This is a genomic window from Cellulomonas sp. Leaf334, from assembly GCF_001424195.1.
GTDB lineage: Bacteria > Actinomycetota > Actinomycetes > Actinomycetales > Cellulomonadaceae > Cellulomonas.
In genome coordinates, this window is sequence record NZ_LMOO01000001.1 from 510771 (window position 1) to 568441 (window position 57671).

At 74.0% G+C, this 57671-nt stretch carries 39 protein-coding genes (2 of these 39 cut by a window edge); 29 read left to right on the forward strand and 10 right to left on the reverse strand.

Features of this window, described 5'->3' with window-relative positions:
• The 5 genes from ASF78_RS02405 to ASF78_RS02425 form a co-directional block, all read left to right on the forward strand.
• Positions 1 to 441 carry the 3' portion of a hypothetical protein gene (locus tag ASF78_RS02405; protein WP_056584475.1) on the forward strand. Its footprint begins 321 nt before the window's first position, so the window shows 441 of its 762 coding nt (coding positions 322-762); the start codon falls outside the window, past its left edge; it ends in the stop codon at positions 439 to 441.
• Between the two features lie 80 nt (positions 442 to 521).
• Entirely contained in the window at positions 522 to 1979 is a 1458-nt protein-coding gene (locus ASF78_RS02410) for an SDR family oxidoreductase (RefSeq protein WP_056584478.1), read from the forward strand.
• A 42-nt stretch (positions 1980 to 2021) separates the two neighbouring features.
• Entirely contained in the window at positions 2022 to 2813 is a 792-nt protein-coding gene (locus ASF78_RS02415; protein WP_056584481.1) for a transglutaminase family protein, read from the forward strand.
• Between the two features lie 25 nt (positions 2814 to 2838).
• Positions 2839 to 3561, forward strand: a complete 723-nt coding sequence (locus ASF78_RS02420; RefSeq protein WP_235518356.1) for a potassium channel family protein — start codon at positions 2839 to 2841, stop codon at positions 3559 to 3561.
• Positions 3562 to 3628: 67 nt separating this feature from the next.
• Positions 3629 to 6259, forward strand: a complete 2631-nt coding sequence (locus ASF78_RS02425) for a hypothetical protein (RefSeq protein ID WP_156374004.1) — start codon at positions 3629 to 3631, stop codon at positions 6257 to 6259.
• On the opposite strand, the gene ASF78_RS02430 is transcribed toward ASF78_RS02425, so the two are convergent.
• From ASF78_RS02430 to ASF78_RS02440, 3 genes are all read right to left on the reverse strand, one after another.
• The gene (locus ASF78_RS02430; RefSeq protein ID WP_056587982.1) at positions 6196 to 7554 is read right to left on the reverse strand and encodes a DUF6421 family protein; all 1359 of its coding nucleotides are present in this window, start codon (positions 7552 to 7554) and stop codon (positions 6196 to 6198) included. The genes ASF78_RS02425 and ASF78_RS02430 overlap by 64 nt on opposite strands.
• 564 nt (positions 7555 to 8118) lie before the next feature.
• Positions 8119 to 9522 carry an Hsp70 family protein gene (locus tag ASF78_RS02435; RefSeq protein WP_056584488.1) on the reverse strand — a complete coding sequence of 468 codons (1404 nt, stop codon included), beginning with the start codon at positions 9520 to 9522 and terminating at the stop codon, positions 8119 to 8121.
• Positions 9519 to 10901 (reverse strand): hypothetical protein, encoded by a 1383-nt coding sequence (locus ASF78_RS02440; protein ID WP_156374005.1) that lies wholly within the window; start codon positions 10899 to 10901, stop codon positions 9519 to 9521. Before ASF78_RS02440 ends, ASF78_RS02435 begins: the two co-directional genes overlap by 4 nt.
• A gap of 198 nt (positions 10902 to 11099) precedes the next feature.
• Between ASF78_RS02440 and ASF78_RS02445 the strand changes: the two genes are divergently transcribed.
• From ASF78_RS02445 to ASF78_RS02470, 6 genes are read left to right on the forward strand one after another with little or no spacing between them, the layout of a single operon-like run.
• Positions 11100 to 12089: a MoxR family ATPase gene (locus ASF78_RS02445; RefSeq protein WP_056584494.1), complete on the forward strand. Its 990-nt coding sequence runs from the start codon at positions 11100 to 11102 to the stop codon at positions 12087 to 12089.
• Positions 12090 to 12092: 3 nt separating this feature from the next.
• Complete coding sequence (locus tag ASF78_RS02450; RefSeq protein ID WP_056584499.1) at positions 12093 to 13235, forward strand: DUF58 domain-containing protein; 1143 nt, start codon at positions 12093 to 12095, stop codon at positions 13233 to 13235.
• A 4-nt stretch (positions 13236 to 13239) separates the two neighbouring features.
• Positions 13240 to 15588 (forward strand): transglutaminase domain-containing protein, encoded by a 2349-nt coding sequence (locus ASF78_RS02455; RefSeq protein WP_162243336.1) that lies wholly within the window; start codon positions 13240 to 13242, stop codon positions 15586 to 15588.
• A gap of 2 nt (positions 15589 to 15590) precedes the next feature.
• The gene (locus tag ASF78_RS02460) at positions 15591 to 18077 is read left to right on the forward strand and encodes a YncE family protein (protein WP_156374006.1); all 2487 of its coding nucleotides are present in this window, start codon (positions 15591 to 15593) and stop codon (positions 18075 to 18077) included.
• Positions 18074 to 20410 carry a hypothetical protein gene (locus ASF78_RS02465; protein ID WP_056584509.1) on the forward strand — a complete coding sequence of 779 codons (2337 nt, stop codon included), beginning with the start codon at positions 18074 to 18076 and terminating at the stop codon, positions 20408 to 20410. Before ASF78_RS02460 ends, ASF78_RS02465 begins: the two co-directional genes overlap by 4 nt.
• Positions 20407 to 22857, forward strand: coding sequence for a hypothetical protein (locus ASF78_RS02470; protein ID WP_056584513.1), 2451 nt, complete (start codon positions 20407 to 20409; stop codon positions 22855 to 22857). The genes ASF78_RS02465 and ASF78_RS02470 overlap by 4 nt, the downstream gene beginning before the upstream one ends.
• On the opposite strand, the gene ASF78_RS02475 is transcribed toward ASF78_RS02470, so the two are convergent.
• Both ASF78_RS02475 and ASF78_RS02480 read right to left on the reverse strand, forming a co-directional pair.
• A complete protein-coding gene (locus ASF78_RS02475; protein WP_056584517.1) occupies positions 22858 to 24300 on the reverse strand; it encodes a dynamin family protein in 1443 nt (480 codons plus the stop codon). It abuts the gene before it with no gap.
• Positions 24297 to 26102: a dynamin family protein gene (locus ASF78_RS02480; RefSeq protein WP_056584521.1), complete on the reverse strand. Its 1806-nt coding sequence runs from the start codon at positions 26100 to 26102 to the stop codon at positions 24297 to 24299. The genes ASF78_RS02475 and ASF78_RS02480 overlap by 4 nt, the downstream gene beginning before the upstream one ends.
• Before the next feature lie 98 nt (positions 26103 to 26200).
• Here ASF78_RS02480 and ASF78_RS02485 point away from each other — a divergent pair, with 98 nt between their 5' ends.
• Positions 26201 to 26884: a response regulator transcription factor gene (locus ASF78_RS02485; RefSeq protein WP_056584524.1), complete on the forward strand. Its 684-nt coding sequence runs from the start codon at positions 26201 to 26203 to the stop codon at positions 26882 to 26884.
• On the opposite strand, the gene ASF78_RS02490 is transcribed toward ASF78_RS02485, so the two are convergent.
• Positions 26885 to 28225, reverse strand: a complete 1341-nt coding sequence (locus ASF78_RS02490; RefSeq protein WP_056584527.1) for an NlpC/P60 family protein — start codon at positions 28223 to 28225, stop codon at positions 26885 to 26887.
• A 124-nt stretch (positions 28226 to 28349) separates the two neighbouring features.
• Between ASF78_RS02490 and ASF78_RS02495 the strand changes: the two genes are divergently transcribed.
• On the forward strand, positions 28350 to 28913 hold the full coding sequence (locus ASF78_RS02495) for a DUF4255 domain-containing protein (protein ID WP_056584530.1): 564 nt from the start codon (positions 28350 to 28352) through the stop codon (positions 28911 to 28913).
• 46 nt (positions 28914 to 28959) lie between these two features.
• Here ASF78_RS02495 and ASF78_RS02500 read toward each other — a convergent pair whose 3' ends face one another.
• Both ASF78_RS02500 and ASF78_RS02505 read right to left on the reverse strand, forming a co-directional pair.
• Complete coding sequence (locus ASF78_RS02500) at positions 28960 to 32763, reverse strand: DUF4157 domain-containing protein (RefSeq protein ID WP_056584533.1); 3804 nt, start codon at positions 32761 to 32763, stop codon at positions 28960 to 28962.
• A gap of 4 nt (positions 32764 to 32767) precedes the next feature.
• A complete protein-coding gene (locus ASF78_RS02505) occupies positions 32768 to 34699 on the reverse strand; it encodes an ATP-binding protein (protein ID WP_056584536.1) in 1932 nt (643 codons plus the stop codon).
• A gap of 170 nt (positions 34700 to 34869) precedes the next feature.
• Here ASF78_RS02505 and ASF78_RS02510 point away from each other — a divergent pair, with 170 nt between their 5' ends.
• The 11 genes from ASF78_RS02510 to ASF78_RS02565 all read left to right on the forward strand — a co-directional run bounded on the left by ASF78_RS02510 (position 34870) and on the right by ASF78_RS02565 (position 46137).
• Positions 34870 to 36435: a phage tail sheath subtilisin-like domain-containing protein gene (locus tag ASF78_RS02510; protein WP_235518358.1), complete on the forward strand. Its 1566-nt coding sequence runs from the start codon at positions 34870 to 34872 to the stop codon at positions 36433 to 36435.
• Between the two features lie 36 nt (positions 36436 to 36471).
• The gene (locus ASF78_RS02515) at positions 36472 to 36912 is read left to right on the forward strand and encodes a phage tail protein (protein WP_055914089.1); all 441 of its coding nucleotides are present in this window, start codon (positions 36472 to 36474) and stop codon (positions 36910 to 36912) included.
• The gene (locus ASF78_RS02520; RefSeq protein WP_056584539.1) at positions 36909 to 37316 is read left to right on the forward strand and encodes a hypothetical protein; all 408 of its coding nucleotides are present in this window, start codon (positions 36909 to 36911) and stop codon (positions 37314 to 37316) included. Before ASF78_RS02515 ends, ASF78_RS02520 begins: the two co-directional genes overlap by 4 nt.
• A 154-nt stretch (positions 37317 to 37470) precedes the next feature.
• Positions 37471 to 39915: a hypothetical protein gene (locus ASF78_RS02530; protein WP_156374007.1), complete on the forward strand. Its 2445-nt coding sequence runs from the start codon at positions 37471 to 37473 to the stop codon at positions 39913 to 39915.
• A gap of 13 nt (positions 39916 to 39928) precedes the next feature.
• Positions 39929 to 40363, forward strand: coding sequence for a phage tail protein (locus ASF78_RS02535; protein WP_056587988.1), 435 nt, complete (start codon positions 39929 to 39931; stop codon positions 40361 to 40363).
• Positions 40360 to 41040 (forward strand): LysM peptidoglycan-binding domain-containing protein, encoded by a 681-nt coding sequence (locus ASF78_RS02540; protein ID WP_056584548.1) that lies wholly within the window; start codon positions 40360 to 40362, stop codon positions 41038 to 41040. The genes ASF78_RS02535 and ASF78_RS02540 overlap by 4 nt, the downstream gene beginning before the upstream one ends.
• Positions 41037 to 42755 carry a VgrG-related protein gene (locus ASF78_RS02545; RefSeq protein WP_056584551.1) on the forward strand — a complete coding sequence of 573 codons (1719 nt, stop codon included), beginning with the start codon at positions 41037 to 41039 and terminating at the stop codon, positions 42753 to 42755. The genes ASF78_RS02540 and ASF78_RS02545 overlap by 4 nt, the downstream gene beginning before the upstream one ends.
• 19 nt (positions 42756 to 42774) lie before the next feature.
• Positions 42775 to 43167 (forward strand): PAAR domain-containing protein, encoded by a 393-nt coding sequence (locus ASF78_RS02550; protein ID WP_056584554.1) that lies wholly within the window; start codon positions 42775 to 42777, stop codon positions 43165 to 43167.
• Between the two features lie 29 nt (positions 43168 to 43196).
• Positions 43197 to 43616, forward strand: coding sequence for a GPW/gp25 family protein (locus ASF78_RS02555; protein ID WP_056584557.1), 420 nt, complete (start codon positions 43197 to 43199; stop codon positions 43614 to 43616).
• Positions 43613 to 45580, forward strand: coding sequence for a putative baseplate assembly protein (locus ASF78_RS02560; protein WP_056584560.1), 1968 nt, complete (start codon positions 43613 to 43615; stop codon positions 45578 to 45580). Before ASF78_RS02555 ends, ASF78_RS02560 begins: the two co-directional genes overlap by 4 nt.
• Before the next feature lie 8 nt (positions 45581 to 45588).
• Positions 45589 to 46137 (forward strand): phage tail protein, encoded by a 549-nt coding sequence (locus ASF78_RS02565; protein ID WP_056584563.1) that lies wholly within the window; start codon positions 45589 to 45591, stop codon positions 46135 to 46137.
• Here ASF78_RS02565 and ASF78_RS02570 read toward each other — a convergent pair.
• On the reverse strand, positions 46091 to 48976 hold the full coding sequence (locus tag ASF78_RS02570; protein ID WP_156374009.1) for a BTAD domain-containing putative transcriptional regulator: 2886 nt from the start codon (positions 48974 to 48976) through the stop codon (positions 46091 to 46093). The two genes, ASF78_RS02565 and ASF78_RS02570, sit on opposite strands and share 47 nt — an antisense overlap.
• 237 nt (positions 48977 to 49213) lie before the next feature.
• Here ASF78_RS02570 and ASF78_RS02575 point away from each other — a divergent pair, with 237 nt between their 5' ends.
• From ASF78_RS02575 to ASF78_RS02585, 3 genes are all read left to right on the forward strand, one after another.
• A complete protein-coding gene (locus ASF78_RS02575) occupies positions 49214 to 49999 on the forward strand; it encodes a hypothetical protein (protein ID WP_056584569.1) in 786 nt (261 codons plus the stop codon).
• Between the two features lie 299 nt (positions 50000 to 50298).
• Entirely contained in the window at positions 50299 to 51879 is a 1581-nt protein-coding gene (locus ASF78_RS02580) for a hypothetical protein (RefSeq protein WP_156374010.1), read from the forward strand.
• A 41-nt stretch (positions 51880 to 51920) separates the two neighbouring features.
• Positions 51921 to 53009: a glutamate--cysteine ligase gene (locus tag ASF78_RS02585; RefSeq protein WP_235518360.1), complete on the forward strand. Its 1089-nt coding sequence runs from the start codon at positions 51921 to 51923 to the stop codon at positions 53007 to 53009.
• On the opposite strand, the gene ASF78_RS02590 is transcribed toward ASF78_RS02585, so the two are convergent.
• On the reverse strand, positions 53006 to 54235 hold the full coding sequence (locus ASF78_RS02590; RefSeq protein ID WP_056584575.1) for an NAD(P)/FAD-dependent oxidoreductase: 1230 nt from the start codon (positions 54233 to 54235) through the stop codon (positions 53006 to 53008). The two genes, ASF78_RS02585 and ASF78_RS02590, sit on opposite strands and share 4 nt — an antisense overlap.
• 143 nt (positions 54236 to 54378) lie before the next feature.
• On the opposite strand from ASF78_RS02590, the gene glgX reads away from it, so the two are divergent.
• Both glgX and treY read left to right on the forward strand, forming a co-directional pair.
• Complete coding sequence (glgX, locus tag ASF78_RS02595) at positions 54379 to 56631, forward strand: glycogen debranching protein GlgX (protein ID WP_056584578.1); 2253 nt, start codon at positions 54379 to 54381, stop codon at positions 56629 to 56631.
• Positions 56628 to 57671: the 5' portion of a malto-oligosyltrehalose synthase gene (gene treY, locus ASF78_RS02600; protein ID WP_056584582.1), read on the forward strand. It continues 1467 nt past the right edge of the window; 1044 of the gene's 2511 nt are visible here — the first part of the coding sequence; its start codon is at positions 56628 to 56630; its stop codon lies beyond the right edge, outside the window. The genes glgX and treY overlap by 4 nt, the downstream gene beginning before the upstream one ends.

Here is a 57671-nt window from a genome sequence, read left to right on the forward strand (position 1 = left end):
CTGTGGTTCCACCTGGACGACGTCTACTGGTCGACCGAGGGACGCAAGTCGATCGACGCGATCCTCGTCGGGGGCGCCCTGGGCGGCGCGATCCTGCTCGCCGTCTCCCCCGTCGGCAGCACCAACGAGTCGAACCTGCCTGCGTGGCTGTACTCGTTCCTCGTCGCGACGCACCTGGCGTTCGCCCTCGTGTGCGTCCTCAAGGGCAAGCTGGCGACGGGGATCCTCGGTGTCGTGGTGCCCACGCTCGCCTGGATCGGCGCCGCGCGACTGGCGAAGCCCAGCTCCTACTGGGCACGCCGCCGGTACCGCGGGAAGAAGCTCGAACGCTCGCACCGACGGTTCGGCCCGTCATACCAGGCGCGGCACGACCGGCTGCGCGACCTGCTCGGCGGAGCGCCCGCTGCGCCCCCCGAAGGGCGTCCACAGTCCGACAGGTAGGATCGACCGTTCCCCGCGCGCCCCGGCTCTCGTGCTCCCTGCCCGTCGGCCACTCCCTGTCGACCAGCTAGGACCGCACGATGACTGCCCTCACCACGACCCCGCAGACCCTCGACGGCGTCGACCCCGCCGAGCTCGACGTGTTCCTCCGCGTCGCGGAGCAGATCAGCCGGCTGCCGTCGGACCACCCGCACCTGGCCCTGGCCCGCCGTGCGACGTCCGCACTGTTCAAGGCGGCGAAGAAGCAGCGTCGCGCCGAGAAGCGGGACGCCATCAGCGCCGCCGACCGCGCCGTCATCCACGCGACGGCCACGGGCAGCCCCGGACGCATCGACGACGAGACCCAGGGCATCCCGCTGGTCTCCAGCGCCCAGGGCGCGACCGCGGGGACGCTGCTCAAGGCCCGGCCCTGCTACATCTGCAAGGAGCCGTACGTCGAGGTCGACGCGTTCTACCACCAGCTCTGCCCCGCGTGCGCCCGGCTCAACCACGCGAAGCGCGACGCCCGCACCGACCTCACCGGCAAGCGCGCGCTGCTCACCGGCGGGCGCGCCAAGATCGGCATGTACATCGCGCTGCGCCTCCTGCGGGACGGGGCGACGACCACGATCACCACCCGGTTCCCGCGCGACGCCGCCCGCCGGTTCGCCGCGATGCCCGACAGCGCCGACTGGCTCGACCGGCTGAGCATCGTCGGCATCGACCTGCGCGACCCGGCTCAGGTGGTCGCGCTCGCGGACTCCGTCGCCGCGCAGGGACCGCTCGACATCCTCATCAACAACGCCGCGCAGACCGTCCGCCGCTCCCCCGGTGCGTACACGCACCTGGCCGACGCGGAGCTGGAACCGCTGCCAGACCGGCCGCTGCCGCAGATCACGACGTTCGGCCGCACCAGCAGCGCCCACCCCGTCGCGCTCGCGGGGTCGGTCACCGAGCTCACGAGCATCTCGGCCGGCGCTGTGGCGTCGCTGGCGCTGTCGGCCGAGCACGCGTCCCTGGAACGGCTCGTGGCCGGCACGGCGATCGACGCGGGGGGCCTGGTGCCCGACACGGCGGAGACCAACAGCTGGGTCCACACGGTCGACCAGGTGGACCCGATGGAGCTGCTCGAGGTCCAGCTGTGCAACCAGACCGCACCGTTCATCCTGGTCAGCCGCCTGCGCGGGGCGATGAAGGCGACCGCCGGCGAGCGCGCGTACGTGGTGAACGTCTCCGCCATGGAGGGTGTCTTCTCGCGCGGCTACAAGGGCCCGGGCCACCCGCACACCAACATGGCCAAGGCGGCGCTGAACATGCTGACCCGCACCAGCGCCACCGAGCTGGCGACCGACGGCATCCTCATGACCAGCGTCGACACCGGCTGGATCACCGACGAGCGCCCGCACCCGACCAAGGTCCGGCTGGCCGAGGAGGGTTTCCACGCCCCGCTCGACCTGGTCGACGGTGCCGCCCGCGTGTACGACCCGATCGTGCGCGGCGAGGCCGGCGAGGACCTGTTCGGCTGCTTCCTCAAGGACTACGTGCGGTCCGCCTGGTAGTCCCCAGAGGCGCGCTGCACATCTGTGCACCACGATGAGCGCGTGCATCGTGACCTCAGCGCCCACCTGTCCCTCGACGTCACCTCGCCCGCCACCCTCGCCTTCGAGCTCGCGGTGTCCACGCAGCTCTCCGCACAGGAGTCGCTGCGGGTCACGCTGGACGGCTCACCGGTCCAGGTACGGGAGGTCCCGGACCATCACGGGACACGGCTGCACGTGGTGCAGGCGAACCCCGGCCGTCTCGTCCTCGACTACTCGGCGTCGGTCGACGGTCGCGCGACACCGGTCGCGTCCGACGAGGCCGACCTGCTGCGCTACCTGCGCCCCAGCCGCTACTGCGAGTCGGACACGCTCGGACCTACGGCGCACGCCGAGTTCGCGGGCCTGCACGGGTACGACCTGCTCTCCGCGGTGAGCTCGTGGGTCGGGTCCCGGCTCTCCTACGTCCCGGGGTCGAGCCTGCCCACGGACGGCGCCGTGCAGACGCTGCTGGGCCGCAAGGGCGTGTGCCGTGACTACGCGCACCTGGTCATCGCGCTGCTGCGCGCGCTGGACGTCCCCGCTCGGCTCGTCTCCGTCTACGCGCCCGGACTGTCACCTATGGACTTCCACGCCGTCGCAGAGGCGAACCTCGACGGCCAGTGGTACGTCGTCGACGCCACCACCCTGGCGCCGCGCACGAGCCTCGTGCGGATCGCCACCGGCCGTGACGCCTCCGACACCGCGTTCCTCAACGTGCACCACGGGTACGCCGACCTCGACGAGCTCGAGGTGACCGCCGTCGCGGACGCCCTGCCCGACGACGACGTGCGGGACCTGGTGACGCTCGGCTGAGAGCCGCGCTGCTAGCCTCCGGAACGTGACAGAACCGGACGAGTCAGGCATCGCCGCCCCGCACCGGCGCCGGTCCTTCCTCGCCAGACGGACGGGGACCGACGACTTCGGGATCGTCCTGTCGCTGCTGGTCACGGCGTACGTGGCGTTCGCGCTGAGCTCGGCGCTGTGGGTCGAGCTGGTCGTGCTGGTGCTGTACCTCTTCACGCTCGGCCTGGCGGTGCGGACCTCGCGACCGATGCCGCACCAGAAGCGGTTCGTCCGCGTCGTCCTGGTCGTCTCGGCGGTCGTCGCGGTGGTCTCGCAGCTCGTGCTCCCCCGGGCGGCGGCGGACGGCGTGCTGGACGGTGTGGTCTGCGTGATCCTCATGACCGCACTCGTCGTGATCCTCGACCGGATCCTGCGTCGGACGGCCGTGACGGTGCAGTCGCTGGCCGGCGCGCTGAGCGCGTACCTGATCATCGGGATGTTCTTCGCGAGCCTCTTCGGCGTCATGGACGCCCTCACCCCGGGGCCGTTCTTCGCCTCCGGCGAGGCGGCGAACTCGCGCTCGTTCCAGTACTTCTCCTACACGACCCTGACGACGCTCGGCTACGGCGACTACACCGCGGCACTGTTCCCCGGTCGCAGCATCGCCACGTTCGAGGCGCTCGTCGGCCAGGTGTTCCTCGCCGTCCTCGTCGCCCGGCTGGTCGCCGCGTTCCACGGACGGTCGGAGGCAGCCGCGCCCGACCGCACCGACGACTGATCTCGCGCGTATCTGCGACGACGCTGCCCAGCCCTTATCCAGCACGGACGTGGACCAGGAGGCACCGGTGACGACTTCTCCGGGATCGGGTGGGCTGGTGCCCGCTCCGGTCGAGCTCGGCGGACTCACGGAGATCCGCGTGCACGGCGTCGGCGGGACCAGCCCCGAGTCCCTCCTCGGCGACGCGACGCCCACCCGCGTCGCGGGCGACCGCGTCGCGGGCTTCTACCGGACCACCGACGCCGCCGGGCGGCACCGCGAGGCGTACTCGTGGGGTGGCCTGACGTCCCGCAGCCGGATGCGCGCGCTCTGGGCCCTGCTGCTGCCGTCGATGCTGGCGAACATGGCGGGCTGGATGGCGCGCCGCTGGGTGACGGCCGGTGAGGAGGAGATCAGCCGTCCCGCGACCCTCTGGGTGTTCCGGTGGTTCGCCCGCCTGACCGCGCTGGCCCTGACGATCAGCACCGCGGCGATGGTGACCTATCTCGCCCTCGACGTCCTCGCGTACCAGTGGGGCCGGACGGAGCCGCTGCCCGGTCCGGCGCAGCAGGCGGCCGGGGTGCCCGGTGGTGTCACGTCCTGGTGGGCCCAGACCGTCGAGACGTGGACGGCGGTCGAGCGTCCGGGGAACCGCATCGTGCTCGGCGCTCTCGCGGCCGTCCTGGTCGCCCTCGTGTTCGCGGTCCTCGCGCGCCACTCCCGGTCGTCCTACGAGAGCGTCGTGCCGCCGACGCCCATCAGCGCCGAGCCCGGTGCACCCGACGTCACGTCGACGACCCCGCCGCCGCCGTCCCTGCGGTGCGCCGCCGCCCTCGACGGCGGGCTCCGTGCTGCGGACTTCTGGGCGGGTCTCGAGTGGCACAAGTTCCTGTCCCGGATCCACCTCACGGCCTGCCTCGGCGTGGTCGCCCTCTTCCTCGGGTGGTCGACGTGGGGCCTCGGGGCCGGCACCGGCGCGGGCGCCTTCGGGCAGGTGGCCACGGTGGCTGCAGGCGCCGCGCTGCTCCTGCTCATGGGGATGCTCGCGTTCGACGACGCGCAGGCGGACCTCGGCTGGATCGCGCTGACGCTCACCACCGCCGCCCTCGTCCTGGCGGGGGCGGCCGCGGTCATGCTGCCGCCCGGCGCCGGTCCTGCAGGGATGCTGCCCGGCGCCCGTCCGGCGCTCAACGTCGTCTGGGGCCTGAGCCTGGTCCTGCTGGTCCCGCTCGCCGCGCAGCAGTCCCTCGCGTGGTTCTACCGGCTGTGGCAGACGCGCCGGCTGCGCCGCACCGGGCAGCCCGTGCCTCGGCTCAGCACCTTCCCGTGGGCGGGGCCTTTCGTCATGAACACGATCGCGATGGTCGTGGCGAACACCGTGCTGCTGTCCGCGATCGTCTACGTCGCGGGCGTGGTCGGCACGATCTCGTGGGGCTTCGGCCCGGGGACCGGCGTCTTCGCGGAGCAGGGCACCGTCATCTACGTCCCCATGGCGATCGGCTCGCTCGCGTCGATCCTCTCGCTCGGCCTCATCCTGCTCGTGGTGCTGTTCGCGGCCACGTTCGTCGTCGTGCTCCGCCGCCGGACCAAGGTCAACGCGCCGGGGGTCGAGACGGACCTGCGGACCCGGTACACCGCGGCGGGCATCCCCGACGTCGAGCCGGGCGCGTCCGCGGGGACCGAGGCGGCGTGGTGGCGGTCGGCGTTCGACCCCCCGCTGTTCGGCGCCCGTGGTCGGCAGCGCGCGGGCCGGCCGACCCCCTGGGTGCACAAGGTCACCACCATGCGGTTCGTCGGCGACCACTCCCGTGCCGTCGCGGTCCTGTTCGTCGCGCTCACCGTGTGCGCGGTGGTCGGGCTGGTGCTCTTCCTCAACCAGGTGCTGATCCAGCACCGCGAGCCGCCGATGTTCTTCGTCGAGGTCGGTACGAAGGTCGCCGTCGCCTTCCCGCCGCTGTACGTCCTCGTGCTGACGCTCGCGTGGCGCAACGAGCGCTGGCGTCGCGTCCTGGGGTCGCTCTTCGACGTCGGCACGTTCTTCCCGCGGGCGTTCCACCCGTTCGCCCCGCCCGCGTACGCCGAGCGGGCGGTGCCCGAGCTGACGCGCCGCATCTGGCGCCTGCACGACAACGGCGGTCGTGTGGTGGTGTCCGCCCACTCCCAGGGCAGCGTCATCGCCGCCGCCGCGCTCGGCAGGACGTCGAGCCGCGCAGGTGTGGAGCCGACCATCGGGGTCGTCACCTTCGGCTCGCCCCTCGGCAAGCTCTACCGGTGGGCGTTCCCCGCCCTGTTCAGCGACGGCTTCCTCGCGGGGATCACCGACGACCGTGCAGGCATCGGACCGGTGCTCTGGCGCAACATCTTCTACGCGACCGACTACATCGGCGGCCACGTGAGCTCAGGCACGTCGACGATCGCCGACGCCGTCGACGTCGAGCTCGTCGACCCGCCGACGCACCGGTACGTCGTCGACCAGCCCCTGCCGCGCGTCCTGAGCCACACCGGCTACTGGTACGACGAGGCCTTCTGGCGGGAGGTCGACGAGATGTGCACCGTGACCCTGTCCACGGGCGGACCGCGGCCGGGTTCGGACGTCTCCGGCGGCGGGGTGGACCTGGTGCCGCCCGATCCGACGATGTCGGGGAGCTACCGCGCTCAGGCCGTGATCCCGCTCGTCGACGCCACGACGTCAGCGATCTTGCGGGACAACGCCTCGTAGAACATCGACAGCGGGAACTCGTCGTCCAGCACCGCGTCGGTGAACCCCTTGGGCGGACCGTCGAGCGGCAGGTCGCCGCGCGCCCACACCGACGCCGGGTGCGGTGTCACGGTGCCGGACACGAGGGCGTACGCGGCGAGCCAGTGCGCGGTCTTCGGGCGGTCGATCGACCGCCAGTAGAGCTGCTCGATCTGCTCGGCGAGCGCGATGACCGCATCGGGCACCTGCGGCCAGTCGATCGTGAGCCGCGAGTCCGTCCAGTGCAGCACGTGGTGCTGGTGCAGCCAGGCGAACAGCAGCTGGCCGCCGAGGCCGTCGTAGTTGCGCACCCGGGTGCCCGTCACCGGGAACCGGAACAGGCGGTCGAACAGGATCGCGTACTGCACGTACCGCGCGTGCGGGACGCCCTCGCCCTCCAGCCGCACCGCCGCCCGGAACGCGGTGAGGTCGCAGCGCAGCTCCTCCAGCGAGTACAGGAAGAACGGCATCCGCTGCTTGATCATGAACGGGTCGAACGGCAGGTCGCCGCGCATGTGGGTGCGGTCGTGGACCAGGTCCCACAGGACGAACGTCTCCTCGGCGAGCCGCTGGTCGTCCAGCAGCCGCGCGGCGTCGGGCGGCAGCGCCAGCCGGGTGGTGTCGGCCGCGGCGCGCACGACGCGGCGGAACCGGGCCGCCTCGCGGTCGGCGAAGATCGCGCCCCACGTGAACGTCGGCACCTCACGGACCGCGACCGTCTCCGGGAAGAGCACCGCGGAGTTGGTGTCGTAGCCCGGGGTGAAGTCGAGGAACGTCACCGGGACGAAGAGCGCGTTGCTGAACTGCTCGGCCTCGAGGTGGGCGATGACGTCGGGCCAGCGGACCTGCAGCAGGACGGCCTCGACGCGCCTGTCCGTGCTGCCGTTCTGCGTGTACATCGGGAAGAGCACGAGGTGGGGCAGCCCGTCGACGCGCTGGCGCTGGGGGTGGAACGCGACGAGGGAGTCGAGGAAGTCCGGGACGCCGAACCCCGCGTCGGACCAGCGCGTGAGGTCCTTGCCGACGGCCGTGAGGTAGTCCTCGTCGTGCGGGAGCGCCGGCGCGAGCTCGTCGACGGACCGGACGATCGCGTGCACCAGCTCGCGGGCGCGGGCGTGCTGACCGGCGTCGGGCACCGACCCGTCCTTGACCTGCAGGCCCTGGAGCTCGGTGACGTCCCGCTTCAGGCGCGTCCACGCGGGATGCGAGACGAGCTCGTCGTGTTGCTCGGCCTCGGCGTCGGCGACGACAGCTTCTGGCGGTCGGGCCGCCCAGATCGCGGCGTTGAGCAGGACCTCCGGGTCGGCGAGCGTGTCGACGCCGAGCACGAGCAGGCCGCCGCCCTCGTCGCGCACCCCGGCGCCGACCGTGGCGCCGAGCGCCTGGCTCCCGGTGTCGGTGCGCAGCAGCGGCGCGGCGGGAGCCTGGACGTCGAGGGTGGCGTGCACGGGCAGCACCGCGTCGGTCGTCCAGGCGAGGAGGTCGTCGGCCGTGAGGTCGGCGGGGACGAGACCGCTCGGGGAGACGGACGACGCGTGCGCGGCGATACCGCGGGAGGCGAGCAGCTCGGCGACCTCCGGCGTCTCGGTTCCCGTCGCGAGCACGACCACGCCGGCGCCCGTGACGGGGCGCGTGGGTGTCGTGCCGGGCAGGACGAGGACCAGGTCGGGGTCCTCGTCGGCGGCGACGAAGGCCAGGCCGTGGAGCTCCAGGTGGGCCCGGTGGGTGGGCGGCAGATCACCTGTCGCGTGGACGGTCGGGAACAGCCTCATGCGTGATCTCACCATTCGGACGGCAGCGTTACTGCACGGTACGTTTCGCGCGTCGCCCGGTCAACGATCTCAGGGGCGCAAGAACGTCAGCGCACTCAGACCCGCCACGAACGCCACCGCGACGCCCACCACGAGGAGGGCCACCTTGAGGCCGCGCCGGCTGTCCCCCGTCCAGTGCGCCTCGAGCGTGTCCTTCGACGTCAGGTAGCGCAGCGCCAGGCGGGTGCCGGGTGCGGGCGCGACGACGTCGTCGACCGGTGCGGTGATCCCGAGCGCGCGCGGGTCCGCCTGGACCGCTGCCGCCGCACCGTCGTCGGTCGCGGCGAGCAGGTGGCTGAGGTCCTCGACCGGCGGAGCCGTCTCCGGGCCCGGCGCGGGCGGGACGATCGGGGCGTCCACGGGCAGCGACAGCCGGCTCGCCGCCGTCAGCGCCGCACCCAGGCACACCGCGTACTTCGGGTGCGCGTCGACCACCACCGGGACGCCCAGCTCGGCCGCGATGAGCTCGGACACCAGCGGGATCCGGCTCGACCCGCCCGTGAGCAGGACCGCGTCCAGGTCGTGCGGCGTCAGCCCCGCGGACTCGATCGTGCGGGCGAGCGTGTCGATCGTGCGCAGCACGTCGATCCGGATGGCACCCTCCAGCTCCCCCCGGGTCATCCGGACCTCGCGGGTGATCCCCGGCAGGATCACCGGGATCGTCGCCTCGACGTCCTGGGACAACGTCTCCTTGGCCAGCACCGCGGCCTCGCGCACCGCCGCCAGCCCGTGCCGGACCGCGGCCTCGTCCACGTCCAGCGACGACCACGCGCGCCCGAGGGTCGCCGCCACGTGGTTCATGACGACCTGGTCGACGTCCTGCCCGCCGATGTGCTCGTCTCCCCCGGGCTCGCCCCGCAGCTCGTACCCGTCCGCAGTCTTCTCGACGACCGCGGCGTCGAATGTCCCACCGCCGAAGTCGTACACGGCGACGATCGCACCCGTCTCCACCCGGCGCAGCGCCGCGTAGTGCACGGCGGCGGCGACCGGCTCCGCGACGAGCCCGACGTCCGTCAGGTGGGCCTCGCCCGCCGCCGCGACCAGCAGGTCCCGGCGCAGCTCGCCCCACACCGCCGGGCACGTCAGCGTCACGTGCGCCGCCGGGCCGCCCTCGCGCGCGGTCACCGTCTCGACCACCCAGCGCAGGAGCGTGCCCGTCAGCACCTCCGGAGCGAAGCTCTCGTCGCCGAGCAGCAGGCCCGTCGGGTCGCCCATGCGGCGCTTGAACCCGCGGCCGAGGCGCTCGGGCTCCAGGACGCCGCGACGCACGGCCGCGTCACCGACCAGGAGCGCGCCGTCCGGGCGCAGGAGGACCGCCGACGGGATCGTGTCCGTGCGGTCGCCCAGCGCCACCGTGGCGGCTCGCCCGTCGCGCCAGACCGCTGCAGCCGTGTACGCGGTGCCGATGTCGATGCCGAGCGTGTACGAGCTCATGAGGCTCCCTGCTGCCAGATGCACTGCGCCGCGACCGACCGGAACGTCTCGCACTGGGCCTTCGCGGTGGGTTCGTCCGGCAGTCCGTCGGTGAAGACGACGGTGTTGGGCACCCCGTTCGGACCCTCCAGGAACGCGGCGGAGTCGGCGCTGCTCTTGAGCTGCACGCCCAGCGCACCCGCCGCCTGGAGGGCCGCGACCAGCGCGTCGGCCGCGCCTGCGTTCGCGGTGTCGTCCTGCGGAAAGTTTCCCCACCGCACGTACCAGCCCTGCGGCTCGAACGGCGTCCCGGCGGGCCCGGCCGTCGTCGGCGTCGGCTCGGGCGTCGCGGTCGGGGTCGTCTCGGCCGACGGGACGGCGACGCACGTCTCCTGCCCGAACGCACCCTGCACGTCGCCGGCGACCGCGCGCACCTGGAAACAGTGCTCCGCCTCCGTCAGCCCTTCCCACAGGAACGACGTCTGGTCCGGGTCGTCGACGCCCTCGCTCGACGTACCCGTGACGCCCTGGGTCCACTCCTGGATCCCGTAGCCCGTGGCGTACGGGCTCCGCAGCCACACCACCCGCACCCCGCCCGGTACCGCCTCCAGCGACTCGACCTCGACAGGCGGCGGCGTGCCCGCCCGGAGATCGACCGCCCCGCCCTGCCCGCGCAGCCACAGGTAGCCGAGCACGCCGGCCACGACGAGCAGCAGCGCCAGCACGATCCAGCTCTTCCGGACCACCGCGCGCTGCTCGAACGTGCCCGCGAGCTCCCCCGCGCGGTCCGACCGGCTCACCCGGTAGGTCACCGTGAACGCGTGCGGCACCGGCTTGCCGAGCAGCTGGGGGTTGCGCGCCTGGACCGCGAGGTACGCCGGGACCGTGCGCCCGGCGGGCACCTCGACGACCTGCGGAGCCAGCACGAAGCGGAGCAGCTCCGCCGCGTCGGCGACCTCCAGCGACACCGACAGGTCGGTCGTCCCGGTGTTCCGCAGCTCGACGCGGAACCTGCCCGCGCGAGCACCCTTGGGTCCGTCCCCGCGCAGCCGCACGTCCAGGCCCTGCACGGGGCTGACGACGACGTCCCCCTCGACCACCGCTGCGACGTCCCGGTTCTCCAGCGAGACGCACCGCACGCCGAACGGGATCGTGCCCACGGGGGCGGCCGGCGCGGGCGGGGGGCGGAACACGATCTCGACCGTCTGCTCCTCGGACTCCCCGGGCAGGACCGAGACGTGCTGCGGGACGACGGTCGACCAGCGCGCCGCCTCGCCGAGGACCTCCACGCGGTACTGCGCGACGATGTCGCCGACGTTGCGGACCGTCACCCGGGTCCGCACCTGGCCGCCCGGGTCGGTGGCGAGCGTGTCCTGGGCCAGGACGAGCACCGGATCCATGACGGGCCCCCCTCCCGGTCTGGCAACGCCCGGGGCACCGCGCCGACGTCCGGACCGCCCCCCTCGTGACACGACCGTACCGGGGATGTCGCCTCCCGATCGGGCAGTGCCGGACGTATCTCTGCGCCTGCTCGCGTCTCTACTATCGACGTACGGATTGTCCCAGTTGTGAACAGCACGACCGTATCGGGGGATGTCGTGGATCGTGAGGTCGAGGACGGGACGTCGGCGGGCAGGGCTGCCTGGTTCGCCGACCGGTTCGACGCGCTGGCGGCGAACGTCGAGTCGTTCATCAAGGGCAAGAGCGACGTCGTGCGCATGGCCCTGATCTGCATGCTGGCGGAAGGGCACCTGCTGCTCGAGGACGTCCCGGGCACGGGCAAGACGTCGCTCGCGAAGGCGATGTCGCAGTCCATCGACGGGTCGATGCGGCGCATCCAGTTCACGCCCGACCTGCTGCCGTCGGACGTCACGGGCGTGCAGGTCTACGACTCCGGCAAGCGCGAGTTCGTGTTCCACCCCGGTGCGGTGTTCGCCAACATCGTGCTCGGTGACGAGATCAACCGCGCCTCGCCCAAGACCCAGTCGGCGCTGCTCGAGGTGATGGCCGAGCGCCAGGTCACCATCGACTCGATCCCGTACCTGGTGCCGCGGCCGTTCATCGTCATCGCCACGCAGAACCCCGTCGAGCAGGGCGGCACGTACGACCTGCCCGAGGCGGAGCTGGACCGGTTCATGATGCGCGCCACGCTCGGCTACCCGGACCACGACTCCGAGGTCCAGGTGGTCACCAACATCACCGCGGGCCGCACCACCGACGAGCTCCAGGCCGTCATGAGCACCGCGGACCTGCAGCAGATGAACCAGATCGCCTCGTCCGTGCACCTCGCTCCCGCGGTGCTGGCCTACATCGTGACCATCACCGCGTCGACCCGGACGCTGCCGGAGCTGCGGCTCGGGATCAGCCCACGCGGCACCATCGCCGTCGCCAAGGCCGCCCAGGCGTTCGCCGCGGCACAGGGTCGCTCGTTCGTCACCGCCGACGACGTGAAGGCCGTGCTGCAGTACGTGCTGCCGCACCGGATGATCCTGCGGCCCGAGGCCGAGCTCCAGGGCCGGACCGCCCGCGAGCTGCTGGAGACACTCGTGACCTCCGTGCCCGTGCCCCAGGTGCGAGCCGGGGTGTGAGCCGTGATCACCACCTCGGGCAAGGGGGTCGCCGTCGCGGGGGTCCTGCTCCTGCTCGCCGGCTGGTGGCTGGACTACCCGGAGCTGGTCGTCATCGGCCTCGCGTGCGTCCTGGCCCTCGCGATCTCGGCGCTGTGGATGATCTACCGGCCGTCGCTGGACGCCGTCCGTGAGATCCAGCCGCTGCGCGTCCAGGAGGGTGAGCTCGCCCGCGGTGTCGTCACGCTGACGAACACCGCACGTCGGCGCAGCCCGCCGGTCCTGGCGCTCGAGCGGTTCGGGACCCGGACGATCACGCTCCCGCTGCCGAGCCTCGCGCCCGGCGCGTCGCACGCCTCGACCTACCCGCTGCCCACCGACCGCCGCGGCGTGTTCCCGGTGGGCCCCCTGTCGATCGGCCACACCGACCCGCTGCGCCTCATGCGCATCGCGCACGACTACGCCTCGACCGGCGCGCTGACGGTCTACCCGCTGCTCCACGCGGTCGCCGTCCTGCCCAGCGGACGGTCGCAGGACTCCGAGGGTCCGACGTCGTCGAGCGCACCGCGCGGCGGCATCGCGTTCCACAGCCTGCGCGAGTACGAGCCGGGCGACGACCACCGGCTCATCCACGCCAAGGCGAGCGCCCGCACGGGGACGCTCATGGTGCGGCACAACGTCGTGCCCCAGGAGCCGCGCCTGATGATCGTGCTCGACACGTCGGCCGACCCCTACGACGCGCAGTCCTTCGAGGAAGCCGTCCGCGTCGCTGCGTCGCTCGCGGTCGCCGCCGTCGACGGACGCTTCCCGCTCGCGCTGCACACGACGGGCGGTGCGGGGGTCGTGGTCGACCGCACGCGCGACCGCAGCGAGGTCCTCGACCTGCTCGCCCGCGTCGAGCCCTCCGCCGACGACCCGGGTCTCGCGGCCCTGCTCCGGCTGACCCCGCGGGAGGAGGGCGTGTCGCTCGGTGTCGTCACCGGGCAGCCGTCGCCCGAGCAGCGGGCCGCCGTCTCGCGGGCACGCGGACGCTTCCAGATGGTGTCGGTGGCCCAGCTGGGCGAACGGTTCGGGCGGCGGGCCGCGCCGCTCGAGGGGGCGCTCGTCGTGAACGTCGCCACGAGCGCGGACTTCGCCGAGGCCTGGAACTCACAGATCAGGGGTTGACGTGGTGGACAGGGGGCGGTGGCGCGCGACGGTGGGGGTCGTCCTCGAGCTCGTGCTGGCCGCGGCGGGCGTCGGGGTCGCGTGCCTCGCGTTCGGCCCGTACTTCGCCGGGTCGTCCTGGCTGCCGGTGACCCTCGGCGCCGTCGTGGCGGGGGTCGTCCTCGCGGTCGCCGGGGCGGTGTGGCACTGGCCGGCGTGGCTCCTGGCCCCGGTCGGGCTGGTGGGGCTCTTCCTGTACGCCCTGCTCGCCCTGCGCCCCTGGCCGCCGTCGCCGGCGACCACCGCGCAGGACCTGCTCTCCGGCTGGGACCGGATGCTCACGGTCGCGCTGCCCGCCGACCGGGGGCCCGAGGTGCTCGCACTCCCGGTCGCCGCCGCGTTCGTCGCCGCCTACGTCGTCGGGCTGCTCGTGCTGCGGACGTCCGCCGTCGTCACGCTCTGCCTGCCCGCGCTCGGCGTCCTGCTCCTCGCGCTGGCCGTGACCGCTGCTCGGGAGGTCACGCAGCTGCCCGTCACCGTCGGCGTCCTGGCCTGTCTCGCCGCGCTGGTCCTCGTGCGGGCCAACCGCCCCGACCCGGCGGCGGTCGTGAGCCAGGCGGTCGCCGCCGAGCACGCTCGCGACGACGCGCTGGACAAGGCCGTGGGCTCCGACGCGGTCGCGGCCCGACGGACCTCCGCGGTCGGTCGGGTGCTGCTCGGCCTGCCGGGCGTCGCGTTCGTCATCGCGCTGGCTGCCGCGGGTGCGCTGCTGCTGCCGATCGCCGACGGCGACGACCGGGCGGACCCGCGCGACTCCCACGAGGCCGACGTGCAGATCACCGCCGGCCTGTCCCCGCTGGTCGAGCTCAAGCCACAGCTCGTCGGGCCGGCGACGCCGCTCTACCGCGTGACCGTCGAGGGGTCGAGCAACGCTCCCGTGAACCGGGTCCGGCTGGCCGCGCTGGACACGTTCGACGGCGCCCTGTGGAGCCAGTCCGGCACGTTCGTGCTGGCCGGGAGCCAGCTCCCGCACCCGGACGCCCCGTCCGCGGGGAGCGACGTGGTGACGCTCGAGGTCGAGGTGCTCACCGGGCGCAGCCCGTACCTGCCGGTCGTCGGGCAGCCCCTGACGCTGCGCGGGACGACGGCGGCGATCGAGGAGGACTCGGGGTCGCTCGTGCGGGCGACGGCGGACGACGCCGTGGCCGGACCCGTCTCCTACACGCTGACGGCGCGGATCGCGCGAGAGGCCGACATCGACACCGCGGGCCTCGCCGAGGCCGCCGCGCAGCTCAAGGCCCTGCCCGACGTGCCGTCCTGGGTCGCCGACGAGGCGACCAAGGCGAAGGCCGACTGGGAGACGCCGTGGACGCAGCTGTCGGAGCTGCAGAACTACCTGGAGGCACGCCCGTACGCCGCCGACGCCCGGCCCGGCCACTCCTACGGCGCGGTGAAGCGGATGCTGGTGGGCGACGCCACGGAGCCCGGCAACGCCGAGCAGCACGCGTCCGCGTTCGCGATCCTCGCCCGGTCGCTGGGCTACCCCACCCGCGTCGCCGTCGGCTACCTGCTCACCGACGCTGCACGCTCCGGCAACACGTACACGGTCACCGCCACGGACGTGCACGCATGGCCCGAGGTGCTGCTGGACGGCTACGGGTGGGTCGCCTTCGAGCCCACCGACACCGGGAACCTCGCCGGCCCGCAGCCGCCCCGTGACCCGGAGGCCGCCGTCCTGCCCTCCGACGCCGCGGCCGCCCAGCCGGCCCAGCCGGACGCCACCGCCACGGACCAGGCGGGCGAGCAGGGCGGTGCGCTCGCGACGGTCGCGCGCGGGTCCGCCTACGTCGTCGTCGGGCTCGTCCTGCTGGCGCTGCTGCTCCTCGTCGCGATCCTCGTGGCCAAGCGGGTCCGCCGCTCCCGGCGCCGCCACGGTGGCGACGCCGCTGCGCAGGTGGCGGGTGCCTGGCGCGAGACCACGGACCGGCTGCGGGAGATCGGCGTGCCCACGCCGCCCACGTGGACCCCGATCGAGGTCGCGCACCGGGCGACGAGCGACGACCGGGTCGGCGCGGGTGAGGACCTGCCCGCCCTCGCACGGCTCGCGACCGCGGCCGTCTACGCCCCGGCGCCGCCGTCCAGCGGCGTCGCCCGGCAGGCGTGGGAGCTCGAGGAGTCGGTCCGTCAGGAGCTCGCCGCCGGCCTCCCGTTGGCCGTGCGATGGCGGGCGGCCGTGGACCCGCGGCCGCTCCTCGACCCCACGAGCCGATGGGTGCGCCGGTCAGCACCCCCCGAGAGCGCGATCGTGCAGACGCTGTCGCCGTCGCCCGCGGAGGAGCTGGTCGGCGCGGCGGGCGGCTCGCGTCAGGAGTGACGGTGCTGCGCGACTCCCCGACGACCCGTCGCCGTCATCGCCGTCGCCCGGCGGTCGGCGGTGTCGTCGCGTGCGCGCTGGTCGCGGCGCCCCTTGCCCTCGCCGCCCAGCTCGGCACCGACGCACCCGCGGAACGCCACGCGCAGGTCGGCGGCCGCGCGTGGGTGGCCACGCCGGAGCAGGGCACGGTCTCGCTCATCGACGGGGCGTCGCACGAGGTCGTCGCCACGGTCGTCGCGCCGGGCGCGCTGGCGGGCGACGACCTCGCCGTGACGCAGGCGGGGTCCTCGGCGTACGTCGTCGACCGGACGCTCGGCACCGCGTTCCGGGTGGACGGCGCCACGTTCGACGTGGGAGCCCCGGCGGCAGTGGCGGCACCGGGCGGACGCCCGCAGGTGCTGGAGGGCGGCGGTGCGGTGTACCTGGTGGACCCGGTGCGCCGCACCGCGACCCACGCGGACCCCCGGACGCTCGAGCCCGGTCTCGAGCTCTCGCTCGCGGCGGAGCCGGGTGAGGGCCAGTCCGTCGTCGACTCCGGCGGCCGCCTGTGGGTCGTCGACGCCGCCACCGGCTCGCTGACCTGGTTCGACGAGGCGAAGCACGTCGTCGACGGGCTGGCGACGACGGAGTCCCGGCTGGTGCTCGTCGAGGGTCGCGCGGTCCTCGTCGACGTGACCGCGGGACGTGCCGTCGAGCTGGGTCCGGACGGCCAGGAGGGCAGCTGGTCCTGCACCGGCCTGCCACCCGGGTCCGCGGCGCGACTGCTCGGGTCGCTGACGAGCGGGCACGTGTACGCCGCGGTGCCCGACGACGGGACGTTCGTCATCTCGGCGCTCGACCGCGACGACTGCGGCACCGCCGTCGAGCTCGTCGAGCCCGGGACCGCCGACTTCGGGCCCCTCGCCCAGGACGGCCGCTACGTGTTCGTGCCCGACCGGACGACGGGCCACACGTTCGTCGTCGACACCGTCCGCGGCGAGCAGGCCGCGGACGTCCCGCTCACCCGTCCCGGGAACCGGGTCGAGCTCACCACCAAGGACGGCATCGTGTTCTACAACGACCTCGACTCCGAGGTCGCGGGCGTGCTGACCCTCGACGACGGTGCCTGGACGGGCACCCCCGTCGAGAAGTACGACGCGGCGACCGACGAGGGCGTCGCCGTCGTGGGCGGCGGGGACGACGCACCGGGCGCGAGCGACCCCGGCGACGACCCGTCGGTCGTCGAGACGACGTTCGCGCCGGTCCGCGACGGCAGGAGCGCACCCGACGCCCCGACGACCTCGGTCAGCGGGGGCCCGACGATCAGCCGGGTCGACGTGCGGCCCGACCCGGCGGTGCTGGGCAGCCCGGTCACGCTCACACCGGTGGTCCGCGGGGCGTCCGGCGCCGAGTGGGAGTGGACGGTGACGGCGCCTGACGGCACGGTCGCCTGGTCCTCCGACGAGGCGGGCGCACCCACCCTCACGCTCCAGGGCGCGGAGCCCGCGGCGTACGAGCTCACGCTCGTCGTGGTCGACGCCGACGGCCGCCGCGCGACGCTCTCCCGTCCCCTCGACACCGTGCTGGTGCCCACCCCGCGCATCGCGAGCTTCAGCATCGACAACCCGGCACCGGGTCTCGGCGAGGTGACCAACATCAGTGCCGACGAGTCCGGTCTCTCGGGCGCGGAGTCGACGTGGCAGTGGGAGGTGTCCCTCGACGGGGTCCCGCTGCCGTTCCCGGGTCAGCCCGCGCCGGGCGCCCCCCTGCCGCTGCAGTTCCCCTTCGAGGGCGTGTACACGGTGGCGCTCACGGTCACGAGCGGGGAGCTGTCCGACACGGCCTCGGTCCCGGTGACCTACGCCGACCAGTGCGTCCCCGCCCTGGCGAGCCGCCGGTTCGTCGACCTGCGCCAGGACGGAACGGCCACGGTCGACCTCACGGCCGACGACTGCTTCGTCGACACCACGATCGCGCTCGAGCTCCCGCCGTGGCTGTCGTCCTCCACCCCGACCGTCGAGGTCGCCGCCGGCGCGACCGAGGTCGTCGACGACCGGTTCCGCAGCGCCGACGCGACACGGGTGCCGGTGGACCTGGGCGTCGTGGGCCCGCCGCCGTCGGACGGCGTGGTGACCGGCGCGATGACCCTCGTGCTGGGTGACGTCCGCGTGCCGGTCGACGTGCGCGTGAACCTTCCCCCCGCCTGGACGGCCGACCCCACCTGCACCGCACCGGACCCGGTCTCCGGCGACCGCCCCCGCTTCCGCGCCGAGCTGACGGACGCCGACGCGGGTGCGCTGGACGTCCGGCTGACGCTGGACGGGGTGGCCGGCGGACCCGCCGGCGGCTACCGGATGCTGCCGGGTCAGTCGGGGCGCGGGGTCTACGAGCTCACGGGCCCGGCGGACATGCCCGTCGGCGACGCGACGACGTTCTCCGTGCGGGCGACCGACCGGTTCGGGTCCGTGTCCGAGGTCCGCACCGTCCCGGTCGAGGGGTGTGCCGCATGAGCCCGACCCTGGCCAGCCGGTTCCGGGCGGTCACCCGCAGCCGGAACGTGGCTCCCACGCTCGTCACGGTGCTCGTGGCCGCGCCGCTCGTCGCCGCCGTCGTCACAGGTGAGGGCAACCCGATCGACCGGCTGGCGCAGTCCAGCGGGAGCGCCTGGGTGGCGTCGGAGGGCGCCGGGACCGTCACCCTCATCGACGGGCCGTCGGAGGAGGTCGTCGACACGCTCCCGGCGCCGGGTGCCGCCGCGGGCGACGTGCTCTCCGTGGTCCAGCGCGAGGCCTCCGCGCTCGTCTCCAACCAGACCCGCGGCACGCTGGCGCGCGTGGACGGCGCGACGTACGCCGCGGGCACGCCCGTCCTCGTGGCCGACCCCGGCTCCCCCGTCACCGTGCTCCAGGGCGGCGACCAGGCCTATGTCGTCGACCCCGTGCGCCGCACGACCGCGGTCCTCGACGCGGACGCCCTCACGCTGACCGCGACGATCTCCCTGGCCAGCACCCCCGGCTCCGGGCAGTCCGCCGTGGACGACGACGGCCGGCTGTGGGTCGTGGACAGCGAGGGCACCGGGCTGGCGTCGTTCCGTGGGGACGACCGCGTGGTGCGGGCACCCGCCGACGCCCGGGCGCAGGTGATCCTGGTGCGCGGCCGGGCCGTGCTCGCCGACCTCGCGCACGGGCAGCTGGGGACGCTGGGCGGCGACGGTCAGGTCGACCGCTGGTCCTGCCTCGACGTGCGGCCCGACGACACGGTGCAGCTCCTGGGGTCGGACACCGCCGACCGCGTCTACGCCGCCGTCGCGCAGACCGGCAACGTCGTCGTCGCGCGCCTCGACACCGGCGACTGCCAGGGTGTCGTCCGCGTCGCGGAGGAGGCCGGGCACGACTTCGGTCCGATGGTGCAGAGCGACCGGTTCCTGTTCGTGCCGGACCGCACCACCGGCCGCACCACCATCATCGACACCGCCGACTCCACCGTCGTCGACTCGTTCGCGCTGACGCCGCCCGGGAACCGTCTCGAGCTGGCGAGCAAGGACGGGATCGTGTTCTTCAACGACCTCGACGGCGACACGGCGGGGGTGCTCACCTTCGACGGGGAGACCTGGACGCAGGGCGAGGCGCTGCAGAAGTACGCACCGGCGGACGCGTCCTCCCAGCAGGTCGTCGTCCCGCAGGACCAGGAGCCCGCACCGGCGGAGCCCACCCCCGGGACCACCGCCCCGGCACCCGAGCCGACCAGCGAGCCCACCCCGTCGACACCGCCGCCGGCCGGCCCGACGCCGCCCGTCGCCGCCCAGCCCGCACCGCGTGCGGGGAGCGACTCCCCCGGCCCCGGCAGCACACCGACCCCCGGTCCGGCACCGTCGGACGCCCCGCCGGCCCCGCCGTCGGTCGCGTCGCTGACCGCGACGCCCGCGCAGGTCCAGGCCGGGGAACCGGCCACGTTCGAGGCGACGGTCTCGGGCGAGGTCACGTCGTGGAGCTGGCGCATCGCCACGAGCGGCGGCACCGAGCTGGCCACCGCGACGAGCGCGTTCTCGACCGGCTTCACGTTCCCGGCGGACGGGGACCCGAACGTCGTCGTCACCGTGACGGTGTCGGGGCCGGGTGGCTCGTCCGCGCCCCGCCAGCTGGCCCTGACGGTCGCGGGCCCACCCGTGGCCACGCTCACGGTCACGGTGGCCGGGGGCGGGACGATCGACGTGGACGGGTCGCCCTGCTCCGACGTCTGCACGTTCGACCTGACCCCGGGGACGACCGCCGGCCTGTCGATCCCCAGCCGGCAGTTCCCCGCCGTGTTCGACGGGTGGGGTGGCGCGTGCTCCGGGACGGGCGGCTGCGACGTCGTCGTGTCCGAGGACACGGCGGTCACGGCAGCGTTCCACCAGGCCCCCGTCGAACCTGAGGACTGCCTGACCACCGACCGGGCGAACCTCACGATCGTCGACGAGGGCGGCGGCTCCTGGCTGCTGACGGACGGCACGTCGCGCATGTTCATCCTCGACTCGCAGGAGGACGCACAGAACGCGCTGATCGTCGCGCAGCACTACGCGTCCCGCTGCTTCATCGGGCGCCCCGACTCCGAGATGATGTACTGGAACGGCCCGAACGCCGGCGAGCCGGTGCTGAGCCGGACCGACTGCATCTCGCACGACCCTGCTGCGGCCGAGATCATCCGTGACGTGTGGCGGCTCGTCGCCGGCAACTCACTGCTCGCGACGTTCGAGAACGAGGCCGACGCGGGCCGAGGGCTCACCGTCGCCCGCTCGTTCTCCCGGATGTGCTTCGTCGGCCGGGTCTCCCCGCCGGGCGAGATCACCTACTTCCTGCCATGAGGCGCGCCTGGCGTCACCTGCGGCCGCCTGCCCGGGCGGGCACCGCCGCGGTGCTCGCGGCCGTCGTCATCGTCCCGCTCGTCGTCGCGGCCGTCGCCGGCCGCGGACTTCCCGTGGAGTCCCTGCGGCAGAGCAGCGGGAGCGCCTGGGTGGTCTCCCCGGGTGAGGGTCTGCTCTCGCTCATCGACGGGCCGTCCGAGGAGGTCATGGCGTCGGTCCGGCTCCCGTCGGTCGGCGGGCCCTACCGGGTGGAGCAGGCCGGCTCGTCCGCGTACGTCGCCGACGCCGCCGCGGGGACGGTCACGCGCGTCGACGGAGGGACCGGCGAGCTGTCCGACCTCGTGCAGTTCGCGGACGCGGGCTCCGACGTCTCCGTGCTGCACGGCGGCGACACGGTGTTCGTGCTGGACCCGACCGGACGCGCGGCGACGCGGATCGACCCCGAGACGCTGCGGGTCCGGGCCACGCTCTCGACCGCCGCGACACCCGGACCCGACCAGGCCGTCGTCGACGACGCCGGTCGGCTGTGGCTGGTGGACGCCGCAGGCGGCGGCCTGACCTGGTTCGACACCGAGAAGCACGTCGACCTCGACGCCGCGGACAGCGCGACGCGGCTCGTGGTCGTGCAGGGGGAACCGGTGCTGGTCGACCTCGCCGCGGCCCGGATCCGCGCGCTCGACGACCGGGGCCGACCGGGTGCGGAGTCCTGCCTGGACGTCCGCCGCGACGACACGCTGCACCTGCTCGGGTCGCAGACCGACGACGAGGTCTTCGCCGCGGTCTCCCAGACGGGCAACGTCCTGGTCGCGACCGTCGGACGCGACGACTGCGACCGCGTCATCCCCGTGTCCGACGCCTCCGAACCCGACTTCGGCCCGCTCGCGCAGTCCGGGCGGTACGTGTTCGTGCCGGACCGCGCCACGGGCACCACGAGCGTCATCGACACCCGGACCGACACCGTGGCCGCGACGTTCTCGCTCGCCGAACCGGGTCACCAGGTCGAGCTCGTCGCCAAGGACGGCCTCGTCTTCTACAACGACCTCGACGGTGCCACGGCCGGCGTGCTGACCCTCGACGGCGACGCGTGGCGGCAGTCCGAGGCCCTCTCGAAGTACGACCCCAGCACCGGTGAGCCCGCGACCGTCGTCACTCCCGACGACGCACCCGACGTCCCGGTCGCGGGCCCGGCGCCCGCCGCTCCGCAGCCCGCGCCGGCCGCCTCCGACGCACCCGCCCCGCCCTCGACCGCCTCGCCGCCCCCGGCCCGCGGGGCACCTCAGGCGGCGACCAGCCCGAGCACCGCCGATCCGTCACCGCCCCCTGCGCAGCCGGACCTGCCGCCGGTCATCGCCTCGTTGTCCGTCGAGCCGAACCCGCCCACTCTCGGGGCCGCCGCGACGTTCCGTGCCGCGGTCTCCAACACCGACGACGCCACCTGGTCGTGGACCCTGTCCGAGTCCGCAGGACCCGTCCTGACCACCTCGTCGTCCGTGGGGAGCTTCACCGCGACGCTGCCGAGCACCGGGAGCGTCAACCTGCTGCTGTCGCTCACGATCACCGGTCCCGGTGGCACGGCGACCGCGCCCCCGCTGGCCTTCACCGCGGTCGACCCGGACGCGGTCGCGATCACCTCGGTCACGTCCGACGCGCCGTCCTACACCCCAGGTGCCGTGGCCACGGTGACGGCCGCGCTCGCGGGCGGCTCGCCCGGAGCGACGTGGGCGTGGTCGGCGACGGTGGACGGGTCGAACGTCGCCGTCCCCGGGGCGTCGGGTGTCGGGTCGGTCTCCCTGCCCGTCGGGACGGCGGGCACGTGGACCGTGACGGTCGAGGTGACGAGCGGAGCGCGGTCGGCGTCCGGCTCGGTCAGCTTCGTCGTCGGCTTCCCGTGCAACGCGGGCAGCGTCACGGCCGGTCCGCTCGACCTGCTGTCCGGACCGCGTCAGGTCGTCTTCACGGTGCCCTCCGGGTGTACCGGCGAGAGCCACGTCGACCTGGACACCGCTCCGTGGCTCTCCGCCTCACCCGCCTCGCTCAGCCTCTCGGCAGGGCAGACCGCCGAGGTGCTGATCTCCGTCGTCGGGCAGCCGGCGGTCGACGGGCTGAACGCCGGAGCCGTCTACGCGTTCCTCGACGGGGGCAGCGGACCGGGGTGGGACGTGGTGGCGAACAAGGCGCCGGTCCTGGGCGCAACGTCCTGCTCCGTGATCGGCGGCTGGGACGGTCCGGCGTTCTTCGCGTCCTTCGACGACGCGGACGGCGACAGCCTGGTCGTGACGCTGACGATCAACGGGAGCACCTACGACGTCGGCATCATCTCGCCCGGGACCTGGCGGCGCGTCGTCAGCTTCGCGAACGTCGGCACGGCGACCAGCTGGGTGTACGTGGCCCGGGACTCCGGCGGTGCCACGACGACGTTCCACGGCGTCAACGCGGGCTGCTGGTAGTCAGCCGAGGAACCCCTCGCAGGTGCGTCGGACCAGCTCCGCCGCGCGCCGCAGGTCCGGCGTCGCCAGCGGGCTCGACCCGCGCCGCTGCCACCGCCGCAGCGCCTCGATCGCGGCCGTGCGCACGTCGGCGTCCGGGGCGTCCACGTCCAGGCCCAGCCGCTCGCGCGCGGAGGACCCTTCGACGCCCAGCAGCCGCTCGGCGTCCAGGAGCGCGGCGTCGTCGCCGAGGTCCAGCTCGCCCGTGCGCAGGTCACCGAGCAGCCGCAGCTCCGTGAGCTCATGGGCGCCGGCCAGGACGCCCTCGATGCGACGCCGCAGCGCACCCGACTCCGGCACCGGCCGGACCGTCAAAGCGGTCTCGACGGTCCGGACGGCATGCTGCGCCTTCAGCACGTCCGCGCGGCCCATGAACCGCTCCAGGAGCAGCGCGCGGACGTCCTCCAGGCCGCTGAGCCGGCGCAGCGCCGCGGCGAGCGCACCCGCGTCCGGGGCGGAGCCGAGACGGACCAGGCTCACGCACAGCCGGACCCCGAAGAGGCCGAGCACGTCGAGCAGCTCGGCGCGGACCTCCCGTGCCGGGCCGAGCTCCGGCCGTGCGTCGAGGAACCGGTCGGCCGACAGGAGCAGCGAGGTGGGTGCGTCCGCGAGCGAGACGACCGCGGCGTGCTGCCGTTCCTGCAGCCCGGTCGACGCCAGCGCGAGCAGCCCCGACACCGACACCACGGTCTGCACGAGCGCCCGGACCCGCGCGTCGGCGGCGTACTGCGCGGCGATGCGGCCTGCGACCTCGAGCGAGTCCTCGCGGCCGCCCGCGATCTCGTCGGCGCGCGAGAGGATGCCGACCGCGTTGACGGGGGACGTGCCGGCGTCGTGCTCGTCGGACATCGAGCGCAGGAAGCCGACGTCCGCGGTGTGCAGGTGCCGCATCAGGTAGAGGACCGCGTCGGCGCCCGGGGTGGAGTCCACCAGGAACGCCTCGGTCCGCGCCGACACCTCGGCCCGCGCGGAGCCGATGCCGGGCGTGTCGATGAGGGTGAGCCGTTCGAGCCGACCGTTCGGGGTCTCGACGACGAGCTGGGTGACGTCGTCGACGGACAGCGCGCCGAGGTCGATGCGGGTCTGCCCCGCGGTGCGGACGAACGGTACCTGCACAGGTTCCGCGCCGAACGGGTAGGCCCAGGCGCGGGTGGCCGGCCCGTTGACGTAGCTGGTGACGATGCGGGTGCACTCGGTCGCGTCCGTGGCCGCGAGCCGCTCGCCGACGAGCGCGTTGAGCAGGGTCGACTTGCCGGCCTTCACCCGTCCGGCGAACGCGACCCGCAGCGGTCCGTCGAGACGGTCGAGGACGTCCTGGAGCTCGTCGGCCTCGGGCAGGCCGTGGTACGCGTCGCGGGCGTCGGCGAGCAGGGCACGGACCGCCGTCGACGTCGCGCCGCTCACGCGGGCACCGGGAGCAGGTCGGCGAGCAGGACACCCACCTCGCGCTGCAGGCCGCGCAGCGCGTCCAGCTCGGCGTCCAGCTCGGCGCGTCGGGTGGCGCGCGTCTCGTCGTCCCCGGTGAGGGACGTGGACAGCGACTCGGCGGACCGGGTGGCGGTGGTGAACAGCTCGCTCGCGCGGGCGGAGAACGTCTCGCGCAGGCGGCGCTGCAGCCGGCGGACGGCGTCGCGGGTGTCCTTGCGGGCGGCCGTGTCGACCTCTTCCAGGTACCCGGCGACGGCACGGTCGGTGTCCGCGCGCAGCGCCCGCAGCTGGGCCTTCTGGGCGCTCTGCCAGGACTTGCCCGCCAGGACCGTGGACAGGACGAGCGCGGCGGGCAGGACCACGGGGAACGCGAGGCCGAGCACCAGCCCGGCGGCGTGCGTGATCATGGCGCCAGCCGAGCCTCCGCGCAGCGCGACCAGGCCCATGTCGAGCCGGGACGCGGACGCGGATCCGGTCGGTGCGAACGCGATGTCGCGGACGGCCCCGGGTTCGTCACCGCCGAGGTCGAGGCCGCGCCGGAGCTCGGTCGCCGCGGACCCGAACTGCTCGGCGACGGCGTCGGCGACCTGGTCGGCGTGCGAGCGCGCGACGCTCTGGTGGTCGAGCAGCAGCTCGGTGGTGCGCTGCTGCAGCCACGGTCCGAGGTCGGCGGCGAGGCGCGCCGGGGGCATCTGCGCGATCCGCTCCGACGCCTCGCGCCGCAGGGCGCGGATGCGCACCGTCAGGTCGAGCTCGACCTCCGCACCGAGGTCGGCCATCCGGTCGAACAGCACCTGCTGCCAGCGCGAGCCGGCGGTGCGCAGGTCCGAGGCCTGCTCCCGGGCGCGCGCCCACGCCTGGCGCTGCTCCTGGGCGGCCGGGTCCGCGTCGAGGGCGCGCCGCTGCGCGGTGAGCTCGGCGACGAGCTGGCCGACGACGCTGGCTCCCACGGCGGCGGCGGACGCACCGCCGGACCCGGCGACGCGGCTGTGCTCGGCGGCGAGCCGCGCGGTGAGCTGCGGGTACCCCGACTCGAGGAGCAGGTCACGGTCCGCCTCGCGCAGCCCGTGGTGCCGCAGGGGCGCGGACAGCGGGAAGAGGTCGATGCTCAGGCCCGCGGCGCGCAGGTGGTCCGCATCCGCCGCGACGATCCGGCGCCACTGCGGGTACAGGTCGACGCGCGTGACCGCGCCGAGGACGACCGGGCAGAGCGCGGCGGCTTGCGTGAGGAACTCGATCTCGGCGGCGCCGAGCTCCGCTCCCGCATCGGTCACGAAGACGAGGACGTCGGCGACGGCGAGGGCGCGCAGGGCGATGCCGGCGTGCGTGGAGGCGAGCCCGCCACTGATCCCGGGCGTGTCCACCAGCACGAGACCGTCCGCCAGCAGCTCGCGCGGGAGGCGGATCTCCAGGGCTCGGGCCGACGGGCCGGCGTGCCCGGTGGCGACCGTGTCGAGCTCCGCCGCCGCGACGGCCGCGCCGCGGGACGATCCGGGGGTCTCCTCGTCGAGCACGTGCGCCTCGAGCCGCTCGCCGTGGCGCACGTACGTCGGGATGGCGGTGGCGACGTCCGCGTCGGTCGCGCACACCCGCGCCCCGAGCAGCGCGTTGACCAGGGAGCTCTTGCCCTTCTTGAACTCCCCGCAGACGACGACGCGGCACGCGGGATCCGCCAGCCGCGCTTGCGCGACCTCGACCCGCGCCCGCAGGTCGGGTCGGTCGTGCCGGTGCGCGGCCCGGGCGATCGCCTCGAGCACATGCTCCACCTCGCCCCCCATGTCGGCATTGTCCCTGTTCAGCCACCTGCCGGGAAGCCGAGGCGACGCGTTGAGTTCTTGTGGAGCGGTTGTTGAGCCGGCCTGGGCACGCTGTCCGGGTGACGACGACGACGATGCGGCGGCCGACGACGGTCGAGCTCTCCCCGTTCACCGAGCCCGTGCCTCGCGTACGGCTGCGCATCGGGGTCCAGGGCGGTGATCCGCTGACGCGGGCGGGCCTGCGGTCGATGCTCGGCGAGCTGCACGACCTCGAGGCCACGTCCGGCGACGGGCACGTGGACATCGGCCTCGTCGTGCTCGACGCCGTCACCCCGCAGGGCATCGCCGCGCTGCACCAGCTGAGCGCTGTCCCCGGGGTCCGGGTGGTGGTCCTGCTCGGCGAGGTGAGCACGGAGGCGGTCGCGCTGGCCGTCCAGGCCGGGGCGGTGGGGCTGCTGCGCCGGCGTGAGGTCACCGCGGAGAGCCTCGGCCACCTGCTCCGGTCCGTCGCGGCCGGCGAGGCCGTCATCCCGCCGGACCTCCTGGCGGCCCTCATGCCGCGGCCGGGTGCGGCCGGCCCGACGACGACGGCCCCCCGGCTGCTGGCGATGGCAACGCTCACCGACCGGGAGCGCGACGTCCTGCGGATGCTCGGCGACGGGTCGGACACGCGGGAGATCGCGCGCGCGATGAGCTACTCGGAGCGCACCGTGAAGACGATCATCCAGGACATCACGCGTCGGTTCGGCCTGCGTAACCGGTCGCACGCCGTCGCGTACGCGGTGCGGCAGGGGCTGATCTGACTAGGTGCCGACGATGTCGTCGGTCGACGGCACCAGCGGGTTGCTGAGCGGGTCGGCCAGGTCGTAGCCGGCGCCGTACTCCGCCTTGTCGGTGAACCCGTCGGCGTCGGAGTCGGTGCCGAAGGGGTCGGAGCGCAACGCTTGCTCCAGTGCGTCGTCGAGGGTGTCACCGTCGCTGTCGAGCCCGCCCGGTGCGGCGCCGTCGAGGGTCCCGTCACCGTCCGAGTCGGCCGCGAGCGGGTTGGTGCCGAGCCCGAGCTCGACGGAGTCGCCGATGAGGTCACCGTCGGAGTCGCCGGTCGCGGCCTGGGTCCCGGTGACGAGCAGCTCGTAGCCGTCGGAGATCCCGTCGCCGTCGCTGTCGACGAGGAAGAGGTCGAGGCCGAGCTTGGCCTCCAGGACGTCGGTGATGCCGTCGCCGTCGGTGTCCAGTCCGGGGTCGACGGGCGCCTCGATGCCGGTGCCGTCGGAGATGCCGGGGATGACGGCGGCGAACTGGAACCGGCGCTCGCTGGCCTCCCCGAACAGCACGCCCTTGGTGGGGTTCATCGCCTCGATGGTGCGGCCGTCGCCCATGCTGATGGCGACGTGCGCGTTCCCCGGCCTGCTGCTCTCACCCGGCTGGGGCTCCCACGGGAAGTTGAAGAGCAGGGCTCCGGGGGTGTCGATGGCCTCCTCGACGGGCACGACGAGGCCGAGCTCCTTGAGCTCGAGGTACTGCCGCCAGGACGCGTGCGGGAGGTCGACACCGACCCGCCCGGCGGCCCAGCTCACCAGCCCCGAGCAGTCGAACGTGTCCGGGTCCGCGTCGTCGATGTTGACGTCCGCGCCGAACACGTAGGTGTCCCCCGCCTGCGCCGTGGCCGCGTCGAGGAACTGCTGCAGCGCCCCGCTCTGCTGCCACTCGCCGGCGTCCGTCCCGCCGCCGACTCCCCCGGCGGGCGTGACGTCGCCGTACCCGTCGGTCCCCGCCCACGAGCCGCCGACGGGATCGCCGTTGAGCTGCGCCGCGACCTCGGCCTCCGTGCGGTAGCTCAGGTACCGCGCCCCGGCTCCTCCGTGCGTGACGGTCCAGGGCGAGATGTCGGCGCCGCCGCCGGACACGTCGAACGCAGCCTTCGCGTTGGCCAGGGGGTCGGACAGGTCGACGCCCTGCAGGCTGGGGTGCGCCGAGACGTTGATCTGCCACAGCCCGCGGGAGTCCTCCCCGACGGCGTTGTGGGCGCCGGTCTCCCCACCGGACTCCGCCAGGGCGATCGCGGTCATGGTCGCGGCCTCGTCGGGCTCGAACCCGGCGAGGCGGGCGAACCTGTAGATCTCCCGCGCCTCCAGAACGCTCACCCGTCCAGGCTAGGCCGGTCCCCCGGAGGAGTGAACGGGAGCCGCGGGTGGTCTTGCCTGCCCCTTCGGGCACCGCCGCCCGCGCACCGTGTCGCCCGGGCGGCGCCCGGCGGACGATGGAGCGATGATCTCCGACGTCGACGCGTCCCTCAGCGCGCTGCTGCGCGAGGAGGTCCTGCGCGGGCAGAGCGCCGACATCGTGTTCGACGCCCCCACCACCGAGTGGGCCGCCCGCCGCAACGGTCCCGTGGTCGACGTGTTCATGTACGACATCCGCGAGGACGTCGAGCGCCGCGACGCCGCCGCGCAACCGGTGCGCGACCAGCGGGGCCGGATCACCGGCCACCGGCCCGGTCCGCGGTACTTCCGGCTCTCCTACCTGCTCACCGCGTGGACCAGCCGCCCGGAGGACGAGCACCACCTGCTCGGGCAGATGCTGGAGAACCTCGTGCGGTTCGACCGCATCCCCGCCGTGCACCTGTCCGGGCGCTTGGCCGACGAGCAGGTCGTGCTGCAGGTGGCGCTGCCCCCGGGTGAGGACCGCTCGCTGACCGACCTGTGGAGCGCGCTCGGCGGCGAGATGAAGCCGTCGCTGGACGTCGTGCTCATCGCCCCGCTGCAGCCGGCGAAGGAGTTCGTCGCCGGTCCGCCCGTGCGCGAGCGGGACCTGCGGGTCGTCGAGCGCTGAGCGCCGGCCGGCGGAAGGACGATCGGGGCAGGTGGGTTCCGCCCCGCTACGAGGACCAGCCGAGCTTCTCGCCGAGCCGGGCGGAGATGGCGGCGATCTCCAGCCGGCGCGGCGTGAGCGAGCCGCCCGCGTCGAGTCCGGCGATCTGCCAGGTCGCCGCCGCGAGCTGGCCGAGCCCGGACTCGGCGATCTCCTCGTCGGACCACTCCGTGCTGAACGAGCGCAGGTCCTGCTTCCAGATCTCGAGCTGCTCCTCGAAGATCTGCTTGAACGCCTTGGTCTGGCCGGCCCGCTGCGCCATCGCGGTGCACGCGGTCTTCAGGTATTCCAGGTCCTCCTCCGGGATCCGGGCCTGCCGACGGTAGGTCCCCGTCGCGGCGAGCACGAACGTCGTGGCGGCCGCGTCCGGTCCGAGCTGACGCCTGGCGTCGTTGATCGCTTCGACGAGCCAGGTGACGCACGAGATGCACGGTGTGCGGTTGATCATCAGGGTCACCGTCGACCGGCCGTCGGGTCCGCGGTTTCTCGCGGCCGCGATCGCGTCGGTCCACGTCGAGCTGCGGACCAGGCCTTCCTCGGCGTGCACACCCCCACCGCTCGAGCTGAGCTCGCCGATCCGCGCGCCGTTGACCGCGACCGCGGCGTAGGACGCCATGCTCGCGCGGGACAGGGCCGCCTTGAGCTCGTCCAGCTCCGCGTCGGTGTCGAGCGACTCCGCCGAGAAGATCTGGTCCCACCTGATGCGGCGCAGCTCCGGCGGGCTCGCGGAGGCCTCGATCGCGACGTCCATCGTGGTCGCGTCGGCGACGTGCACCTGCAGGCCTGTCAGGCCGCTCGGCCGGTTCGTGTTCAGGGTGGCCGCGAGGTAGGCGTGCAGGCTGCTGACGTCGTTGATGTCCCCCGCCGTCATGCGCGCCTCGACCAGGTCCAGGACGCGGCGCTTGATCTCCTCCGGCGGCAGCCCCGTGGGTATGGCGCCGTCCGCCGCCACGGGCTCGGGTTCCGGCTCCGGAGCCGCAGGGTCGGTCGGGGCTCCGCCGGTCAGCGCGTCGAGTGCCGCGCGGCCCAGCGCCATCGCCTGGTCGAACAGCCAGTCGAGCGCCTGGTCCACCAGCTCGCGCAGGCCGACGATGATCTCCTGCACCTTCTCGGGCACGTTGCCCAGACCCACCTGGTTGGCCAGGAAGCCGATCGCGACGGGCACCGCGCTGGCCAGCCCGCGCTCGAGCATCGCCGCACCCGGCGCGACGTCCCCGCGGGCGACGGACGCGATGGTCGAGACGTAACCGTCGACGATCTCGAGCAGCTCGCGGAAGTAGTCGATGGCGGACTGGACCGCGTCGAAGAACGCGATGGTCCCGTTGATGACGGCCATGACGCCCGTCGGGTCCAGCATGGAGAGCAGCCGCGTGACGACGCGCTCGACGATCTCCCGCATGATCCAGTCGCGGGCCGTGGTCAGCACCGTCTCCCACAGGTTGCCGAGCTGGCCCTGGATGAACTCCCAGACCGCGGTGATGCCGCGCTCCTGCACGTCCTTGATGAAGGTCCACGCCCCGGTGAGGTGGTCCAGCGCCCCGCGGATCTGCTCGACGCGCTCCGGCCCGATGCGCTCCCCCAGCTTCGTCCAGAGGGTCTCGGTCGTCACACCCAGCACCTGGATGACCAGCGTGATGATGTTCTCGACGGACAGCGACGTCGGGGGCTCGATGCCCAGCCCGCGCAGGCCACGGAACAACCAGCCGCTCAGGCCCTCGAGCAGGTAGCCCGCGATGTTGCCGAAGAACCCCTCGAAGCCGGACTTCATCGCGGCCACGATGTTGACCAGGAACCCGACGGGGTCGTTCATGATGTCGTCGATCGCGGCGGTGGCGTTCGCGATGATGTTCCCGAGCAGCTCGGACGGGAAGTTCATCAGCTGCAGGATCAGCGTGATGACCGTCTGGATGACGACGCCGACGAACTCCGCGATCCGGTTCAGGGGGTCCCCGAACGCCGCGACGATGCGGTCGAACGTCTCGATCGGCGACAGCAGGCTCTCCAGGGTCACCGTGTTCCAGATCCCCAGGAACGTCCCGGTGATCAGGTCCCACGAGATGTTCAGGCGCGTCATCGCCGACTCGATCGTCGCGGCCGCGTCGCCGATGACACCCGACTCCGCGAGCTCGTCGTACATCGCCTCGCCGCCGGGCAGCAGCGTGATGAACCCCTTGATGAGGTTCTCCGCGGTGCGGGGGACGGCCTCGTCGGTGAACGGGTTCCGTTCGAGGATCACGGTGAGCAGGTGGAAGCCGGGGACCTTGTGCGCGTGCTCGCTGGCCCACCCCAGGAGCGACTTCTTCACCAGCTCCAGGACCTTGAGCAGGATGGTCGACGCGAACGCCCCGACGTCCTGCAGCAGGGTGAAGGCGCGGTCCGCCAGTGACGTGATGTTCTCGATGAGGTTCGGCAGGTTCTCCGGGCTGATCGCCGCCCACGCGTCCGCGAACAGCGCACCCGTGCGGCTGAGCAGGTCCGTGAACACGGCCCACTGCTGGTCGAGCCAGTCCGCGGTCTCCTGGAGCGTGCCGCGCTCGGTCATCTGCGCGAGGACCTCGTCGCGGCCCGCGAGCCTGAGGAAGTCCCCGAGGATCTCCACGGTCGGCGCGCTGACGTCCTCGTCGCGCAGCGGGTCGTGGTGGAACACCTTCGTGGCGAGGTTCCAGTACGGCGCGATCTCGGGGCGCTGCAGGAACGGCTCGGCGACGTCGGCGGCGACCTCGCGGACCTTCGCGACGACCGCGTCGATGACGTCCGAGACGAACGCGCGGATGTCGGCGACGATCGCGTCCACGTAGCGCTCGACGATCGCGACGTTGCCGTCGATCCCCTCGAGAACCCCCATCTCGTCCCAGGCCGACGAGATGTCGCTGCCGATCCGCGAGAGCGTGAGGTTGTGCGCCGCGAGCGCGTCCATGAGGAGCGTGACGATGTCGCCCAGGACGTCGATGGTCTGCAGCAGGGGTCCGACGGCGGCGCCGAACGGTCCGAACGTGAGGAGCTTCTCGACGAACTCGGTGCGGCTCACCGTGGCGGGCTCGTCGGTGAGCGGGTCCTTGCCGGTGATGACGGTCAGCAGGGTGTAGCCGGGGATCTCCTGGGCGGCGGACGTGACGCCGTCGATGATCCAGTCGGGGATGAGGTCGGTGACCTCGAGGTCCCGGTAGACCGCGACGGCCTGCTGCTGCACGACGTGGGTCGCCTCGTGGGCCATGAGCTCGAGGTCCGCGGCTGACTCCCCCTCGCCGAGGAAGATGTCCGCGCCGACGGTGAACGCCCGGGCGTGCAGCTCGGCGGCGGCGGCGCCGACCTCCGGCCCCTGGTGCACACGCACGGCTCCGAGGTCCGCGCCGAGGTGCGGCTCGACCTTCGCCTGGACCGCGGGGTCCATCGGGGCACCCGCTCCGGGGCTCGCGAGGAGCGAGGAGACCGCGGTGGACACCTCGACGGTCCCGCCCGCGGCGACGTCTGCGGCGGGCGCGGGAGCGTCGTCGCCGGCGCGCGCCACGGCAGGGCCGGGGGTCCGCGCGAGCGCCGCCGGCGGTGCCGCACCGTGCGCGACCCGGGAGGCGAGCGCCTCGGCCTCCCGTTCGGCGGGGTCGTGCGGGTGCGAGACGGCGAGCGTCGACCGTGCGATCCGGTTTCCGGCGGTGCCCACGAGGTCCGCCCGCGCGACTCCTCCGTCGCGGGCCAGCCGGGCGGTCCCCGCGTTCGAGGTCGGCACGCCACCGCGGGCGAGCGTCGGTGGTCGGGCCCGGCCGCGCGCCGCCGTCCCCGGTTCCCGGGCGAGCGTGTCCCGCGTCGCCGGCATCGGGTCAGCGTCCCGATCGGACGACGTCGAAGTACCGGGCGAACTCGCTCTCGGTGGACAGGTGGCCCAGCTTGACGAACTCGCGCTGCATCGCGAGCACGAGCCGTTCCATGGTGATGGGACCGCCCTCGTCCGCGGCGGCGAACGCCGCGCCGAGCGCCGCGTTGCGGATGACCCCGCCGGTCACCTTGAACTGGCGCGCGAGGAAGTCGAGATCGAGGTCCTCCACGGGCGCCCCCGGCGGGAAGACGAGCTGCCAGATGCGACGGCGCTGCTCCTCGTCGGGTGCGAGGACGTTGACCGCGACACCGATGCGGCGCAGGAACGCGTCGTCGATGTTGCGCTGCAGGTTGGTGGCCAGGACCACGAGCCCGTCGAACGTCTCCAGCCGCTGCAGGAGGTAGGCGACCTCGATGTTGGCGTAGCGGTCGTGGGCCGACGACACCTCGGACCGCTTCCCGAACAGGGCGTCCGCCTCGTCGAAGAACAGCACGACGTCGCCCGCTCCGGCCGCCGCGAAGATGCGTTCGAGGTTCTTCTCGGTCTCCCCGATGTACTTGCTGACGACCGACGACAGGTCCACCTTGTACAGGTCGAGGCCGAGCTCGCGCGCGACGACCTCCGCCGCGAGCGTCTTGCCGGTGCCCGACGGTCCGGCGAACAGCGCGACGACACCGCTGGACGGGATCGCCGGGAACCCCCACTCGCCGAACACCGTCCGGCGCCGCCGGTACCGCGCCACCAGCTCGCGCAGCTGCGACTTCTGCGCGTCGGGCAGCACCAGGTCGTCCCATCCGCGCTGCGCGCGCACCCGCACGGCGAGCCCGTCGAGGTGCCCGCCCGCGAGCCTGCGCAGGTTCGCCTGCACCGCGGCCGGGTCCGCGCCGTCGCCACCCGCGACGAGCCGCAGCTGCTCACGCGTCAGGCGGGCGCCGCCCGAGTCGGTCGAGCCCGTCCGGGCCAGCCAGTCCTCCGGACCCGCCTCGCCGTCGAGGACGTGCACCTCACGCCAGCGCCGCTCGGGCAGCGCCTCGAGGGGCAGCTCGCGGGGTGACGAGAGCGCGAACGTGAGGTGCGGTGCGGCCTCGATGCGCGCCGCCGCGAGGGGGTCGGGCGGCCCGGTGACCTCGAGCAGCACCGCGCACCCGGCGACCGTCGCCTCGCGGACGACGGCCGCCCACTCCGTCGGGGACTGCGGGACGGAGGTCGCGAGCAGCGGGCGGCCCGCGAGCTCGGCACCCACCGCGCGGCGTCGGCTCTCGGCGTCGGCGCCGTGCACGAGCAGCAGGGCAGGTGGGGGTGGCCGGCGTCCGCGACCGCGCCGCTCCGCCGGCACGCGGCGGGTGCGCGCGGGCAGGTCGGGGTCGAGCGCGTCGACCCCCAGCACCGCCCAGACGAGCCGGGGCACCACCCCGCACATCCGGACCGCCCACGGGCCGGTGTCCTCCACGGTGACGAGCTCGGCCACGCGCAGGGGCGACCCGGGCGCCGCCGTCGGTGGCCCGGCCGGCCCGAGGATCCGGGCGAGCAGCGCGAGGGTGGTCCGCGGCAGCTGGACCGAGTCCTGCACGTAGGCGACCACCCGCTGGCGCTGGGGGTTCAGCTCCACCGCCGTGAGCAGGGCGAGCGCCTCCACGTCGGTCACCGTCAGACCGGCGTGCCTGCACACCCGCGCGAGGGCGTCGTCGCTCTGCGCCGCCCAGGCCGCGAGCGCGAGGCGTGCCCGGACGACCACGGGCGCGAACCGGTCGCGTACGGGTGCGGCCGCCTCGGGGTCGGGGCCGTCCAGCCCGGGCAGGGAGCGCAGGATCGCGTCGAGGTCCTCGTCGTCGACGTACATGCCGGCGAAGTCGCGCGGCGGCACCCCGGACACGACGCGGCACAGTGCTGCCTCCCGCTGCAGCACCAGGTCCGCGAAGCGCTCCCAGGGCGTCACCTCCCTGTCGTAGCGCAGAAGTGCGGACGGCGGGCGGACCTGGGCGCCGCTCTCACTGACGTGTGCGCGATCGGGCAGGCGACGCGGCGCGATGGCGCGGCGCCTGGCCCCTGTCCGTGGCGACCCTGCGGGCAGACGCTGGACCACACACGTCGACGGAGGGGAACGCCATGGCCACGCTGAGCAGCATCCGGTCGCCCGGTGTCTACATCCAGGAGCTGCCGGCCGGCTCGCGGCCCATCGAGGGGGTCGGGACGGCCATCGCGGCCTTCGTCGGCATCACCGCCGACGGGCCGTACGACCAGGCGATCAAGGTCGCCAACTGGGGGCAGTACACCGCGACCTTCGGGACGTGGGTCGAGGGTGCGTACCTGCCGAACGCGGTCTACCAGTACTTCAACAACGGTGGCGGTGCGGCGTACATCACGCGCATCGGGTCGCTGAGCTCCGACGAGGGGGCCCGCGCGAGCGCCGAGCTGACCAGCGCGCTGAAGGCCGGCCAGGGCGTGTACCGCGTCGAGGCGAAGGAGCCCGGTGGGTCCGGTGACACGATCACGGTGACGGTCGAGCCGAAGCACGAGCAGGAGCCGCCGCCGGAGGGCGAGCAGGCGCCGCCGGCCGAGGAGGTCTTCACGCTCGTCGTGCAGCGCGGCGACACCGTCGAGCGCTACGAGGGCGTGACCCCCCGCAAGGGCGGCAACAACGTGGTGAGCGCGCTGGCCGAGTCGGCGCTCGTGCAGATCAGCGAGATCGGTGGCTCCTCGATCGTGGAGCGGGTCCCGACCGCGGGGCAGCTGGTGCTCTCGGGCGGGGCGTCGCTGCCGGCTCGGCTCACCCCGGACGACTACCTCGGGGACGTCACGGCCCGGTCCGGCATCGCAGGGCTGGAGGCGCTGGACGACGTGACGATCGTCGCCGTCCCCGACCTGGTGGCGGCGTACGAGGCGGGGCAGATCGACGCCGACGGGTTCAAGGCGGTGCAGGGCGCGCTCATCACGCACTGCGAGACGCAGAAGGACCGGGTCGCCATCCTCGACACCCCGCGGGGCCTGAACGCCCAGCAGGTGCTCGAGTGGGTCAAGGAGAAGACGCGGTTCTCCTCGGCGTACGCGACGACGTACTGGCCGTGGCTGTCCTTCTGGGACCCGCTGGCCGGACGGGCGCGGCTGTTCCCGCCGAGCGGTGCGCTCGCGGGCATCTGGGGTCGCAACGACGACACGCGGGGCGTGCACAAGGCACCGGCGAACGAGGTGGTCGCCGGGGCGCTGGACGTCGAGCTGAACATCACGCGCGTCGAGCACGACGACCTCAACCCGGCGGGCATCAACGTGATCCGGGCGTTCCCGGGCCGGGGCATCACGGTGTGGGGTGCGCGGACGCTGTCCGACGACACGACCTGGCGCTACATCAACGTCCGGCGCCTCTTCAACTACATCGAGTCGTCCGTGCTGCGCGGGACCCAGTGGGCGGTGTTCGAGCCGAACGACCTGGACCTGTGGCAGCGGATCAAGCGCACGGTCAACGGGTTCCTGATGGGGCTGTGGCGCGACGGTGCCCTCTTCGGCGCGACGCCCGACCAGGCGTTCTACGTGAAGTGCGACGAGGAGACGAACCCGCCGGACGTCGTGGACGCCGGGTTCGTGGTCATCGAGATCGGCATCGCACCCGTGAAGCCGGCCGAGTTCGTCGTGTTCCGGGTGAGCCAGCTGCCGACCGGCGGCGCGGTCCAAGAGTGAGTCGTGTAGGTCCAGTGACAGCGAAAGGACGACACCATGCCCATCGGTGAGGACGCACTCGCGAACTACGCCTGGCAGATCGAGGTCGACGGCATCACGCTCGCGCAGTTCAAGGAGGTCTCGGGCCTGAGCATCGAGGTCTCCGTGATCGAGCACCAGGAGAACAAGCCCAAGGGCATCCCGGTGATGAAGAAGCTGCCCGCGGCGCAGAAGTTCAGCGACATCACGCTCAAGCGCGGCATGACCACCGACAAGGGGTGGTGGGCCTGGGTCAAGGAGGTCCAGGAGGGCAAGATCGACAAGGCGCGCCGGGGTGCCGCGATCGTGCTCTACGACTACGAGCGCGGCGAGAAGATGCGCTTCAACATCACCAACGCCTGGCCGTCGAAGATCAGCATCGGCTCGCTGCAGGCGGGTGGCTCCGAGGTCACCGTGGAGGAGGTCACGCTCGTCCACGAAGGCCTCGCGGTGGCGTGAGCACCTCCGTGTCGGTCGGGGCGCACCCCGAGGTGCTCCAGACCGAGTTCAGCTTCGAGCTGCCCATCGGCTACGAGGACGACGAGGGCAGGGTGCACCGGTCGGGCGCGATGCGCCTGGCCCGGGCGCGCGACGAGATCGTCCCGTTGCGGGACCCGCGCGTGCGGGACAACGAGGCGTACCTGACCGTGCTTCTGCTGGCGCGCACGATCACGCACCTCGGGGACATCACGTCGATCACGCCGGCCGTCGTGGAGAACCTGTTCACGCCGGATCTCGCGTTCCTGCAGGACCTCTACCGCCGGATCAACTCCGAGGGGCACACGACCGCGTCGGTGACGTGCCCCTCCTGCCACGAGGAGTTCGCCGTCGACCTGGCGGGTGGTCCGCCGGGGGAATCCTGACGTACGCGACCGCTGACCTGCTGGACGAGGTCGCGTACCTGGCAGCCGTCCTGCACTGGCCCCTCGACACGCTCCTCGACCTGGAGCACCCCGACCGGGCCCACTTCCTGGCGTACGCGCACCGGATCGTCGACGAAGCGGAGGAGGAGGAGCAGTGAGGCGTTGGCCGTTCGCCGCGCGGGCAGCCGCCCCCGCCGCCACCCCCGCGCCGCCGGCACCGCCGCAGCGTCGCTGGGATGCGATGCCACCCCTGGTCCCGCGGGCGCTGACGCTGCAGCCCGTCGCGCGCAGTGCGGACTTCAGCCGAGGGCTGGGGACCCGGCAGGACTCCCCCGTGGTGCTGCGGGCGCCCGAGCACGCCCTGGCCCGGCACCCGGGTGGGCACGTGGACGGGCTCGTGTCGCACGTCGCCGTGCCCGCAGTCGCAGCTCCGCACCCCACCGCCGTCCCGCGGCGCGGGTTCGTGGGGCGCCGTCGACGGGCCGGCGCCGCGCCGGAACCGGTGGTCGCTCGGTCCACGGACGACGGGTCGCCCACGTTCGACGCGGTCGCGTCGCCGCCCGTCCTGCCCGTCGTGGCGCGGTCGGCGACGCCGGCCGGGCCAGGTCCCTCGTCCGCTGCGCCGACGTCGGTTCCTGCACCGCCCGCCACGCGGCCGGCCGCGGCACGCTCGGTCACGGCACGCTCGTCGGCGCCACCGACATCGGTTCGGCACCCGTCGGCACCCGGCTCGTCGGCGCCGGTCGCGCGCTCGACACCTCCCCTCGCGTCCGTCCCGGTCCGTCGTACGTCCCGACCCTCCCCCACGGCTCCCCTCACGAGCCCCCACCCGGACGCGGGCGTCGCCCGGACAGTCAGCGCGTCGCCGACCGCGACGACTCCCGCCGCCCTCCAACGTGCCGCTGCCGGTAGCGGCACGGACGCACCTTCCGCGACGACCGCGGACCCCGGCCCGGACGTCGCCCGGACACCCTCGCCGGCGTCCGTCGCGCGCTCTCCCGCAATGCCGTCGACCGCACCCGCTCCACGGGTCGCCGCCGCGGGCGACGCGGTCCTGCGCACGCCGACCGCGCCCCGATCCCCCGGCCGTCCGGTCCGTGCGGGTCTGCAGCCCCCGGTCCCCCGCGTCGTCGACCCCGGGTCGGCCACGGCACCCGGGTCGTCCACGGCACCCGCCTCGCCCACGCCCCGCGACGCTCCAGCGCCGGTGGCGCGGTCCGTCGCGGACCCCGTCGCCCCGGCGCCGATCGCCGCCCGGTCCACGACCGCGGCGTCCCCACCCGCCGCGGCGAGCGGCGACGGGTCGGCGGTCCCGTCGGTCGCGCGGCCCACACCGTCGGCACCGACCGGTCCCGCTCTCCCGCCCGCCCATGCGGGCCAGGTCGCCCGGGCGACGTCGCCGGCAGCGGCGGACCCGGCAGGCTCCTCGCCCGTCCGGCGGGTCGTGCCGGGGTCGACGAGCTCGCCGGCCCCGGTCCGGCGTTCGTTCGACTCGCTCGCCCCGCGCCCGGTTCGCGCGGCGGTGCCGACGTCTGCACCGGTCGCACGATCGGCTGCACCGGACGCGCACCCGACCGGACCGGCACCCGACGTCGCACGGACGACCGCCCCGTCCGGGCGCACCGCCACGACCGCGCCCCGCGTCGTACACCCGGCCCCCGACGAGCCCGGCGGAGTCGCCCGCACGGCGGCACGCCCCGCGTCGGACGAGTCCGGCGAAGTCGCCCGCTCCCTCGCACGGCCCCCGTCCGACGACACCGCCGCTGTCGCACGCTCCGTCGTCCCACCCCTCGGCGCCCCGGCGGCGCCCGTGTCACGCACGACCCGCTCGCTGTCGGTCGCCCCGCCGAGCCGGACCCCCGAGGTCCCGACGCACCACGCAGCGACCTCCGCGACGGTCACGCGCGCGTCCGGACCCGACGTCGCTCGGTCCGCGACGGAGCTGCCCGTCACGTCGGCGGAACCACCCGTGGCGACCGCCCACCGGCTCGCCGCACCCGCCGCACGGCCGGGACCGGCATCGTCCGACACGCGTCCGGGTCCGAGCACACCTGTCGCGCGCGCTCTCCCGGTCGCGCCGCCGCAGCCGGAGACCGTCCGTCGCGCACCCGTCCGCACCGCCGGTCGGGTGCCCCTCGGGCTCGGCTGGCCGCCCGCCGCCGCGCAGACGCCCGGTGCGCCCGCGGGCTCGGCGGCCGCGGCAGTCGCCGCACGGGTCGCCACGGACGGTCCGGGGCACACCCTCGCCCGCGCACCCCTGCCCGTGCCGCCCGCGGACAGCCCGGCCGACCCGTTCGACGCGGGCGCGGTCGCGGTCGCCGCCGGGATCGCGCGCCGGGTCGACCCGACCGAGGTCCGGTTCGCAGCGCCGGGCGGACGGGCCCCGGACCTGTCGGTCGCGCGGGCCGGGACTGCCGTGGACGAACGGGCGCCCGAGCCGCAGCAGCAACCCGCCGAGGTCGTCGCCGCGGGGCCGGCCGCCGCACCGGCGCAGGACCTGGGTGCACTGGCGGACGAGCTCTGGGAACGCCTGGAGCTGCGGCTGCGCACCGACCTGATGCTCGAGCGCGAGCGTCGCGGCACCTGGCCGGACGCATGAGGAGGTGACCGCGATGCCCAACGACACCAACCCCGTGAACACCATGCGGTTCGACGTGACCATCGACGGTCACGACATCGGCTCGTTCACGGCGATCGACGGTCTGAGCGCCCAGTACGAGGTCAAGACGTACGCGGAGGGCGGTGAGAACGGCTTCGTGCACCGCCTGCCTGGCCGCCTGTCGTACGGCACGATCAAGCTGACGCGGCCCGTGGAGATGCGCACGCGCGCGCTGGGCGAGTGGTTCCGCGAGGTCGCCAAGGGGCAGGCGACCAAGGCGCACACCGCCGCGATCATGGCGATGAACGACAACCGCGTCACGGTCATCACGTGGGAGTTCGACGGCGTGTGGCCCGTCAGCTACAAGGGTCCGAGCTTCGCGGCCGAGGGCGGCAAGGTGGCGACCGAGGTGTTCGAGTTCGCCCACGACGGTTGGAAGGAGTCGTGACCGGCGCGGAGCGGGCGCTGGCGGTCCTGGCCGAGAAGGACGACACCAGCAAGAAGCTCGTCTTCCACTTCAACCCGACGACGATCAGCTTCACGCGCGCCGTCCAGTACAACCGCAGCCCGACCCAGGCCAACGACCCGCCCGTGCAGTTCACGGGCGCGGGGCCGACGTCGATGACGTTGCAGGTGTTCCTCGACAAGGTCGGCAAGGGCAGCACGACGGGGATCCAGCCGGAGATCGACCAGCTGGTGTCGTGGACGACGGTCGCCGACGTGACGCAGCCGGGCAGCGGTCCGCCCAAGCTGATCTTCACGTGGGGGGTCCTGTCGATCAACAAGGAGACGACGCTCGTCGGGTACCTGGAGAACCTCAAGGTCACCTGCGAGATGTTCGACCGCAACGGCCTGCCGTTGCGCGCCACGATCGACCTCACGCTGAAGTCGGCCGCCGAGGAGCCCAAGGGCACCAACCCCACGTCGGGCTCGGAGTCGTCGCGCCGGCGGCACGTGCTGCGGCGCGAGGAGAGCCTGCACTCGGTGGCGCACTCCACGTTCGGCGACGCGGGGGCGTGGCGGGCGATCGCGGAGCTGAACGGCATCGACGACCCGACCCGGCTGCGGCCCGGCCGTGAGCTGCTGCTGCCCGACGTGTCCGAGCTCGCGGCGGGTGTGCGATGAGCCCGGTCGCCACGAGTGTCGGTGCCCGGCCCGTGGTCAAGGTCGGAGCCGCGGAGCTGTCCGAGCGGATCGCGTCGGCCCTGCGCACGACCGTCGTGGACACCGACGCCGACGGCCCGGACTCGTGCCGGCTGGTCATCGACGACCCGACGCGCGAGCTGCTCGCGGACAGCGACCTGGACCTGGCCGCGGAGCTGACGATCACGGCCGGGCGCGTCGGGGAGAACTCGGGCGACCTGCTGTTCGACGGGGTCGTCTACGCGATCGGCTTCGACTACGACGACCGCGGCGGCTACACCACGGTCACGGCGTACGACCGCTCCTACGGGCTGTACAACGGGCTGCACACGACGAGCTTCCAGAACATGACCGACGGCGACATCGCCCAGCAGATCGCGCGGGACGTGGGGCTGACCGCGGGCGACGTCGCGACGACCACCGTGCTGCACGAGCACGTCTCGCAGGTGAACGAGACGCACATCGAGTTCCTCGAGCGGCGCGGCCGGGAGGTCGGGTGCGTCGTCGTCGTGTCCGGCTCGACACTGCACTTCCGTCCTCCGACGCCGGCGAGCAACGCTCCCGCGCCCGGCGCCTACGACTCGGCCGACCGGCTGCAGCTGGTTCCGGGCAAGAACCTGCAGCGCCTGACGGTGCGCGTGACGGCCGCTCAGCAGGTCTCCCAGGTGGAGGTCCGCGGCTGGGACACGTCCACGAAGCAGGCTCTCGTCGCGACCACGGACGCCCGCACGGGGACGGCGAGCCTGCGCGACACGCCCGCGTCGGTCGCGGGGCTGTTCGGCAACCCGCGCGGGGTCACGGTCGACCTGCCCCTGGGCCAGCAGGCGGAGTGCGACGCCGTCGCGGCCGCGCGCGCCGAGCACCTGGGCAGCACCAACGTCTTCGCCGAGGGGGTCGCGGACGGCGACCCGCACCTGGTCGCGGGTGCCGCGGTGAGCCTCGGTCAGACGGGCGGCCGGTTCGACGGCAAGGTGACGCTGACCCGGGCCAAGCACGTGTGGGACGACCGCAGCTACCGCACGTACTTCACCGCGAGCGGCTCGCACGACCGCTCGGTGCTGGGTCTCGTCCGTGGCGCCGGCCCGCAGCGCACCGGCCCCGGCGGCCTGGTCGTCGCGCTCGTGACCAACGCGACGGACCCGGAGAAGCGCTGCCGCGTCAAGGTGACGTTCCCCTGGCTGGACGAGGACTACGAGACGGACTGGGTCCGGGTCCTTCAGCTCGGCGCGGGCGCGGACCGCGGGCTGCAGCTCCTGCCCGAGGTGGACGACGAGGTGCTCGTCGGCTTCGAGCACGGCGACAGCCGCCGCCCGTACGTGCTGGGCGGCCTCTACAACGGCGTCGACGCCCCGCCGAAGGACGACGCCGTCGGGTCGGACGGTGCCGTCGCCACCCGGGTGTGGCGCAGCCGTAGCGGCCACGAGCTGCTCATGTCCGACAAGGACGGCGAGGAGACCCTCGAGCTGCGCACGGGCGACGACAAGGCGAGCGTCGTCCTGGCCACGTCGGACGGCTCGATCACCATCACCACCGAGGGCGACGTGAAGGTGGACGCCCAGGGCAACGCCGAGGTGACCACGCAGGGCGACCTCAAGGTCGAGGCGCAGGGCTCCGCGACGATCAAGGGCTCGTCCGGGCTGACGCTCGAGAGCAGCAGCACGGTCACGATCAAGGGTTCGACCATCAAGCTCAACTAGGTTCGAGGAGGGTGCAGCTGTGGGTTCTCCTGCAGTCGTCATGGGCGACAAGGTGATGGGCATGTGCGCCGGGCACCTGGTCCCGTCGCCCGTGGGTGCCCCCATGCCCGCACCCGCACCCCTGCCGGTCTCCGCGCCGCTGACCCTCGGGCTGTCGACGACGGTCCTCATCGGCGGCAAGCCCGCCGCGGTGAAGGACAGCAGCGGGTACAACATGCCGCCGCACGTGGGGCTGCACCCGAGCGACCCGAAGCTCGTCCCGACCACGCAGGAGGCCAAGGTCGTCGTCGGCAGCAGCACGGTGCAGTTCGACGGGAAGGCCGCCGCGTACACGGGGTGCACCGTGACGGCCTGCATCGCGCCGACGGCCGCGGTCGTCGGCACCGGGGCGACGGTCCTGATCGGCTCATGAGAACGCCCAGAAACGCTGCAGGAGGACCGATGAGCGACGCCAACAGCTTCGTCGGGGCCGGCTGGCACTGGCCCCTGACCACGGACCAGACCGGTGCGGTCGCGCTGGTGCGCGGCACCACCGAGCTCGAGCAGGCCATGTACCTGGTCCTGGCGACCAACCCTGGCGAACGTCCGATGCGACCGGAGTTCGGTGCGCGGCTGCGCCAGTTCGTGTTCGCGTCGGGCGACGCCACGACCGCGGGCCTCATCGCCGCGGAGGTGCAGAGCGCGCTGGCCCGCTGGGAGCCACGCGTGACGGTCGAGCAGGTCGACATCACCACGGACGCCGACGACCCGTCGACGCTCTGGATCGACATCGGCTACACCGTGCGGTCCACCAACGACCGCCGCAACCTCGTCTTCCCGTTCTACGTGATCCCCGCCGACCGGTCCGAGGTGCGCGCATGACGCTGCCCACGCCCCGCCTGGACGACCGGACGTTCCAGGAGCTCGTCGACGAGGCCAAGCGGAACCTGCAGCTGCGGTGCCCGGAGTGGACCAACCACAACGTCTCCGACCCGGGCATCACGCTCATCGAGACCTTCGCCTGGATGACGGACATCCTGCTGTACCGCGTGAACCGGGTCCCCGACCGGCTGTACGTGAAGTTCCTCGAGCTCGTCGGCGTCCGGCTGTTCCCGCCGCACGCCGCCCGGACGGAGATCTCGTTCCGGCTGTCGTCGCACCACGACGACGTCGTCCACATCCCCGCCGGGACGACGGTCTCCACCCGCCGGTCCATCTCGCAGGAGTCGCTCGGGTTCACCACGCTGCATGGGCTCGACATCCCCCCGTCGGCGTCGCGCACCGTTCTGACGATCTCCGCCGACGGGGACTCCGCCGACCGCACCGGCGCGCTCGGGCTCGGCGACGGGTTCGCCGCGTTCAGCGCGACCCCGGTCGTCGACGACGCGCTGTACCTCGGGCTGGACCAGCCTGCCCGGTCGTCGCTGCTGCTCGTGCAGGCGGTCTGCTCGCTGGGCGGCTACGGCATCGACCCCCGGCGACCGCCCCTGGTGTGGGAGGCGTGGACCCCGTCGGGGTGGGAGCCGTGCGAGGTCGAGCGGGACGACACCCTCGGCCTGAACGTCTCCGGGGCGATCGAGCTGCACGTGCCCGACGGCCACGACGAGTCGGTCGTCGCGGGCGTCGAGGCGGCCTGGATCCGCTGCCGCGTGGTGAAGGCCGCCCGCCAGTACCGCTCGTCCCCGCTCCTGGTGTCCGTCACGGCCGCGACCATCGGCGGCGACGTCGAGGCCACCAACGCCGAGCAGGTCCGCGACGAGGCGCTCGGCACGTCCGACGGCACCGCGGGCCAGGTGCTGCACCTGGCGTACCCCCCGGTCGTCCTGGACCGCGAGGACCCCCTGGTGCTGGAGGTCGGGGTCCCACCGGAGGACGGCACCGGGCCCCCGACGTGGGAGGAGTGGACGGCCGTCGACGACTTCGGGGCCAGCTCGCCGACGGACCGGCACGTCACCGTCGACCCGACGACCGGCGAGATCCGGTTCGGGCCGTCCGTGCGCCTGGAGGACGGCAGCGAGCGGCGGTTCGGTGCGATCCCCGCACGGGGTGCCGCGCTGCGGGTGCGCGGGTACCGCACCGGCGGAGGCGCCCGGGGGAACGTCGCCGCGCGCACGGTCTCGGTGCTGAGGTCGTCGATCCCGTACGTCGCCGCCGTCTACAACCGACGCGCCGCAGCCGGTGGGGTCGACGGGGAGAGCGTCGACAACGCCCGGACGCGCGGCCCGCTGGAGCTGCGAGGTCGTGGTCGCGCCGTGACGGTGGAGGACTACGTCGCGGTCGTGCACGAGGCCGCCCCCGAGCTGGCCCGCGTGCACTGCGTGCCCGTCACCGACGGTCCGGACGCCGGCGCGGTGCGCATCCTCGCGATCCCCGGCGCCCCCGGGCAGGACGGACGCATCTCCCTGCGCGACCTCCAGCTCCCCGACGGTGCCCGCGAGCGCGTCCTGGCCGCGCTGGACGCGACGCGCGTGGTCGGGGTGCGCCTGAGCGTCGAACCTCCCAGCTACGTCGGGATCCGGGTCGACGCGCGGGTGCGAGCCCGCCCCGAGGCCGATCCGGCCCAGGTGGAGCGGGACGCCCTCGCGGCCCTCTACCGCTACTTCCACCCGTTGGCCGGAGGGCCCGACGGCACGGGGTGGCCGCTGGGGCGCCCGGTGCAGCCGGGCGAGGTGCACGGGGTCCTCGGGCGGGTGCCCGGGCTCGACTACGTCGAGGACGTCGTCCTGTTCCGCGCCAACCCGTTGGACCGGTCGATCTCGGCGCCGCAGGACCGCGTCGACCTCGGGGACACGCACGTGGTGCTGAGCGTCGAGCACAGCATCGTGGTCCAGGGCGGTGCGGCGTGAGGGGTGGTGTGAGTGCTGCGGGTGGCCTTGTACCTCCCGCGACGTCGCTCGTCGAGGGTCTGCCGGAGGCGTTCCTCGGCAGCGACTTCACGGCCGGGCTGGTCGCCGCGTTCGACGACGTCATCGGGTCCGTGGGCGCCACGCTGGACGACCTCGACGCCTACCTCGACCCCCGGTACGCGCCGGACGACTTCGTCCGCTGGGTGGCGTCCTGGCTCTCCCCCGCGATCGCCGCGCGCCGGGACGCCGAGCACCTGCGCGCCCATCTCGGGGACCTGCGGCGGGCACTGGTCGGCCGGGGGACGCTCGACGGGGTGACCGCGGCCGTCCGTGCGTGCACCGGTCTGGACCCGGACGTGCGCGACTCCGGCGGCGTGTCGTGGAGCAAGCGTCCCCAGGGGTCGTTCCCGGGCCGGTCGGCGCCGCTGCTCGAGGTCGACGTGCGGATCTCCGCCGACGAGCCCGACCCCGACGCCGTGCTGGACCTCGTACGGTTCGTCGTGGACGACCTCAGGCCCGCGCACGTACCGGCGACCGTCCGGCGGGCACCGGCGTGACGGGTACGGGGACGTCGAGCTCGGCGAGGACCTGCGCGTACTCCCGGCGGGCGGTGGCCGCCGCGGCCGGCTGACCGTCCGCGGTGAGCGCGTCGATCAGGCGCCGCCACGAGCCGTCCTGGTAGCGGTCGAGGGCGAGCGCGTGTCGGGTCACCTGGATCGCGGCGGGCCTGTCGCCGGCGCTCGTGTACAGGTCCGCCAGCAACTGGCACGCGTGCACCACCGCGCCGCGCACCTCGTCCCGCTCGCCGGTGACCCACTCGGCAGGACCGTCGTCGGGCAGGAGGTCCGCCGTGAGCTCCCGCACCCCCGCCGCGAGGCTGCGCCGGCCGCTCTCGACGTCGCCGCGTTCGAGCGCTGACCGTCCCGCGGCGAGGTGCCGCTCGACGCGGCGCACGTCGTGCCGGTCGGCCGCGGCGAGGTGCAGCGCGTAGCCGCCGCCGGTCCGCCGCAGCACGGACGTGGCCGGGGTGGCCGTCGCCGGGTCGAGCAGCCCACGCAGCGCGCTGATCGCGACCTGGAGGTTGTGCTGCGCGCGCTCCGGGTCCCGGCCCTCCCAGAACCACTCCACGAGCCGCTCACGGTGCACGGGCAGCGGGGCGTGCAGGGCGAGGGCCCGCAGCAGCGCCTGGTGCTGGGGGCGCAGGGCGTCGAGCGGGACCGGCACACCGTCGCGGAGCACCGTGAACCCGCCGATGCAGCGGACCTCGAGCGCGACCGGCGTCCCGGCCGCCGTGCTCGCGAGGGTCGTGCGCAGCCCGCGCAGGACGAGCGTGGCCCAGGTGGTCGCGCCGCAGGTGCGGGCCAGTCGCGTCGCGCGTACCCGGCCCTGCGCGGTTCCCGCGGCCAGCAGCGCGACGGTGTGCGGGAGCGGCCCGACGCCGGCGGCGGCCCGCTCGACGTCGGCGGTCGCACCCTCGTCACGCCTGCCCGCACGCGCATCCTCGACGGCGGCCATCGTCGTGCACCACGTGGCGAGCGCCGGCGCGCCGAGCTCTGTGAGCTCGACGGCGAGGGCGGTGTGCTCGTCAGCGGTCAGCATCCCGCCCGGCAGCCCCGCGAGCGCCCCGAACAGCCCGAGCAGCGCTGCACCCCACCGGTCGCCGATCGCGGCGCACCGGTCCCGCAGGTGGCTCAGGGCCTCCCGGGCGGTCTCGGGGCGGCACGCCAGGTCGAGCCCGTCGGCGAGCCGCTCCAGGGCGGGCGCACCGAGCATCTTCGCGGCGACCGCGGCGCGCTCGCGGCTCTCGGGCGCCTCCGGACGGAACGAGAGGGACAGGCTGGCAGCCTCACCGAGCAGCGCGACCGCCTCGAGCGCCGACGGCAGGGTCGGCAGCTCGGAGACCGCGGAGAACTCCCGGGCGGCCGCCACCAGGTCCCCCGAGGTCAGCTGGGCGACGGCGCGCGCGAGGCGACGCGCTGCGTCCACCGGCCGCGGCTCCGCGAGCTGGCGACGGGGTGCGACGAACGCGTCCCGGGTCAGCGCCACCCAGTCGGAGACGGCCCCCAGCGGTGGGTTCAGCCAGCTCTGCACCATCCGCAGCTCGTGCGCGGCGAGCGCCCGACCGGTGGCCGTCTCCACCCGGCTGCCCGCGAGCCGGTACGCCTCGAGCGCCTGCTCCAGCGCACCGTCGACGACGAGCCGACGCGCGAGCGCGAGGGCGACCCACGGGTCGGTGTCCCGGATGGACGCGGGCAGCTCGTCGATCCACGAGCCGGGCCGCTCCGCGAGCTCGCCCCCGCCGATGGCGAGCACCCGTTGTGCGGCGTCCCAGTCGTGCGCGCGGCACGACGAGCGCAGCGCCGCGTCGAAGTCCCCCTCGCGCAGCGCCAGCTGCGCACCGCGCTGGTGCAGCTCCCGGGCCCGCGCCCCGCCGTCGCGACCGACGAGCACGTCGAGCAGGTGCGCCCGCATGACCTCGTGGCAGCAGTACACGGTGGACTCCGCGTCGGCCACGGCGTTGAGCAGCCCGAGGCGGTGGGCCTGCTCGAGCAGTGCGGCGGCGTCCGTGCTGCCGAGCAGCTCGTCGCACCGGGCCGCGGTGAGCGTGGCCAGCACGGCGGTCCGGACGAGGAAGTCGCGCAGGGGCACCGGCACCTGGTCGAGCACGTGCCGCGCCAGGTAGTCGCTCGACAGCTGACCACCCCCGACGCCCAGGAGTCGCGCGCGGCTCGACGGCGGCCGCCCGTGCGTGGCCAGGTGGAACAGCTCGAGCCCGGCCGCCCAGCCACCGGTCCGGTGCGCGAGGTCCGCGACCTCCTCGGCCCGCAACCGGGTGCCGTGGCAGGTGCGGAACAGCTCCTCGACCTCCCACGTCCGGAACCGCAGGTCCTCGCCGCCGAGCACGGTGGCCGTCCCCGCGAGGTGCCGGGTGAGGGCTGTCGACGTCACGGTCCGTGAGCCCAGGGCGACGCGCAGGTGCACCGGCTGGTGCAGGAGGAGACGTTCCACGACGCCGGCGGCCGGCGTCCCGTCGATCGACTGCAGCTCGTCCAGGACGAGCAGCGCGGGGCCGTCGAGCACCTGCTCGAGCGTCGCGAGGGCGTCCTCCGTGGACTCCCATGGCGCCCGCTCGGCGACGGACGGCACCAGGTCGGCGCACGCGAGCTGGAGGTGCGCGAGGACCGCGGCGGCACTGCCGAGGGCCCCGTCGAGGGTCAGCCAGGCGACCGGGGCGGTCTCCCGGGCTGCGACGTGCGAGAGGAAGGTCGTCTTGCCGCACCCGGCCGCCGCCACGACGCTGACCAGCGGCTGCGCCGAGGGGCCGAGCACCGGGTCCAGGAGCCGGTCCCGCGGGAGCCCGCGCGGCGCCGGGCGCCGGGTGCGCGAGCGCAGCACGGTCGGGTGCCTCTCAGCACCCGACACAGACATATGGCTCGACGTCGTCACTCTGCCCCCGCAAGACCGTCGCGTACGCTGACCCTAGCCGTCGGGCGATTCATCCGAAAGGGTGTAAATCCGACGTCGGAGCACGGGGGGTGAGGTCGTACGGACACGGAACCTGGGGGCGGGTCCGCGGACGCGCCCGACCCTGCGCTCGACGACGAGCTGGCGGACCTGCTCGCGCCCGCCGACGTGCCGTTCCAGGCGGGCCCGACGACGCCCATCCAGGAGCCCCGCGCACCGCGCGAGCGCACCCCGGAGGCCTCGGTCGAGGAGCGCGCAGCCGCCCCGCGCGAGCGGGCGCCCGAGCCCTCCGTCGAGGAGAGTGCCCGCGCCCCGCACGGGCCCGCCCTGGAGCCTGCGGTGGACGTGCGCGCCGTCGGGCGCCGTCCGGGCGACGCCCGGATCTCCCCGACGAGCGGCCGCCCTCCCGCGCGATCAGGCCCCGACAGCACCCGGCCGGCCGCTGCTCCCACCGTCGAGCCGGTCGTGGTGGGCCGGCGCTTCCAGCCCGTCCCCGGCGGCGCGCTCCCCCGGCCCCACCCGACCGACCCCCTGATGGCGGCGCTGCTCGCCACCCCGGCAGCACCCGTGTTCGCCGTGACCGAGGGGACGGTCCGGCGCGCACCCGCGCAGGTCGCGGCCGGCGCCGTGGAGCTGCGCGCCCCGGACGGCAGCGCGCTGGTGCTGCTGGGCGGGCCGAGCGTGGCGTGGGTGGTGGACGACGAGGAGTCCGTCGCGGCGGGCACGGTCCTCGGGATCGTCGCCGGCTCCCCCGGAGACCCACCCGGGGAGCCTCTCCTGGTCCTCGCGGTCGACGCGACGGGTAGGCAGGTGGATGCGGTCGCGCTGCTGGTCGGCCTGCCCGACCCCGGTGAGCTCGACCTGCTGGGCACCGACTCCGCCGTCGGGGTCGACCCGTACCGGCTCGACCTGGAGCTCGCGGCCACCCTGCAGGGCGTCGGAGTGGTCCCGTGATCGTCTGCGCGCGGTGCCACCACGAGAACCCCGACGGCACGCTCCTGTGCGAGACGTGCCGGACGTACCTGGGCTGGTCGTCACCTGCTCCCGCGGCATCCCCTGCCCCCGCGCTGACCCCCGAGGACGCCGAGCCGACCGCTCCGGAACCGGACGACCGGCCGGCGCCTCCGGTGCCGACCTCGGCACCCGCGCCCGACCGCCCGGTCGCCTCGCCCCCCACCGTGCCCGACCGAGCGGTCGCTTCCCCACCGACAGCACCGACAGCACCGACAGCACCGTCGGTACCGTCGGTACCCGTGCCGCCCGTGCCGCCCGTGCCCGACCGTCCGGTGGCCCCCGCACCCGTCGGTCGGCAGCCGCTGACGCCCACCCCGCCGCTGTCCGCGGCGCCAGGAGGACCCGCCGCGGTCGCGCCCGGCGGCCCCCGACCGCCAGCACCGATCACCGTCCGAACCGCGGGCGGGCCCGGTGCGCGCACACCGGTGACTCCCGTCGCGGTCCCTGCGGCACCGTCGGGTCGCGCCGCGCCCCCCGTCGTCCCTCCGCCCGTCCCGCCGCCTGCACCCGCGCGGGCCGCGCCGGAGACCTCCCCCACGCCGACCGCGCCACCCGCGCAGGCCACCACCGGCACCGGCACCGGCTCCGCAGCCACGCCGACCGCGCCGAGCGCGCCACCCGGCGACCCGGCCACGCCGCCGGTCCGCCGACCGCCGACCTCCGTGCGACCGGTCCCGGTCGTCCTCACCCCGAACGAGACGGGCGGCCGACCGGCGGAGCGCGCACCGGCGCGAGAGGCTCCGGAACGCACGATCGGGGTGCGTGTCGCCGCAGGTGAGGCGAGGATCGCCCCGCGAGCGCCGACGGACCCGGAGCACCCTGCCGGCACCCCGACCCCGCCGAATGCGTTCGACGCGGTGCTGCCCACGGACGCGGGCGCCTACGCGGGGACGCCGGACGACCGCCCGTCCGCACCCGACCAGCCCCCACCTGCCGACGCCTGGCAGACGTTCGAGGACGCGACCCGGTGCCCGTCGTGCGGCCGCGCGATCGCGGTCTCCCGCCGGTTCTGCCGGTGCGGCGCGACGCTGGTCCGGGCGACTCCACCGGACGTGGACCCGGAGCCGCCGCGCGAGCCCTGGTACCGGCGCTGGCTCGGCGGGTTCCGTCGGGGCCGGGGGTTCTGGCGCCGGATGCGGGCCGCGAACAACGGGGTCCGCGTGCGCTACGACCAGGCCCGGTCCGCGCAGGTGCACCTCGCCGAGGTCACGGCGCTGCTCGCCGCGCTCGGTCTCACGGCGGTCTTCGTCCTGCCGAGCACCGCGCAGATCGAGAAGCAGGTGGTCGAGCAGGTGGTCGCGCTCGACCCGCGGGGGTACAGCGCGATCGAGGGCGTCACCGCCACGACGGACCCGGCGACCCCACCAGAGCCCGGTTTCGACCCGGCGTTCGCGGTCGACGGGACGACCGGCCGCGCGTGGGCCGGCGTCTGGACCCCGCCGACGGACGCCGGCCCGGCGTGCCGACGTCCGGGCGGCACGGACGCGCTGGTCCTGACCCTGCCGGAGCCGGCCGACGTGGACCGGATCGCGTTCAGCGCCGGCATGCCGGAGTCCAGCCCGGACCGCGCGACGCAGGACCTGCCGCACCAGGTCGACGTGAGCTGGGGCGACGGCGCGGACCAGTGCCAGACGTTCGCCCTCACGGACGCGCCGGACCTGCAGCCGTTCGACATCGACGCCACAGACGTCACGGAGGTCCGCGTCGTCGTCGTGAGCGTCCACGAGACCCCGGACCCGCCCGAGGTCCGGCACGTCGCGTTCAACGAGGTGCTGCTGCTGCAGCGCGGAGCGCCCGGGCTGTCGGTCCCGGTGCCCTGAGTCGCCGCGCGCGGTCCCGCGCGCGCCCGCACACTGTTCCCGTGCGAACCCTGGGTGTCGAGGAAGAGTTCCTGCTGGTCACGCCGGAGGGGCGGCCCCAGCCGGTGGCGACGACGGTGCTGCGGCACGCGTCCACCACCGGACGGGCCGCCGGAGACGAGCCCGGCGGGAACCTCGAGAAGGAGTTCAAGCAGGAGCAGATCGAGACGTCCACGCCGCCCCGCGCGGACCTCGGGGAGCTCGTGGCGGAGATCCGCGCCGGGCGGATCCGGACCGATGAGGTCGCGCGCCAGGCGGGCGCCCGGATCGCCGCGCTGGCCACGGCTCCGCAGGTCGTCGAGTCCAGCGTCCTGCCCGACCGGCGCGCGCACACCATCCGGGCCGAGTTCGGTGCGACCGCACGGGACCAGCTGACGTGCGGCTGCCACGTCCACGTGTCGATCGAGGACGAGGAGGAGGGCGTGCGGATCCTCGACCACCTCCGGCCGTGGAACGCGGTCCTGCTCGCGCTGTCCGGCAACAGCCCGTCGTGGCAGGGCACCGCCACGGGGTACGCGTCGTACCGCTCGCAGGTGTGGGGCCGCTGGCCGACCGCGGGTCCGACGGCCCCGTTCGGGGATGCCGCGGGCTACCACGCCGTCATCGACGAGCTGCTCGGCACGGGGGCGATCCTCGACGAGGGGATGGTCTACTTCGACGCTCGCCTCTCGTCGCGGTACCCGACGGTCGAGGTGCGCGTCGCGGACGTCTGCCTCGACGCGGAGGACGCCGCGCTGCAGGCCGCGCTGGTGCGCGGCCTGGCCGAGTCGGCCGTGGGAGACCCCGTGTCGCAGCCGCGTACGGAGCTGCTGCGCGCCGCGACCTGGCGTGCGGCACGGTCGGGTCTGACCGGCGACCTGGTCAGCCCGTTGACCGGCAAGCCGCTGCCCGCCGCCGAGGTGGTCGCCCAGCTCGTCGAGCACGTCCGGCCCGCCCTGGCCGAGGCGGGCGACCTGGAGTGGGTCGAGCGTCAGGTCGCGACGGTGCTGCGGCGCGGCAACGGCGCCATCCAGCAGCTGGGCTGGCGCGCGGAGGGGGCCGACGACGACGAGGTGGTCCGCCGCGCGGTGGACCGGACGCTGGCCCCTTAGAGCAGGTCCGGCAGCGGCACCTCGGGGTCGGCCAGCCGGTCGTGGTCGACCACGGCACCTGAGCGGATCAGTGCCTGCACGTCGTCGACGACGTCCCACACGTTGACGTTCATCGCGGCCAGCACACGCCCCTCGCGCCGCCAGAACGCGATGAGCTCCCGGCCCTGCAGGTCGCCGCGGACGACGACCTCGTCGTACCCGTGGACGCCCACGTGACCGACGTACTCCATGCCGAGGTCGAACTGGTCGGTGAAGAAGTACGGCAGCTTGTCGTACGGCTCGTCGGCGCCCACGACCGTCGCCGCCGCGGTCGCCGGCTGGTTCAGGGCGTTCGCCCAGTGCTCGACCCGGACGTGGGTCCCCAGGAGCGGGTGGTGCGCACGGGCGATGTCACCGACCGCGAGCACGTGCGGGTTCGACGAGCGCAGGTGCGCGTCGACGACGACGCCGTTCTCGACGTGCAGCCCGGCGGCCTTCGCGAGGTCGACGCGGGGCGCCGCCCCGATCCCGACGACGACCAGGTCCGCGTCGACGAGCGTCCCGTCGGCAAGCTCGACCGCACCCACGCGCGTCCCGTCGCCCGCGGCCACGATCTCGGAGATCTCGGTCCGCGTGCGCAGGTCCACCCCGTTCTCCCTGTGCAGGTCCGCGAACATCGCGGCGAGCTCCGGGCCGAGCACGCCGAGCAGCGGCAGGGGGTCGCGCACCAGCACGCTCACCTCGCAGCCGGCAGCGCGGGCGGCGGCGGTGACCTCGAGCCCGATCCAGCCGCCCCCGACGACGACCACGCGCCTGCCCGCCGTGAGCAGGGTGCGCAGGCGGTCGCTGTCGTCGAGGGTGCGCAGCTGGACGACGCCGTCGAGACCCGCTCCGGGGACGTCGAGCCGGCGCGGCTCGGAGCCGGTCGCGAGCACGAGGTGGTCCCAGCCCGTCCGGGTCCCGGAGCCGTCGACGACGTCCCGCGCGCCCAGGTCGATCGACCGGGCGGTCGTCCCGAGCCGCAGGTCGACGTCGTGAGCGGAGTACCAGTCGGCCGGGTGCACGAACGCGTCGTCGCGTTCGTCGCTGCCCTGCAGGTAGCCCTTCGACAGCGGTGGCCGTTCGTACGGCCGCTCGGTCTCGGTGCCGAGCAGGACGATCCGTCCGTCGTACCCCCGCTCCCGCAGACTCTCGACGGTCTTCGCCCCCGCCAGCCCGGCACCCACGACCACGACCTGACCGCTCACGTCACTCCCCTGCCCTCGTCGGACCGCCGACGGCAAGCGCACCAGGTCGCGGGCCTGCGCGCAATGGGCGGTGTGGCGAAGTCCACCCTTGTCCGTGCCTCGCACCCCGCGCCGGATGGGCGGTCGGCTGGCACCCTGGGGCCATGCTGATGTGGCCGGGACGCCCCTACCCCCTGGGTGCCACCTACGACGGGACGGGCACGAACTTCGCCCTGTTCTCCGAGGTGGCCGAACGAGTCGAGCTCTGCCTGATCGCTGACGACGGCACCGAGACACGGACGGACCTCACCGAGGTCGACGCGTTCGTGTGGCACGGGTACCTGCCCGCCATCACGCCGGGCCAGCGTTACGGGTACCGGGTGCACGGACCGTACGACCCCGCACAGGGGCACCGCTGCAACCCGAACAAGCTCCTGCTCGACCCGTACGCCAAGGCGATCGACGGGCAGATCGACGGTCACCCGTCGCTGTACTCGTACGAGTTCGACGACCCGGACCAGCGCAACGACGAGGACTCGGCCGGGCACACCATGACGTCCGTGGTCATCAACCCGTACTTCGACTGGGGCCACGACCGGCCGCCGCAGCACGAGTACCACGAGTCGGTCATCTACGAGGCGCACGTGCGCGGCCTGACGATGCAGCACCCCGCGGTGCCCGAGGAGCTGCGCGGCACGTACGCGGGGCTGGCCCACCCGGCGGTCATCGAGCACCTCACGTCGCTCGGCGTCACGGCGGTCGAGCTCATGCCGGTGCACCAGTTCGTCAACGACCCGTCGCTCGTCGAGAAGGGGCTGTCGAACTACTGGGGCTACAACACCATCGGCTTCTTCGCACCGCACAACCGCTATGCCGCGTTCCAGCACGCCGGCCAGCAGGTGCAGGAGTTCAAGGCGATGGTCAAGGAGCTCCACGCCGCGGACATCGAGGTCATCCTCGACGTCGTCTACAACCACACGGCCGAGGGCAACCACCTGGGCCCGACGCTGAGCTTCCGCGGCCTCGACAACGCCAACTACTACCGGCTCGTCGACGACGACCAGGCGCACTACTTCGACACCACGGGCACCGGCAACTCGCTGCTCATGCGGTCGCCGCACGTGCTCCAGCTGATCATGGACTCGCTGCGGTACTGGGTCACCGAGATGCACGTGGACGGGTTCCGCTTCGACCTGGCCGCCACCCTGGCCCGCCAGTTCCACGAGGTGGACCGGCTGTCGGCGTTCTTCGACCTCGTGCACCAGGACCCGATCGTCTCGCAGGTCAAGCTCATCGCCGAGCCGTGGGACGTCGGGGACGGCGGGTACCAGGTGGGAGGGTTCCCGCCCCTGTGGTCGGAGTGGAACGGCAAGTACCGCGACACCGTGCGGGACTTCTGGCGGGGCGAGCCGTCGACGCTCGGCGAGTTCGCGAGCCGGCTGACGGGGTCGTCGGACCTGTACGAGCACACCGGCCGCCGGCCGATCGCCAGCCTGAACTTCTTCACCGCGCACGACGGCTTCACCCTCAACGACCTCGTCTCGTACAACGAGAAGCACAACGAGGCCAACGGCGAGGACAACAACGACGGCGAGAGCCACAACCGGTCCTGGAACTGTGGCGCCGAGGGTCCGACGGACGACGCGGCCATCAACACCCTCCGGTCGCGGCAGCGGCGCAACTTCCTGACCACGCTGCTGCTCTCCCAGGGCGTGCCGATGATCGCCCACGGCGACGAGCTGGGCCGCACCCAGCTGGGCAACAACAACGTCTACTGCCAGGACAGCCCGATCTCCTGGGTCGACTGGGACCTCGACCAGGACAAGACCGACCTCCTCGAGTTCACGCGCCGGCTCGTGCGGCTCCGGCAGGACCACCCGGTGTTCCGGCGCCGCCGGTTCTTCGCCGGCGAGCCCGACCGCTCGGACGACTCCGACCTCCTGGACCTCGCGTGGCTCGCGCCCGACGGTCACCACATGCGGGAGGAGGCCTGGGCTGCCGACCACGCGCGCGCGGTCATGGTGTTCCTCAACGGCGACGCGATCGCCGAGCCGGACCTGCGCGGCCAGGAGATCGTCGACGACAGCTTCCTCGTGCTCTTCAACGGGCAGCCCGACGCCGCCACCTTCACGCTCCCGCAGGCGCGGTTCGGGGCCGTGTGGACGGCGGTCGTGGACACGGACTCCCAGATCGAGGCCGGCAGCACGGTCGAGGCGGGCACGACCCTCGAGCTGCGGGAGAAGTCGATCATCGTGTTCACCCGGCCCTCGATCCTGCCGTCCCCGACCTCGTCGGGCATCGGCGCGGTGGCGGCCGCGGCGAGCGAGGCTGCCAAGCAGACGAAGAACCGTGGGCACGGGGAGTCGGCCGACGGGAAGCCGAAGCGACGCACCACCAAGCCGCGCCCCAGCGCATGAGCGAGCCCAGGCCCACCCCGACCCGTCGCCTCCCGACGGCGGGCAAGCCCGTGCCCGGCTCGACGTACCGGTTGCAGCTCGGAGCGGACCTGACGCTCGACGACGCCGTGGCGCGCGTCCCGTACCTGGCGTCGCTGGGCGTCACGCACGTGTACCTGTCGCCGATCCTGCGGGCCGCACCCGGGTCGACGCACGGGTACGACGTGGTCTACCACGACGAGATCGCCCCCGAGCTCGGCGGGCTGCCGGCCCTGCGGCGGCTGGCGGCCGCGGCGCACGACGCGGGCCTCGGGCTGGTCCTCGACATCGTGCCGAACCACATGGCCGTCCCCACGCCCGTCTGGCACAACCGCGCCCTGTGGTCGGTGCTCGCGGAGGGCCCCGACTCCCCGTACGCGGCCTGGTTCGACGTGGACTGGTCCGCGGGCGACGGCGCGGTGCTCATGCCGGTGCTCGGCGACCGCATCGGTGCGGTGCTGGGCCGCGACGAGCTCGCGCTGGACGAGGTCGAGATCCCCGGCGAGGGCGCGCGGACCGTCCTGCGCTACCACGACCACGTCTTCCCGGTCCGGCCGGGCACCGAGTCCCTCGCGCTGGCGGAGCTCGTGGAGCGCCAGCACTACCGGCTGGCGTACTGGCGGGTGGCCGACGAGGAGCTCAACTACCGGCGGTTCTTCGACGTCGGCACCCTCCTCGCGATCCGGGTCGAGGACCCGGTCGTGTTCGACGCGACGCACGCGCTCGTCCTGTCGCTGCTGGCCGACGGCACGATCGACGGCCTGCGCATCGACCACCCCGACGGCCTCGCCGACCCGGCCGGGTACCTGGCGCGGCTGCGCGAGGCGAGCGGTGGCGCGTGGGTGGTCGTCGAGAAGATCCTCGAGGGCACCGAGACGCTCCCGCCCGACTGGGAGACCGCCGGCAGCACCGGCTACGAGGCGCTGTGGCGGATCCAGGAGACGTTCGTCGACCCCGGCGGCGCCGCGGTCCTCGGGGCCGTCATGCACCGGCTCACGGGCGACACGTCCGACGCGTTCCCC

Excerpts from the sequence above, each read along its gene's own strand:
- ASF78_RS02410 (WP_056584478.1), top strand. The coding sequence starts at position 522 with ATGACTGCCCTCACCACGACCCCGCAGACCCTCGACGGCGTCGACCCC.
- ASF78_RS02435 (WP_056584488.1), bottom strand. The coding sequence starts at position 9,522 with ATGAGCTCGTACACGCTCGGCATCGACATCGGCACCGCGTACACGGCT.
- ASF78_RS02440 (WP_156374005.1), bottom strand. The coding sequence starts at position 10,901 with ATGGATCCGGTGCTCGTCCTGGCCCAGGACACGCTCGCCACCGACCCG.
- ASF78_RS02465 (WP_056584509.1), top strand. The coding sequence starts at position 18,074 with ATGAGCCCGACCCTGGCCAGCCGGTTCCGGGCGGTCACCCGCAGCCGG.
- ASF78_RS02470 (WP_056584513.1), top strand. The coding sequence starts at position 20,407 with ATGAGGCGCGCCTGGCGTCACCTGCGGCCGCCTGCCCGGGCGGGCACC.
- ASF78_RS02480 (WP_056584521.1), bottom strand. The coding sequence starts at position 26,102 with ATGGGGGGCGAGGTGGAGCATGTGCTCGAGGCGATCGCCCGGGCCGCG.
- ASF78_RS02495 (WP_056584530.1), top strand. The coding sequence starts at position 28,350 with ATGATCTCCGACGTCGACGCGTCCCTCAGCGCGCTGCTGCGCGAGGAG.
- ASF78_RS02500 (WP_056584533.1), bottom strand. The coding sequence starts at position 32,763 with ATGCCGGCGACGCGGGACACGCTCGCCCGGGAACCGGGGACGGCGGCG.
- ASF78_RS02510 (WP_235518358.1), top strand. The coding sequence starts at position 34,870 with ATGGCCACGCTGAGCAGCATCCGGTCGCCCGGTGTCTACATCCAGGAG.
- ASF78_RS02515 (WP_055914089.1), top strand. The coding sequence starts at position 36,472 with ATGCCCATCGGTGAGGACGCACTCGCGAACTACGCCTGGCAGATCGAG.
- ASF78_RS02535 (WP_056587988.1), top strand. The coding sequence starts at position 39,929 with ATGCCCAACGACACCAACCCCGTGAACACCATGCGGTTCGACGTGACC.
- ASF78_RS02545 (WP_056584551.1), top strand. The coding sequence starts at position 41,037 with ATGAGCCCGGTCGCCACGAGTGTCGGTGCCCGGCCCGTGGTCAAGGTC.
- ASF78_RS02555 (WP_056584557.1), top strand. The coding sequence starts at position 43,197 with ATGAGCGACGCCAACAGCTTCGTCGGGGCCGGCTGGCACTGGCCCCTG.
- ASF78_RS02560 (WP_056584560.1), top strand. The coding sequence starts at position 43,613 with ATGACGCTGCCCACGCCCCGCCTGGACGACCGGACGTTCCAGGAGCTC.
- glgX (WP_056584578.1), top strand. The coding sequence starts at position 54,379 with ATGCTGATGTGGCCGGGACGCCCCTACCCCCTGGGTGCCACCTACGAC.